Here is a 47,117-nt window from a genome sequence, read left to right on the forward strand (position 1 = left end):
TGCAGGACGGCGTTCGTCGAGCCGCCGAGCGCCATCACGACGGTGATGGCGTTCTCGAACGCCTCCTTGGTCATGATCTGGCGGGCGGTGATGCCGTGCTTGAGGAGGTTGACGACGGCCTCGCCGGAGCGGTGCGCGAACCCGTCGCGGCGGCGGTCGACGGCCGGCGGCGCGGCCGAGCCGGGCAGGCTCATGCCGATCGCCTCGGCGACCGAGGCCATGGTGTTGGCGGTGTACATGCCGCCGCAGGCGCCCTCACCGGGACAGATCGCCTTCTCGATGCGAGTGACCTCCTCGCGGCTGATCTTGCCGGCCAGGCAGGCGCCGACGGCCTCGAAGGCGTCGATGATCGTGACGTCGTTGCCGTCGACCTGGCCGGGCATCGTGGAGCCGGCGTAGAGGAAGACGCTGGACAGGTCGAGGCGCGCGGCGGCCATCAGCATGCCGGGCAGGGACTTGTCGCAGCCGGCGAGCAGCACCGAGCCGTCGAGGCGCTCGGCCATCATCACGGTCTCGACGGAGTCGGCGATCACCTCGCGGGAGACCAGTGAGAAGTGCATGCCCTCGTGGCCCATCGAGATGCCGTCGGAGACGGAGATGGTGCCGAACTCCAGCGGGTAGCCGCCGGCCGCGTGCACGCCGTTCTTCACGGCCTTCGCGAGCCGGTCGAGCGAGAGGTTGCAGGGGGTGATCTCGTTCCAGCTGGACGCGACGCCGATCTGGGGCTTCTCCCAGTCGTCGTCGCCCATGCCGACGGCGCGGAGCATCCCGCGGGCGGCGGCCCGCTCGAGACCGTCGGTGACGTCGCGGGAACGGGGCTTGAGGTCGGGGGTGGTCGGGTCCTGCTCGCTCATGCCCACGAGCCTAATCCCGGCTCCGGCGCGGCGTACGGCGGTCTCAGGTCCGGGGTCCTCGAGCGGCGTGCTCGGCGGTCTTCTTCAGGCGGGCGAGCCCACGCTCGAAGTCCCGGCCGACCAGGCGGTCCATGGGGATGATCGGGCGCAGGAAGGACATCAGCCCCTTGGTCGCGCCGCGCATCCGCCAGGTGACCACCGTGGAGTCGGCGACCCGGACCAGCTCGAACCACACCTCGTTCGTCGTGGAGAACGGCTTGAGGAAGTGCAGCACCAGCTCGATCTGCTCCGGCGTGGAGGAGGTGATCTGCATCGAGCCCGCGCCGGCCTTGCGGTTGCCGGACCAGGCGTAGCAGGCGCCCACACCGGAGGGCGCGCCCGTGTGGATCCGCTCCATGTCCGGGTCGATGTCCTCCCACGGCGACCACAGCGGCCAGTGGTGGAAGTCGTTGATGAACGCGTGCACCACGACGGCATCGACCCCGATGCTCGTCGTCCGCACGACCTCGAACGCTCCCATGCCCGCAGTGTGACCCCGGAGTGGCCGGTCTCTCAAAGCGGCGTGGGCGTGTGGTCTGGACGCGTCGTGGGGTCCACCGCCTAGCGTTGTCCTCGTGAATCCGGTCAAGCAGCTGGCCTGGGGCGACGTCGAGGCCGCCCTGTTCGATCTCGACGGGGTGGTCACCCCGACCGCCGAGGTGCACATGCGCGCCTGGGCCGAGATGTTCAACGCGTTCCTGGCGTCGTACGCCGGCCCGGGCGACCGCGCGCCGTACACCGACTCCGACTACTTCGCGCACGTCGACGGCAAGCCCCGGTACGACGGCGTGCGCGACTTCCTCGGCTCGAGGGGCATCGACCTGCCCGAGGGCACCAGCGAGGACCCGGCGAGCGCGGAGACGGTCCGCGGCCTGGGCAACCGCAAGAACGACGCGTTCAACGAGGTGCTGGCCCGCGACGGCGTGGTCGCCTACCCCGGCTCCGTCGCCCTTCTGGACCACCTGCGCGGCCTCGGGATGCCGCTGGCCGTGGTGTCCTCGTCCGCCAACGCGCCGGCGGTGCTGGAGGCCGCCGGGCTGCTCGACCGGTTCCGGACCGTGGTGAGCGGGCGGGTCGCCGAGGAGCTGGGCCTGCGCGGCAAGCCGGCCCCCGACACCTTCCAGCACGCCGCCGAGGTGCTCGGCGTCCCGTCCGCTCGGGCCGTCGTCCTCGAGGACGCGGTCTCGGGCGTGCGAGCCGGGGCCGCGGGCGGGTTCGCCGCCGTCGTCGGCGTCGACCGCGGTGCGGGCGAGCAGGTGCTGCGCGACGCCGGCGCGACCGTGGTGGTCCGCGACCTCGTGGAGCTGGTCCCGTGAACCCGCGCAAGGTGGGTCCCGACCCCATCGACCGGGGCCGGTTCCCGATCGACCCGTGGCGGCTGGTGGAGACCAGCTACCACCCCGACGACCTCGGCATCACCGAGACCCTGTTCACCGTCGCCAACGGCTACCTCGGGATGCGCGGCAACCCCGAGGAGGGGCGGCCGTCGTACGCCCACGGCACCTTCGTCAACGGCTTCCACGAGACCTGGCCGATCCGGCACGCCGAGGCGGCGTTCGGCTTCGCGCGCACCGGCCAGACGATCGTCAACGTGCCCGACGCGAAGGTCATGAAGATCTACATCGACGACGAGCCGCTGACCTTCGGCACCGCCGACCTGGAGTGCTACGAGCGCTCGCTGGACTTCCGCGACGGGGTGCTGCGCCGCAACCTCGTCTGGCGTACGCCGTCCGGGAAGCGGGTGCGGATCCACTCCACCCGGATGGTCTCGATGACCCAGCGGCACCTGTCGTTCCTGACGCTGGAGATCACCATGCTCACCGGCGACGCCCCGGTGGTGATCTCCTCGCAGATCATCAACCGGCAGGACGGTCGTGACGAGTACCAGACGCCGGTCACCCCGGCCTCCGCCGCCGTCACCGTCGACCCGCGCAAGGCCGCGGCGTTCGAGGGACGGGTGCTGATGCCCGGTCTCCACTACGCCCGCGACGACCGGATGCTGCTGGGCTACCGGTGCGCCACCTCCGGCATGACGCTCGCGGTCGCCGCCGACCACGAGCTGATCACGACCGACGAGCACGAGGTCGTGGTGAGTGGCGACGAGGACCTGGCCAAGACGGTGTTCCGGGTCAACGCGACCGAGGGCCGCACCATCACGCTGTGCAAGACCGTCGCGTACCACTCCTCGCGCGGCGTCCCCCTGCGCGAGCTGTCGGACCGGTGCGACCGCACCCTGGACCGCGCCAAGCGGCAGGGCTACCGGCACTACCTGGAGGACCAGCACGGCTGGTTCGGTCGCTTCTGGGCGTCCGCGGACGTCGAGATCGGCCCGCAGGACGACAGTGCGAGCCACGACCTGCGCGCCGTGCAGCAGGCCGCGCGCTTCAACCTCTTCACGCTCGCCCAGGCGAGCGGCCGCACCGACGGGCTCGGCGTCCCCGCGAAGGGGGTGACCGGCTCGGGATACGAAGGTCACTACTTCTGGGACACCGAGGTCTACGTCATCCCGTTCCTCACCTACACGCTGCCCGAGGTGGCGCGCAACACCCTGCACTTCCGCTCGATGATGCTGCCCGCCGCCCGCACCCGTGCCCGCGAGATGGCGCAGAGCGGCGCGATGTATCCCTGGCGCACCATCAACGGCGAGGAGGCGTCGGCGTACTACGCGGCCGGCTCGGCGCAGGTGCACATCGACGCCGACATCGCCTACGCGCTGGTGAAGTACGTCCGCGCGACCGGCGACCGCGGCTTCCTGGTCCGTGAGGGCATCGACATGCTGGTCGAGACCGCACGGATGTGGGCCGACCTCGGCTTCTGGCGCAGCAACGGCGAGCCGAGCTTCCACATCCACGGCGTGACCGGGCCGGACGAGTACACCACCGTCGTGAACAACAACCTGTTCACCAACGTGATGGCCCGGTTCAACCTCGAGCAGGCGGTCGAGGCGGTCGAGTACGTCCGTGAGGCCGACCCGGAGGAGTTCGACCGGATCCGGGCCCGGCTGGACCTCAGCGGCGACGAGGTCGAGGAGTGGCGGGAGTGCGCCGCGGGCATGTCGATCCCCTTCGACGACGGTCTCGGCATCCACCCGCAGGACGACTTCTTCCTCGACCGTGAGGTGTGGGACCTCTCCCAGACCCCGGCCGAGCTGCGGCCGCTGCTGCTGTACTTCCACCCCCTGGTGATCTACCGGTTCCAGGTGCTCAAGCAGGCCGACGTGGTGCTCGCCCTGTTCCTCCAGGGCGACCGGTTCACCCAGGAGGAGAAGCGCGCCGACTTCGAGTACTACGACCCGATCACCACCGGCGACTCCACGCTGTCCGCGTGCGTCCAGTCGATCATCGCGGCCGAGGTCGGCCACCACGACACGGCGCTGCGCTACTTCCACGAGGCCCTGTACGTCGACCTGGCCGACCTGCACGGCAACACGGTCGACGGGATGCACGTCGCCTCGTGCGGCGGCGTGTGGAGCGCGCTGGTCTCGGGCTTCGGCGGGATGCGCGACCACGGGGGCGACCTCTCCTTCGACCCGCGGCTGCCCGTCGGCTGGCCCTCGCTGCGCTACCGGCTCGCCTGGCAGGGGTCGCGGCTGGTGGTCGCGATCACCGAGGACCGGCTGACGATCACGATGGACGCGCCGGCGTGCCCGGACGCCACCGTGGCGCTCAGCGTCCGCGGCACGTCGTACGTCGTCGGCGCGGACGCGCCCCTGGTCGTCGCGCTCGCCGACCAGGGTCCGCGGCTCTCCGGGGTCATCGACGACCACCCGATCACCGGCGGCATCCGCGCGGACGGCAGCACCATCACCGCCGGGGTGCCCGACCCGATCGTGCACGAGCCCGAGACCGGCGAGCTGCCGGCGTTCCTGGAGCAGACGCCGGCGATGGGGCCGCACATCCCCCAGGGCTAGGGACTCTCGCCGACAGCGGACGCGACCGCCGCCTCGATCCGCTCCAGGGCGGCGCGCTGCACCGGGTTGAGCAGGTCGCCGGTGTGGGCGTCGAGCAGCCCGGCCATCGGGCCTAGGTCGACGTCCGGCTCGTCGCCGACGCCCTCGACCAGCGGGACGAGGAACGCGGCCGTCTCCTCGACGAGCCGGTCGACCTCCGCCGGGTCGGTCTCGGCGGTGAGCCGGTCGAAGCGCGCGCCGAGCTCGACGTACGCGGCCAGCCGCTCGGGATCCTCGACCTGCGCGTAGAGCCGGACCAGCAGGGACGTCGCCCCGGCACCGCCGAGCTCGGCGAGGAGCAGGATCTGGTCGCGGTCGAGCGCGGCGAGCCGGCCGGCGTGGCCGGCGTCCACGAGGGCGTTCCAGTGCCGGGCCAGCTCGGGGGGCAGGTCGGGCGTCGCGCCGTCGCGGCGCAGCTCGGCGATCACCGCCCGCTGCTCCTGCAGCCGCGCGACCTGCGCTGCCAGTTCCGCGTCGAGCTGCTCGAGCACGGCGTCGTGCCCCTCGCCGGTGTCCGCGAGCACGCCCGGGATGGCCTCGAGCGCGAGTCCCAGCCCGGTGAGCCGCTTGATCCGCAGCACCCGGACGAGGTCGTGGACGTCGTACACGCGGTAGCCGTTGGCGGAGCGTTCGGGCTCCTCGAGGATGCCGATCTGGTGGTAGTGCCGCAGGGTCCGCACCGAGACGCCGGCCAGCCCGGCGAGCTCACTGCTGCGCATGCGCGTCCTCGAGGTCGGTGGCGTCCGCGGCGACCGGCAGGTCCAGCCACCGCCCGGGTACGGCGGCCGCGGCCGCGACCAGCCACACCGCCGCGATCAGCATGGCAGCCTCGCGGACGCCGGCGTACTCGACCAGCACGGCGGCGACGACGATCGCGAGCGGGCCGGCGGCCGTGACGAGGGCGTTCTGGGTGCCGGTGATCCGGCCGCGCAGCGCGTCGGGGACCCGCTCGACCGTCAGCACCCCGAGCAGGCTGCCGAACAGCCCGCTGAAGACGCCCACCACGAACGCGCCGCCGAGGACGACCCACGGCGAGGCGAGCGTCGCCATCACCCCGAACCCGACGCAGGAGCCGAGCAGTCCCACGACGAGCCAGACCCGGCGCGGGATCCGGCGGGCGGCGGCGACGTACGCACCGCTGCCGAGCAGCAGGCCCGCCGCGAGGGCGGTGAGGACGAGCCCGAGCCGGCCGGGCTGGTCCTCGGCGACGAAGTAGACCGGCAGGACCAGCCCCTGGAAGGCGCCGAGCACGAACACGGAGACCAGCGTCAGCGCGGTGAGCACCACCAGGAAGCGGCTGCGCGCCAGCGCGTGCCAGCCCTCCCGCACCTGCGCCCACGACGAGGTCGTGTCGTCGCCGCGCTCGACCCGGCCGACCACCCGCGGGAGCAGCAGGGTCACCGCAGCCGCGAGCGCCGAGGTGGCGGCGGTGATCCACAGGACCGTCGAGCCGTCGAAGACCGCCATCAGCACGCCCGCCGCCGCGGGTCCGACGAGGAGCGCGACCGCGCCCAGCGCCTCGCGCAGGCCGACGAGACGCTCCACGCCGACGCCGCCGTACCGCGCGACCGCGGGCAGCAGCGCCTCGCGCGCGGTCATGCCCGGGACGTCGCCGAAGGAGCCGAGGGCACCGAACAGGACGAACCAGCCCACGCCCAGCCCCGTGACCAGGTCGACGACCGGCAGCGCCGCGATCGACGCCGCCGACACCAGGTCCGTCACGACCGAGGCGGTACGCCGGTTGACGCGGTCGATCACCACGCCCATGAACAGCCCCGCGAGCACGGCCGGTACGGCGGTCGCCGCAGCCACCGCCCCGGCCGACAGCGGGCTGCCGGTGGTCTGCAGGACGATCAGCGGCAGGGCGATCGCCGCGACGGAGTTGCCGAGCAGGGAGACCAGGTACGACGCCAGGTAGGCGGCGGGGATCAGGCGCATGCCGCCAGGAGAAACCCTGACGTCGCGTCGGGGTCAAGCCGAGGTCGCGTCGGTCAGACCCGCGCCGCGCGCACCACCATCACGTCCGGCAGGTTGGCGACCAGCGGCTGCCAGGTCTCGCCGCCGTCGGTCGATCCCCAGACGGCGCCGTTGCGCGCGCCGACGTACAGGCCGGCGGCGTCGTGGTCGTCGGCGCACATCGCGTCGCGCATCACCCCGACGAAGAACTGCTCGGGCAGGCCCTTCCCGAAGCCCTCCCACGACTCCCCCGCGTCGCGCGAGCGCCACACCATCGCGCGCCCGTCGGTCGGGTAGCGCCCGAAGCCGGCGTTGAGGGGGAAGACGTAGACCGTGTCGGGCTCGTGCGGGTGGACGACGACCGGGAAGCCGAAGTCGGCCGGCAGCCCGTCGGCGATGGAGGTCCAGCTCGCGGCGTGGTCGTCGGAGCGGTAGACGCCGCCGTGGTTCTGCAGGAACAGCCGCTCCGGGCGCGACGGGTGCCGGGCGACCTTGTGGACGCACTGCCCGAAGGCGGGGTACTGCTCGCCCTCGGGCAGGAACTCGGCCCGGATGCCCTGGTTGCGGGCCGTCCAGGAGCCGCCGCCGTCGGAGGTCTGGTAGACGCCGCCGGTGGAGATCGCGGCGGTCACCGACGCCGGGTCGGTCGGGTGCGGGAGGATCGTGTGGAAGGCCTGGCCGCCGTACCCGGCGCCCCACTCGGGCCGCTCGGGGTGGTCCCAGAGCGCGCGCTCCAGCTCGAAGCGCTCCCCGCCGTCGGTGGAGCGCCACACGGCGCCGGGCTCGGTGCCGGCGTACACGACGCCGTCCTCGGCGCCGGGCACCAGCTGCCAGATCCGCTCGACGGAGGCGTCGGTGCCCTCCGGGAAGCGGATGCCTCCGTTGGGAGTCTCCTGCCAGGTCTCGCCGAGGTCGTCGGACCACCGGACCTGCGGACCCAGCCAGCTCGACGACGCACCGGACAGCAGCCGCAAGGTCGACGTCCGGGTGTCGACGAGGCAGGAGTAGACCTCCTCCATGTCGTGGTGCGGGCCGGTGAACGACCAGTCGGCACGCTCGTCGTCCGACCTGCCGATCCACAGCCCCTTGCGCGTGCCCACCATCAGCACCGTGCCCATCCCTGCCTCCTTCGTCGCAGACCTGACCTCGGAACGTGGCCGCTAGGTTGACCCGGTGACCGCCTCGAAATCATCGCCGGTCTCGCCGATCTGGCTGGTGCTGGTCGGGATCCTCTCGGTGCAGTTCGGCGCGGGCGTCGCGAAGAGCCTGTTCGACGAGGCCGAGCCGACCGCGATCGTCTGGCTGCGGCTGGCCGCGAGCGCGCTGATCATGCTGGCGATCGCCCGGCCGGTGCTGCGCGGCAAGACCCGGGACGACTGGCTGGTCGTGCTGGCGTACGGCGCCAGCCTCGGGCTGATGAACTGGGCGATCTACCAGTCCTTCCAGCGGATCCCGCTCGGCCTGGCGGTCACCATCGAGTTCGCCGGCCCGCTGACCATCGCGGTGCTCGGCTCGCGACGGGTCCAGGACCTGCTGTGGGTCGGCCTGGCCGGGCTCGGCGTGCTGCTGCTCGGCTTCGAGCGGAGCGACCTCGACCCCGTGGGGGTCCTGTACGCGCTGCTGGCCGGTGCCGCATGGGCGTCGTACATCCTGATGAGCGCGCAGACCGGCCGCCGCTGGCCGGGCTTCGACGGGCTGGTCGTGGCCAGCTTCGTCGCGATGCTGCTGCTGACGCCGCTCGCCCTGGGCCGCCACGGCGACCAGCTCGGCGACGGGCGGATCCTGCTCCTCGGCGCGCTGGTCGGCCTGCTCAGCTCGGTGATCCCCTACACCTGCGAGCTGGTCGCGCTGCGCTCGATCCGGCCGTCGGTGTTCAGCATCCTGATGAGCCTGGAGCCCGCCGCGGCGGCACTGGCCGGCATGGTCGTGCTGGCGGAGTTCCTGAGCCCGGTCCAGTGGGCGGCGATGGCCTGCGTCGTCGTCGCCAGCGTCGGGGCGACCCGCTCCGGGCAGGTGCTCGCCGAGCCGGCACCGGACTGAGCCCCGCGATCGTTCACGAGGTGGACACGTTGGGGTGATGCCACGGACGCCTCCGAGTCCTACGCTGGAGGCTCCCCCCAGACCTCACCGCCCGGAGCATCCATGTCCGTTGCCGCGTTGTCCGTCTCTGCCGTCGCTCCCCTCACGAACCTGGTCCACCGGGCCGAACGCCGCCTCGACCGCTGGTCGGTCGACTCCCAGCAGCACGCCCGTCGCAACGCGATGGTCGCCTCGACCGCGCTCGCGCAGCGCCGCGCCGAGCGGCTGGAGGTCGAGGAGTACCTCGCCCACCTCGCCGACGCACCCCGCGCGCCGGGCGTCCGCGACGCCCGCTGACCCGTCCCCGCGGGTGGTGCCCGTCAGTAGAGTCGCCGGCATGAGGCGGATGCTCGCACTGGCGATGGCTGCGGGACTGCTCGCAGGATGCTCGCAGGACGGGTCCGAGGTGACCTACGACATCGAGAGCACCCCGACGGCGACGGCGACCGCGCCCCCTTCGTCGGCGGCTCCGACCCCGACCACGGCTCCCCCGCCGGACGCGAGCGAGTCGGTCTCGAACCGCCCACCGAAGGTGGTCGGGACCGTCGCGACCGGGCTGGCGGCGCCCTGGGGCCTCGACTTCCTCCCCGACGGCGACGCCGTCGTCACCGAGCGCGACACCCGCCGGGTGCTGCGGATCGGCGGTCAGCGGCCGCACCGGGTGACCGAGCTCGGCACGATCGACGAGGCGGCACCTCAGGGCGAGGCCGGCCTGCTGGGCGTCGCGGTGTCGCCGACGTTCGCCGAGGACCGGCAGATCTACCTCTACGTCAGCACCGCCGAGGACAACCGGGTCGTCCGCGCCACCCTGCGGGGCGACCGGCTCGGCGAGCCCGAGCCCGTGCTGACCGGCATCCCCAACGGCTTCCGCCACGACGGCGGCCGGCTCGAGTTCGGCCCCAACGGCTACCTCTACGTCACCACCGGCGAGATCGGCGAGCCGGACCGGTCCCAGGACCGCGACGACCTCGCCGGGAAGATCCTGCGCATCACCCCGGACGGCGAGCCCGCGCCGGGCAACCCGTTCGACAACGAGGTCTGGTCCTGGGGGCACCGCAACGTCCAGGGCCTGGCCTTCGTCGGCGACCAGTTGTGGGCCTCGGAGTTCGGCGACCAGACCTTCGACGAGCTCAACGCGATCCGCGCCGGCGCCAACTACGGCTGGCCCGAGGTCGAGGGCAAGGGCGGCACCGACCGCGGCTTCGTCGACCCGCAGGTCACCTGGAACACCGACGACGCCTCGCCCTCCGGCCTCGCGTACGCCGGGGGCCACCTCTGGCTCGCCGCGCTGCGGGGCGAGCGGCTGTGGCGGGTCAGCCTGACCGACGGCAGGGCCACCGACCCCCAGGCGTTCTTCGTCGGCGACTACGGCCGGATGCGCACCGTCGTCACGGCGCCCGACGGGCGGCTGTGGCTCACCACGAGCAACCGGGACGGCCGGACCGAACCCCGCAGCGGCGACGACCGGATCCTCATCGTCCGGCCCTGACACCGGCCTCCGGACCCTCGACGCGGCCGGTCACCGTCGCCCGCCGAGCGGCCCGGCGCAGCGTGGTCAGCACCGCCGGACCGAGGACGACGATCGCCACGGCGGTCGTGATCGCGCGACCGGTGTCCCAGCTTCCGGTCGAGGTCAGCAGCGTGTAGACGAGGAAGGTCTGCAGGTTGTCGACCACGGGCGCGCCCGGGACGTAGGCCAGCGAGCCGGTGTGCCCGGGCACCTGCACGCCGAGCAGGAACGGCCAGCTCGAGAGGTTCATCAGCAGCCCGTAGGCGTACGACGCCAGCACGCCGTACGCCGCCAGCATCGCGATCTCGGCCCGCCCGGTGACCCTCCGCGGCAGCAGGCCCGCCCCGAGCCCGACCCAGGCCGCGCAGATCATCTGGAACGGCAGCCACGGCCCCACCCCTGCCGTCAGCAGCGCGGAGGCGAACAACGACGTACAGCCCAGGACGTAGCCGAAGCCCGGCCCGAAGACCCGTCCGGCGAGGATCAGCAGGAAGAAGACGAGCTCCACCCCGGCGGTGCCGGCCGAGATGCCCCGGAGCACCGCGTTGATCGCGCTCAGCACGCCCAGGATGGCCAGCACCCGCGGGTCCAGCCCGCCCTCGCTCATCTCGGCGAGCACCACCGCGATCACCAGCGGCAGCAGCGCCAGGAAGAGGAACGGCGGGTCGACCCGGGTGGTGCCCGGCTCGACCTGCAGGAGCAGCGGCCAGCAGAGCATCACGAGCCCGGCGACCGACGCGACGAGCAGCACGACGGCCGAGCGGCGCGAGAGGGCGATGGCGCCGTTCACGACCGGCCGCCCAGGGCTGCCGCCACCTCGTCGACGCGGAGCCACGGCGGACCGAGCACCTTGGTGATCTGGGGAGCGAACGCCGGCGACTCCGAGATCACCCGGCGTACCGGACCGGAGGAGACCACCTCGCCCTCGGCGAGCACCACGACGTCGTCGGCGGACTGGGCCACGAACTCCACGTCGTGGGTGGCGACGAGGACGGCGTGCCCGTCCGCGGCGAGGTCGCGCAGGATGCCGGCCAGCACCCGCTTGGCGGCGTAGTCCAGCCCGCGCGTCGGCTCGTCGAGCAGCAGGACCCGCGGCTGGGCGGCCAGCACCAGCGACAACCCGACCGCGAGCCGCTGGCCCTCCGACAGGTCGCGCGGGTGGGCGTCGTCCGGGATGCCCGGCACCAGCCGGTCCAGGATCGCGCGGGTCGCGGGGCCACCCGCGGCGCACTCCTCGGCGACGGTCTCCAGGTACAGCAGGTCCGCCGCGGTCTGGGGCAGCAGCCCCACCAGCGCCCGCCGGTCGGCGGGCTCCAGCCGGGCCGGGTCCAGCTCGCCGACCCGGACCGTCCCGGCCTGCCGCCGGCCGCTGCCCTGCAGCGCCCACAGCAGCGAGGACTTGCCCGAGCCGTTGCGGCCCATCAGTCCGGTCACCCGACCCGCCGGCACCTGGACGTCGACCTCGCGGAGCGCGACGGTCCGACCGTGCACGACGCTCAGCCCGGTGGCCACCAGGCCCGGCGGCGCGTCCGGCTCGGCAGGTACGGCGGGTGCCGGCAGCGGCGGCAGGTCGCGGGCGCGGCGACGGGCGTCGCGCACGCTCAGCGGCAGCGGCGACCAGCCGGCGGCGCGGCCCAGCTCCACGATCGGGGGTACGACGGGTGAGGTGGCGAGCAGCTCGGCGGGCTCCCCCACCGCGACCCGTCCGTCGCCGGTCAGCAGGCACATCCGGTCCGCGAACGGGACGACGCGCTCCAGGCGGTGCTCGGCCAGCAGCACGGACACCCCGAGGTCGTGGACCAGCCGGGTCAGCGTCGCCAGCACCTCCTCGGCCGCCGTCGGGTCGAGCGCGGAGGTCGGCTCGTCGAGCACCAGCACGCGGGGGTGCATGGTCAGCACCGCCCCGATCGCGACCCGCTGCTGCTGGCCGCCGGAGAGGCTGCGCAGGTCCCGGTCGCGCAGGCCCGCGATGCCGAGCAGGTCGAGGGTCTCCTCGACCCGGCGGCGCATCGTGTCGGCGGGCAGGCCGAGCTGCTCCATGCCGTAGGCGAGCTCCTCCTCGACCGTGTCGGTGACGAAGCCGGCGGCGGGGTCCTGCCCGACGTACCCGATCGCGTGCGCGCGCTCGCGGGGCGGCAGGTGCACGATGCTGGCGCCGTCGAGAAGCAGGTCGCCGCCGAGCACGCCGCCGGAGAAGCGCGGGACGATCCCGGTGACCACACCGAGCAGGGTCGACTTCCCGACGCCGGTCGGGCCGGAGACGAGCACCAGCTCGCCCTCGTCGACGACGAGGTCGACGTCGTCGAGGACCCGGCGGCCGTCGTACCCGAAGGTGATGCCGCGCAGCTCGATCATGCGGCCACCATCCTCGGCGGGGGCGCGATCACCGCGGCGGCGAGTCCCGCGAGGGCGCCGAGCAGCGCGAGCCCGGCGACGGAGGGGACCTCGGTCAGCAGGGGGTGCGCGAGCAGTGGGCTCTCGCGGCCCACCCACCAGCACGCCGCGCCGGTCGCGATCCCGGACAGCGCGACGCCGGTCTCGGCCCAGCGCCACGGGTCCGGGCGGTACGTCGTCCGCTCGGCCCGGCGACCCGCGCTGCGCAGGCCCGCGCCCGCCAGCAGCAGGCCCAGGACGACCATCGGGAGGGCCAGGTAGCGCGGGGCGGTCGTGTCGAGCACGGCGTAGCAACCGATGCACAGGCCGCACAGGCCGAGGAGCAGCAGGGCGCCGGTGGTCCGCCGCGCCCCGCGGCTGGCCCCGGAGGTGCGCCCGTAGCCGCGGGTGTCCATGCCCGCCGCCAGCGCGAGCGAGCGCTCCAGGGCGTCCTCGAGGACGGGCACCAGCGTGCGGCGCACCCGGCCGAACCTCCGCTGGTCGCCCGCCCGCAGGCGCTGCGCGGCACGGACCCGGCGGACGCTGTCGGCGAGCTGGGGCAGCACGGTCACCGCGACGACCAGCGCGGTGCCGACCTCGTAGAGAGCCGAGGGCACCGAGCGCAGCAGCCGCTTCGGGTTGGCCAGCGAGTTGGCGGCGCCGACGCAGATGACGATGGCGGCCAGCCGCATGCCGTCGTACAGGCCCGCGAGCAGGCTCTCGAGGGTGACCGGGCCGAGCAGGGTGATCCCCCGGACCCAGCCCGGCAGCGGGATCTCGGGCAGGTCGAGCAGCACCGTGTCGCCGTACGAGCCGCCGAAGACGAGCCGGAAGACCACGCGGACCACGATGATCACCAGGCCGAGCCACAGGTAGAGCCGGAAGGACCGCCCCCACGGCTGGTCGGAGCGTCGCGCCGCCACCACCAGCGCCGCCACCCCGACCAGGAGCAGCAGCACGAACGGGTTGGTGGTCGTCGAGGCCGCCGTGGCGAGCCCGAGCGCCCACACCCACCAGGCCAGGGGGTGCAGGTCACGCGGAAGCCGTCCGACGCGGGCGGCGGTCGTGACGGTCACGGACCCGACGAGTCCGCACCCCGGCGCCGGTGCACCGCGACGGCGCCGGTCGCGCCGAGGAGCGCCACCAGCATGACCACCACGAGCCAGGTCGGTACGCCGCCGTCCTCGGTGGTCTGCTCGGCGGCCGGGACCACCTCGGGCTCGGAGATCTCGGTCGCCGAGGCCGATGGGGTCTCGGTCGGGACTGCGGGGGCCGCCTCGGGCGCGACGGACGCGCTGCCCGTGGCCGTGGCGGTCGGCGTCTCGGACGGGCTGGGCGTCGCCGCCAGCGACGCCGACGGCGTCCCCGAGCTCGCGGCGGCCGATCCCGGAGCACTCACCTGCGGAGCCGGCGCCCGCGTCGGAGACGTGGTCGCGGCCTTCGAGGGCTGCTTGCTCGGCTTGCCGGGTTGCTTGCTGGGCTTCTTGGTCGGTGCCGTCGTGGGCGCCTTCGTCGGCGCGGCGGGAGCCGGCGGCGCGACGCCCGGGGCAGAGGCCGAGCCCCCACCCTGCTTCCAGGCGAAGGCGACCGAGGACCCCGCGGGGACCTTCAGTGCGGACGCGCCGTAGTTCGCGTAGTTCCAGACGCCGTTCTTCCCGTCGGACCACCACAGACCCCAGTAGGCGTCGGTCGGTGGCGTGTCCACACACGGGTCCTGGGCGGGCTTCGCCGAGACCCGGCAGACGAAGCCCGGCTCGTTCTGGACGTACGTGAGCGGGAAACCTGCGGTCGGGAACAGCGACGAGGCCCGTTGGCCGCCTCCGTTGGCGACGCAGGTTCCCTGGATCCCGCCGCCGAGCTCCTTGAAGTCGACGAGGACGCTCACGCCCGACGCGGTGCTGCAGGTAGCGGCAGCCGCCGGGGCCGATCCGGCCGTGAGGGTCAGGCCCGGACCCACCGCCGCGGCCAGGACGACCGCGGCGGTGAGCCGACGAGTGAAGCGGAAGCTCATCGCTTGACCGTGACGACCTTCGTGTTCTTCCGGTTGGCGAACTGGCCGCGCACGACCAGCTTGCCGCGCCCGACCTTGGTGGCCTTGAACCGCAGCGTCGCCTTGCCCTTCGCGTTCGCCTTGCCCCGGGCGACCTTCTTGCCCCGGTAGCTGACGACGACGGACTCCCCACGCACCAGCCCGCCGACCCGAACGGCGAGACGCTTGCCCTTCCGGATCTTGGTGGCGACGGAGACCGGAAGCTTCCTGGCCCCCAGCCCCGTGATAGCGACCGTCTTCGTCTCGCCACCCGCGTCGACGACCGACACCGCGGTCTTGCGCGTACCGCCGGGCAGCTTCACCGACGCGCTGGCAGACCCCGAGGCGGGCAGCACCACGCGGGTGCGGGCGCCGGCCGCGGTCACGCACAGGGTGTCACCCGGGGCGCCCCGGAGCGAGACGGCCTGGGTCGAACCCGCTCGGACGAGCTTGGTCGTGGCGGACACGGTCGTGGCACCGGCCGCGGCGCCACCCGGTGCCCAGAGGAGGGCGGGCAGAGCCTGGGCCGTGGCCCGCGTGGCGACACTGTTGTCGATCTGGTCGAGCGGACCGGACGCCGCGTTCGCGAAGCCGAGGTCGTCCAGCGTCACCGCACCGGCGTCCTTGGCGGCGTACGTCGCGCAGGTACCCGCGTTCGCGAGCTGGTGCGCCCGCAGCCAGCCGGCCGCCTTCCCAGCGGCGGCCGCGTTGCCCGACACGCCGAGCGCCCAGCCGGCCAGGCCGGTCCGGTTGGCGTTGCCGCCCCACGACCCGTCGGCGGCCTGCTGGGAAGCGAGCCACCCCGTCGCGTCCGCGAGCTCCTCGGCGACCCCGGCCTTCTGGCCCTGCAGCATCAGTACGGCGAGCGCGGTCGTGTCCACGCTCGGGACCGCGGACTCGGCGTCGCACGTCTGGTCGGCTGCGTCCTTCGCGGGGAGGTACTCCTGGAAGAACCCGGCCGCGCACTGCTGGCCGAGCAGGTACGCGAGAGCCTCGTCGGCCTCGTCGGAGGCCGCCAGGTCGAGCGCAGCGACGGCGTACGACTGGGTCAGGGTGCTGTTCCAGTCGTCGCCGGTCGTCTCCACCAAGCGGCCGAGCGTGCCCGCGTCGTCGGAGATGTTGCCCTCGAGGGCGTCGACCAGCGCGTCGATGTCCGCGCCCGTACGACCCTGGGCGAGCAGGAACGACGCGAGCTTGGCGCGCGAGCTGCCGCCGAACGCGTAGTCGCCAATGCCGGCCTGGAGCGCGTCGGTGATCTGGGTGAGCTTGGCGGTCTGACCACCGACCGCGTCGAGGGCGTAGCCCGCGTCGATCGTCAGTCCGTAGTCGAGGTAGTCACCCTCGACGGGGGTCGGGGGCGTCGTCGACTCGTCGAGGTAGGAGTAGAAGACCCGGATGATGTTCGAGGCCTCCGGCTGCGCGGCGAGGTACGCGGCGGCCGACGCCGCCGGGGCACGGTCGACCCCGGCCGGGGCGGCGATCGGGGCGGCCTGGGCCGCGGGCGCCGAGACGGCGACGACCGCAGTCGCGGCGAGGGCGGGCGCGGCGAGCAGGCCGGCCACGCGTCGTACGTGGGTGTTCATGGTTCCTTCCCGCTGCTGAACGAGAAGGTCCTGGAGAGAACCCGCCCGCTGCATTCCTCGGCAGCGAATGGTGAGGACGCGTCGCGACAGGTGCTCCGGCTCGTCGGGCGGTACCTCGTACCGCCCGACCCACGGTTGCGGGTCAGCGCCGGAGTTGGACCGGCTTCCCCTGCTGCGGGCGTTGATGGATGTGTCCGAGCACCATAACGCCGCAGTCCGCGCGGAACGTCATGCGGACGGAGCAACCAGTGGCTCCGTCCGCATGACGTCCGTCACTCAGGTCAGGCGAGCTTCTCCAGGATCAGCTCGCGGACGCGGGCGGCGTCGGCCTGGCCGCGCATCTCCTTCATCACCGCTCCGATGAGCGCACCCGCCGCGGCGACCTTGCCGTCGCGGATCTTGTCGGCGACGTCGGGGTTGGCGGCGATGGCGGCGTCGACCGCCGCACCGAGGGCACCGTCGTCGGAGACCACGGCCAGCCCGCGGGCGGCGACGATCTCCTCGGGCGTGCCCTCGCCGGCGAGCAGGCCGTCGAAGACCTGGCGGGCCAGCTTGTCGTTGATGGTGCCGGCGTCGACCAGCGCCTGGACGGCCGCGACCTGGGCGGGGCTGACGCCGAGGTCGACGACGTCGACACCCGCGTCGTTGGCCCGACGGGTCAGCTCGGCGATCCACCACTTGCGGGCCGACTGGGCGGACGCACCGGCTGCGACGGTCTCCTCGATCGGGCCGAGCAGGCCCGAGGCGACCACGTCGCGCATCTCCAGGTCGGTGTAGCCCCACGCCGACTGCAGCCGCGCCCGGCGCTCGACCGGGTTCTCCGGCAGGGTGCCGCGCAGCTCCTCGACCCACTCCCGGCTCGGCGCCACCGGCACCAGGTCGGGCTCGGGGAAGTACCGGTAGTCGTCGGCGTCGGACTTCGGGCGACCGCTGGTGGTCACGCCGGTGTCCTCGTGCCAGTGCCGGGTCTCCTGGAAGATCGCCTCGCCGCCGTCGAGGATCGCGGCGTGCCGCTGCATCTCGAACCGGACGGCGCGCTCGACCGAGCGGAACGAGTTGACGTTCTTGGTCTCGGTGCGCGTGCCGAGGACGCCGGAGCCCTTCGGCGACAGCGACAGGTTGACGTCGGCGCGCAGGTTGCCCTGGTCCATCCGGGCCTCGGAGACGCCGAGCGCGACGATCAGGTCGCGGAGCTGGCTGACGTACGCCCGCGCCACCGCCGGAGCCTTCGCCCCCGCGCCGAGGATCGGCTTGGTGACGATCTCGATCAGGGGGATGCCGGCGCGGTTGTAGTCGACCAGCGAGTAGTCGGCACCGTGGATGCGACCGGTCGAGCCGCCGACGTGCAGCGACTTGCCGGTGTCCTCCTCCATGTGGGCGCGCTCGATCTCGACCCGGAAGGTCTCGCCGTCGACGTCGACGTCCATCCAGCCCTCGAACGCGATCGGCTCGTCGTACTGGGAGGTCTGGAAGTTCTTCGGCATGTCCGGGTAGAAGTAGTTCTTCCGCGCGAAGCGGCACCACTCGGCGATCTCGCAGTTGAGCGCGAGCCCGATCCGGATCGCGGACTCCACCGCCTTGCCGTTGACGACCGGCATCGCGCCGGGCAGGCCCAGGCAGGTCGGGCAGACCTGGGTGTTCGGCTCGCCGCCGAACGTCGCCGGGCAGCCACAGAACATCTTGGTCGCGGTGTTGAGCTCGACGTGGACCTCCAGGCCCAGCGCCGGGTCGTACGACGCCAGCACGTCGTCGAAGCTGACCAGGGTGTCGGTCATCGGAGGTTCTCCTCGGGAGGTGCGAGCGGGCCGCCCCACTGGGCCTGCAGGGCCGCCTCGAGGGCGGCGCCGACCCGGTAGAGCCGGTCGTCGGCGAGCGCCGGGGCGAGGACCTGGAAGCCGACCGGCAGCCCGTCCTCGTCGGCCAGCCCGGCGGGCAGCGAGAGCCCAGGAACGCCCGCGAGGTTGGCGGGGATGGTCGCGAGGTCGTTGAGGTACATCGCGATCGGGTCGTCGAGCTTCTCCCCCAGCTTGAACGCCGTGGTCGGCGCCGTGGGCGAGACGAGGACGTCGACCTGCTCGAAGGCTGCCTCGAAGTCACGCGTGATGAGCGTGCGGACCTTCTGCGCGGTGCCGTAGTAGGCGTCGTAGTAGCCGCTGGACAGCGCGTACGTGCCGAGGATGATCCGGCGCTTCACCTCGTCGCCGAAGCCGGCGTCGCGGGAGGCCCGCATGACGTCCTCGGCGCTGGGGTTGTCGATGCCCTCGGGCAGCACCCGCAGGCCGTAGCGCATGGCGTCGAACTTGGCGAGGTTGGAGGACGCCTCGCTCGGCATGATCAGGTAGTACGCCGCGAGCGCGTGCACGAAGCTCGGGCAGGACACCTCGACGACCTCGGCGCCGGCCTTGACCAGCAGGTCGACCGACTCCTGGAAACGAGCCAGTACGCCGGCCTGGTAGCCATCGCCGGTCAGCTCGGTGATCACGCCGACCTTCAGGCCGCTCAGGTCACCGGCTGCACCCTCGCGAGCGGCGGTGACCAGGTCCGGCAGCGGCTGGTCGATGCTGGTCGAGTCGAGCGGGTCGTGCCCGCCGATCAGCTCGTGCAGCAGCGCGGAGTCCAGGACGGTGCGGGTGACCGGACCGACCTGGTCGAGGCTGTTGGCCATCGCGACCAGGCCGTAGCGGGAGATCCCGCCGTACGTCGGCTTCACGCCGACCGTGCCGGTGACGGCACCCGGCTGCCGGATCGAGCCGCCGGTGTCGGTGCCGAGGGCCAGCGGCACCTCGAACGCGGCGACCGCGGCCGCGGAGCCGCCGCCGGAACCGCCGGGGATCCGGTCGAGGTCCCAGGGGTTGCGGGTCGGACCGTACGCCGAGTGCTCGGTGGAGGAGCCCATCGCGAACTCGTCCATGTTGGTCTTGCCGACGATCGGCAGCCCGGCCGCCTTCAGCTTGGTGACCACGGTGGCGTCGTACGGCGGGATCCAGCCCTCGAGGATCTTCGAGCCGCACGTGGTCGGCAGACCGTCGGTGGCGAGCACGTCCTTGACCGCGATCGGCACCCCGTCGAGGGGGTGCAGCGGCGCGCCGGCCGCGCGGCGGGCGTCGGAGGCGGCAGCCTGCTCGAGCGCGCCCTCGGCGTCGACATGGAGGAACGCGTGGACGTCGGCGTCGACCGCGGTGATCCGGTCGAGGACCGCCTGGGTCAGCGCGACGGAGGTGATCTCGCCGGCGGCGAGCGCGTCGGCCGCCTGCGCGGCGGTGAGGCGGGTCAGGTCACTCACTGCTCGTCCCCCAGGATCCGCGGGACGGCGAAGCGCTGCTGCTCGGAGGCCGGAGCCCCGGACAGCGCCTGCTCGGCGGTGAGGCTCGGCACCACGACGTCCTCGCGGAAGACGTTGGTCAGCGGCAGCGGGTGCGAGGTCGGCGGGACGTCGTCACCGGCGACGCCGCTGATCGACGCGACCGACTCGAGGATGACCGACAGCTGGGGCGCGAGGTGGTCGAGCTCCGCGTCGTCCAGGTCGATCCGGGCGAGCGTCGCCAGGTGCGCGACCTCGTCTCTGGTGATCTCAGGCATGGTCTCCATCCTAGGAGAGTCCGCGCGCCGACCCACGGTCGGTCGGCCCCCGATCTCCCGGACGCACGATGCGCCGCCACCCGGTCGGGTGGCGGCGCGTGCGAGGTCGTACGACGGAGTCCTCAGCAGCGACGGATCTTCTTCAGCTTGATCGGTCCGCCGTCGCCCATCTGGCCCTGGAACTGGAATGCCTCCAGCGTGTAGCGCTTGTCCTTGCGGATCTTGACCGAGACGAGCTTCGACGTGACGCCCTTCTTGACGATGGGGGTCGCGGCCCGGTCGACCTCCTGCTCCCCCTTGAGGACGATCAGGCCGACGCCGACCTCGGCCTCCCGGCCGTTGACGACGCGGGTGACGACCTTCCAGCTCTTGCCGTTCGGCGTCGCCTTCTTGCAGGCCTGCTGCTTGGCTCCGGACCAGGTCTTGATGGTGGTGAACTTCGCCGCCCGCTCGGCGGGTTGGCCCGGGGTGGCCTGGGCGACGGCGGGGACCGCGAGCAGCACGGCCGAGGACACGGTGAGGGCGATAAGACGTCCGTTGAATTGCATGTGCCGAGGTTGGCATCAAGCGGCCGAGCGCGTGGCGAAAGGCAGAAACCAAAGGGGTGAGGTTTGGCGCCGGCGGACCGCGGCGGCTGCTGCTTCATCACGGTATGCCGACGAGTTGGCACTTGCCACGGCGTACCCACCGTGGGAACTGCCGCCTCGTCTGCATACCGTGATGTGCCTGCAACCAGCGCGCCGCGACGCCACTACCCCTCGACCGGCGGCGGCCCGTTCTCCAGCAGCGCGGTGAAGCCCGCCTCGTCCAGCACGGGTACGCCGAGCTGCTCGGCCTTGTCGGCCTTGGAGCCGGCGTTCTCGCCGACGACGACGAAGTCGGTCTTCTTGGAGACCGAGCCGGCGGCCTTGCCCCCGCGGGCAAGGATCGCCTCCTTGGCGGAGTCGCGGCTGTAGCCGTCGAGGGAGCCGGTGACGACGATGGTCAGCCCCTCCAGGGTGCGGGGCGTGGACTCGTCGCGCTCGTCGGCCATCGAGACGCCGGCCGCCGTCCACTTCTCGACGATCTCGGTGTGCCAGTCGACCTTGAACCACTCGATGACGGCGGCGGCGATGGTCGGGCCGACGCCCTCCGCGGCCGCGAGCTGCTCCTCGGTGGCCGCCCGGATCGCCTCCATCGAGCCGAACTCCTGGGCCAGCGCTCGGGACGCGCTGGGGCCGGTGTGACGGATCGAGAGGGCGACCAGGACGCGCCACAGCGGGACGTCCTTGCGTGAGTCGAGGTTGTCGAGGAGCCGCTGGCCATTGGCCGAGAGGACCCGGTCGCCCTCCTCGGTCTTCTTCGCCGCTCGTGTGAAGAGCTCGGTGCGGAGCAGCTGGTCGGCGCTCAGGTCGAACACGTCGCCCTCGTTGGTGATCACCCCCGCGTCGAGGAGCGCGGTGGCCGCCTCGTAGCCCAGGCCCTCGATGTCGAAGGCGCTGCGCCCGGCCACGAAGTAGACGCGCTCGCGGACCTGGCCGGGGCACCGCTCGTGGTTGGGGCAGCGCAGGTCCTTGTCGCCCTCCTTCTGCTCGGCGAGCGTCGTGCCGCACGCGGGGCACTCGGTCGGCATCACCCACTCCGCCAGCCCCTCGGGTCGCAGCGGCAGCACCGGCCCGACGATCTCGGGGATCACGTCGCCGGCCTTGCGCAGGATCACCGTGTCGCCGGGGCGCACGTCCTTGCGCCGCACCTCGTGGGCGTTGTGGAGGGTGGCGTTCTCGACCGTCGAGCCCGCGACCCGCGTCGGCTCCATGACGCCGTACGGCGTGACGCGGCCGGTCCGGCCGACGTTGACCTCGATGGAGAGCAGCTTGGCGTTGACCTCCTCGGGCGGGTACTTGAACGCGATGGCCCACCGCGGCGCCCGGCTCGTCGAGCCCAGCCGACGCTGGAGCGCGACGTCGTCGACCTTCACCACCACGCCGTCGATCTCGTAGGGGACGATCGTGTGCCGCCGCTCCCCCGCGTCGGCGATGAACGCCTCGACCTCCCTCAGCGTGGGGACCACGCGGACCGCCTCGCTGGTCGGGAGCCCCCAGGCCGCGAGTGCCTCGTAGGCGTGCGACTGGGCCTTCGGCTCGAAGCCGCGGCGCTCGCCGATGCCGTGGCAGACCATCCCGAGCGCGCGCGTCGCCGTGACCCGGGGGTCCTTCTGGCGCAGCGAGCCCGCCGCGGCGTTGCGCGGGTTGGCGAAGACCGGCTTGCCGGCATCGGTCATCGACTCGTTGAGCCGCTCGAACGCGGCCACCGGGAGGAAGACCTCGCCGCGCACCTCGATCAGCTCGGGCACCGGGAACTCCTCGGTGCCGCTCAGCCGCCGCGGCACGGAGTCGATGGTGCGTACGTTCGGCGTGACGTCCTCGCCGGTCGTGCCGTCGCCGCGGGTCAGGGCGCGGACCAGCAGGCCGTTCTCGTAGAGCAGGTTGATCGCCAGTCCGTCGACCTTCAGCTCGCACAGCAGCTCGGGCGCCTCGATGCCGTCGCGGCCCAGCCGGGCGTACCACGACTCCAGCTCCTCGACCGAGAAGGCGTTGTCGAGGCTCTCCATCCGGCGCAGGTGGTCGACGGCGGTGAACTCGGTGGAGACCGCGCCGCCGACCTTCTGGGTCGGCGAGTCCGGCGTCCGCAGCTCCGGGAACTCCTCCTCGAGCGCCTCGAGGGCTCGCAGCCGCTGGTCGAAGTCGGCGTCGGACAGCGTCGGCGAGTCCAGGACGTAGTAGCGCCAGCGCGCGTCCTCGATCTCCTCGCTGAGCCGGCGGTGCTGCTCGCGGGAGTCCTCGGTGGCGGGCGTCGGCTCGGTCATGCGCCTATCTTGCCGCCCTCCTCCGACACTCGACCGCCACCCCTCGGCACCCACTCGGCCGGTGGTCTGGACCACCCGGGAGGCGGCGGGAACAACTCGCGCCCCCTCGACTGTTGGCGATGAAACGAAACGGTTTCGTTTCATTTGTGTCGACCATCACAGGAGAGTTCAGATGACCCCGCCCGAGGCAGCCGTCCAGCGGCCCCGCGTCGAGGGTGACCGCGAGCAGGAGATCCTGGCCGCCACCCTCGAGGTCCTCGCCGACGTCGGCTACGACCGCCTCACCATGGACGCTGTCGCGACCCGGGCCAAGGCCTCCAAGGCGACGCTCTACCGCCGCTGGACCAACAAGGTCAGCCTCGTCGTCGATGCCGTGGCGAACTCGAAGGGACCCCAGCAGGTGCCGGACACCGGCAGCCTGAAGGGCGACCTGGAGAGCATGTTCTGCGGCCTGGGCGGCCTCGCCGACCCCCAGGCGGTCGCCACGTTCGGCGCCGTCGTCACGGCCCTGACCCGCGACCCGGCGTTCGCCGAGGCGTTCCGCCGCGACGTGATCGGCCCCAAGATCGCGACCTCCCGCCTCGTCTGGGAGCGCGCCGCCGCGCGCGGCGAGCTCCGGGAGGGTCTCGACCTCGACCTCTTCGAGCCGGCCCTCGCCGGCATCGTCATGCACCGCGTCTTCGTCATGGGCGAGGTGCCCGACCCCCACCTGATCACCAGCGTGATCGACCAGATCATCGTGCCCGCAGCGACCCGCTGAGCGCCGACCCGCACCTTCCGACCACCACACGGAACCCAGAGAAGGAAATCCCTCCATGACCGACCTCGCGACTCCCGAGGCCCAGCCCTCGGAGAAGAAGCTGCACCTGGGTTGGGCGCTCGTGCTCATCTCGATGGCGCAGCTGATGGTGGTGCTCGACGCCTCCATCGCGAACATCGCCCTGCCCTTCATCGGCAACGACCTCAACATCGACGACGCCAACCTCACCTGGATCGTCACCGGCTACGCCCTCGCCTTCGGCGGCCTGCTGCTGCTCGGTGGCCGGCTCGGCGACCTCTACGGCCGGCGCCGGATCTTCATGGTCGGCCTGACGATCTTCGCGGTCGCCTCGCTGCTCGGCGGCTTCGCGCAGAACGAGGCCATGCTCCTGGCCTCCCGCGGCCTGCAGGGCCTCGGCGCCGCCCTCGCCTCCCCCGCCGCCCTGGCGCTGATCACCACGACGTTCCCGGCCGGCCCGGCGCGCAACCGCGCCTTCGCCGTGTACGCCGCCATGTCGGGCGCCGGCGCGGCCGTCGGCCTGATCCTCGGCGGCTGGCTCACCGGCCTCGACCCGATCCTCGACCTCGAGGGCTGGCGCTGGACGTTCCTGATCAACGTGCCGATCGGCCTGGTCGCGGCGTACCTCGCCCCGCGCTTCCTCAACGAGTCCGAGTCGCACCCCGGCGAGCTCGACGTCCCCGGCGCCATCACCGGCACCCTCGGCCTCCTCGGCCTGGTCTACGGCTTCACCCGCGCCGGCGAGGAGGCGCACGGCTGGGGCGACCCCTGGACCATCGCGTCGCTGGCCGCCGGTGCCGCGCTCCTCGCGGCGTTCGCGGTCGTCGAGTCCCGGGTCGAGCACCCGCTGCTGCCGGTCCGGGTCTTCGCCAACCGCACCCGGGCGACCAGCTTCCTGGTGATGATGGTGGTGCCCGCCGCGATGTTCGCGATGTTCTACTTCCTCAGCCTCTTCATCCAGCTGGTCGTGGGCTACAGCCCGCTGCACACCGGGTTCGCGTTCCTGCCGTTCTCCATCGGCATCGTGATCGGCGCGGGCATCTCCTCGAACCTGGTCAACCGGATCGACCCGCGGTTCATCGCCGGCACCGGGACGCTGATGGCGGCCGTCGCGCTCTTCGGCTTCTCCCGCCTGGAGGTCCCGACCGGCGCGGCCGACCTGCTCGCCCTGGGCAGCGGCGGCCACCTCGGCGCCGACGTGAACTACTGGACCTCGGTCTTCCCGTTCATCATCCTGATGGCCGTCGGCATGGGCGCGGTGTTCGTGCCGCTCACCCTGACCGCCGTGCACCACCTGCGGCCCGAGGACTCCGGCATCGGCTCCGGCGTCCTCAACACGATGCAGCAGGTGGGGGGCGCGCTCGGCCTGGCCATCCTGAGCACGGTCGCGCTGCACTTCGCGGACGGCACCAAGACCGACCTGGCCCGCGACCTGGTCGCCCAGGGCGTCCCGGTCGAGGACGCCGGCGCGCTCGCCTTCCTCGGCTCCTTCACCGAAGGTGCGACGGCCGCCTTCCTGGTCGGCGCCGCGCTGGTCGCGATCGGCTCGATCGCGGTGTGGGCGTTCCTCAACGTCAAGCACGAGGAGCTCGCCACCGACGGCCCCGAGGGCGGTGTGCACGTGGGCTGACCCGCCCCTGCGCACGACGTACGACGGCCCGCCCGGCCACCCCGGGCGGGCCGTCGTACGTTCCGGCACGTCCCGTTCACGGAAAAGGTGTGGCGACGGGGCCGCCCGAGTCCTACGCTGACCCGAGGACGAAACGAAACCGTTTCGTTTCATGAACGGTGAGCAGACCGGGAGTGCCGATGACCCCGCCCGACCCGGCCGCCCTGCGGCCCCGCGTGCAGGGCGACCGCGAGCTGGAGATCCTCGAGGCCACCCTCGTGGTGCTGGCCGACGTGGGCTACGACCGGCTGACCATGGACGCCGTGGCCACCCGGGCCAAGGCGTCGAAGGCGACGCTCTACCGGCGCTGGACCAACAAGCTCAGCCTGGTCATCGACGCGCTCGTGCACTCCAAGGCGATGGACGAGGCGCCGGACACCGGCAGCCTCCAGGGCGACCTGGAGGCGGTGTTCTGCGGCATCGGCGGGCTCGCCGACCCCAACGGCGTCGCCACCTTCGGCGCGATCGTCACCGCCCTGACCCGTGACCCCGAGTTCGCCGCGGCCTTCCGCCGCGACGTCCTCGGCCCCAAGATCGAGGCCTCGCGCGCCATCTGGGCGCGCGCCGCCGCCCGCGGCGAGCTGCGCGACGGCCTCGACCTCGATCTCTTCGAGCCGGCCCTCGCCGGCATCGTCCTGCACCGCGTCTTCGTGATGGGCGAGGTGCCCGATCCCACCCTCATCAGCCGGGTGATCAGCCAGATCATCGTGCCCGCAGCGACCCGCTGAGCGGCGCGAAGCCCGACCTCCGGCGACCCCGGAACCAGCGAAGGAACGACTCCCATGACCGACACCACCCGCGTGGAGGAGCCTGCCGCTCCCGGCGCCGGCCGGCACCTGGGCTGGGCACTCGTGCTCATCTCGGTGGCGCAGCTCATGGTCGTGCTCGACGGCACGATCGTGAACATCGCCCTCCCCTACATCAAGGAAGACCTCGGCATCTCGGCCGCCAACCTGACCTGGGTCGTGACCGGCTACGCGCTGGCCTTCGGCTCGCTGCTGCTGCTCGGTGGGCGCCTCGGCGACCTGTACGGCCGGCGCCGGATCTTCATGACCGGCCTGATCATCTTCGGCGTCGCCTCGCTGCTCGGCGGCCTGGCCACCAACGAGGGGCTGCTGCTCGCCGCCCGGGGCCTGCAGGGCCTCGGCGCCGCGCTGGCCTCCCCCGCCGCCCTGGCGCTGATCACCACGACGTTCCCGGCCGGCCCGCCCCGCAACCGCGCCTTCGCCGTGTACGCCGCCATGTCGGGCGTCGGCGCGGCCGTCGGCCTGCTCCTCGGCGGCTGGCTCACCGGGCTCGACGGCATCTTCGGACTCGACGTCGAGGGCTGGCGGCTGACGCTGCTGATCAACACCCCGATCGGCATCGTGACCGCCCTGCTGGCGCCGCGCTTCCTCGCCGAGTCCGAGACGCATCCCGGCGAGCTCGACCTGCCGGGCGCCGTCACCGGCACCCTCGGCCTGCTCGGTCTGGTCTACGGCTTCAGCCGCGCCGGAAGCGAGGGCTGGAGCGACCCGTGGACCATCTCCAGCCTGGCGGCCGGCGCACTCGTCCTGGCCCTGTTCCTGTTCATCGAGAGCCGGGTCGAGCACCCGCTGCTGCCCTCGCGGGTCTTCCTGAACCGCACCCGGGCCGCCAGCTTCGGGGCGATGTTCCTGGCCCCGGCCGCCATGTTCGCGATGTTCTTCTACCTGAGCCAGTACATCCAGGTCGAGATGGGCTACAGCCCGTTGAAGGCCGGCGTCGCGTTCCTGCCGTTCTGCCTCGGCCTCGTGGCCGCGGCCGGCATCTCCTCCAACCTGATCAGCCGGATCGACCCCCGCTACCTCGCGGGCGTCGGCACCATCCTGGCGGCGAGCGGGCTGTTCGGGTTCTCGCGGCTGCCGTACGACACCACGGCGCCGGTCGTGCCCGAGACCGGGAGCTACGCCACCGACCTGCTGCCGTTCATCCTGCTGATGTCCTTCGGCATGGGGATGACCTTCGTCCCGCTCACCCTGACCGCGGTCCACCACCTGCGACCCGAGGAGACCGGTATCGGCTCGGGGGTGCTCAACACCATGCAGCAGGTGGGCGGCGCACTCGGACTCGCCGTGCTGGCCACGCTCGCCACGCAGACCTTCACCGAGCGGGCCCAGGAGCTCGGCCCGGCGATGGCCGACCCGGCCGTCCAGAGCCAGGTGTTCACCGAGGGCGCGACCAACGCCTTCCTGCTCGGCGCGATCCTGATGCTGGGCGCCTCGCTCATCACCTGGGTGTTCCTGAACGTGAAGCACACCGAGCTGGCGACCGACGGCCCTCCGGGCGCCCACGTGGGCTGAGTCCGACGGACCGGGCGGACGGGGCTGCCCCGTCCGTCCGGTTCACCGCAGGACATGGTCTATATGATCTATCCTGCGGCCGTGACCGACTCGACCACTGCCGCCCCGACGTCCGGTCCGGCCGTCGGCGCCCACCTGGGGCGCGCCCTCGTCCTGATCTCCGTCGCCCAGCTGATGCTGGTCCTCGACGGCACCATCACGAACATCGCCCTGCCGCACATCGCCCGCGACCTCGGGATGGGCGCGGCCGCGCTGACCTGGGTGGTCACGATCTACGCGCTGGCCTTCGGCGGCCTGCTGCTCCTGGGCGGTCGGCTCGGCGACCTGCTGGGCCGCCGTCGTACCTTCACCATCGGCCTGGTCGTCTTCGCCGCCGCGTCGCTGCTCGGCGGCGCGGCCACCGAGGGCTGGATGCTGCTGGCCGCCCGCGCGCTCCAGGGCGTCGGGGCGGCGCTGGCCTCCCCCGCCGCCCTCGCCCTGATCACCACGAACTTCCCGGCCGGTCCCCCGCGGAACAAGGCGATGGGCGTCTTCGCCGCGATGTCGGGCATCGGGGCCGCGACCGGCCTGCTGCTCGGCGGCTTCCTGACCGGACTGGACAGCATCTTCGGCATGGACGTCACCGGGTGGCGCCTCACCCTGTGGATCAACGCGCCCATCGGCCTGGTGGCCGCCCTGCTCGCGCCGCGCTGGCTCGCCGAGGCCGAGCGCAGCCCGAGCCGCCTCGACATCCCCGGCGCCGTGACCGCCACCCTCGGCCTGTTCTGCCTGGTCTTCGGCCTGTCCCGGGGCGGCGAGGCCGACCACGGGTGGAGCGACCCGGCGACCGTGGTCACCCTCGTCGCCGGCGTCGTGCTGCTGACGGCGTTCGTCCTGATCGAGCGCCGCGTCGCGAACCCGCTGCTGCCGCTGCGGATCGTCCTCGACCGCACCCGCGGCACCAGCTTCGGGGCCATGCTCTTCGCGGCCGCGGCGATGATCTCGATGTTCTACTTCAACGGCCAGTTCGTGCAGCGGATCATGGGCTACGAGCCGCTGCACGCCGGCGTCGCGTTCCTGCCGTTCTCGGCCAGCGTGATGCTCGGCGCGGGCCTGTCCTCGGCGCTGGTGAGCCGGATCGGGGTCCGCGTGATCACCGGCACCGGCACGCTGGTGGCCTCGCTCGCCCTCTTCGGCTTCTCCCGGTACGACGTCGACGACTCCCCCGTCGCCGTCCTGCGGAGCCTGGCGCCCGGCGGAGAGCCGCTCGGTGCCGACGTGTCGTACGCGACCTCGATCCTGCCGTTCCTGGTGATGATGGGCGTCGGCATGGGCATGACGTTCGTGCCGATGACCCTGACCGCCGTCCACGCCGTACGCCGCGAGGACTCCGGCGTCGGTTCCGGCGTCCTCAACACCGTCCAGCAGGTCGGCGGCGCGCTCGGCCTGGCCATCCTCGGCACCATCTCGCTGCACGCGGTCAACGGCCGCACCGAGGACGTCTCCGGGCCGCTGCGCGACGGGCTCGCCGCGAGCGGGGTCGATCCCGACGCGTCGGTGCCCGGCGGCGCGATGTCGTACCTCGACTCCGCGCTCTACACCGCGACGTACACCGAGGGTGCGACGAACGCGTTCCTCGGCTCGGCGCTGCTGATGCTGGTCGCCTCGCTGCTGATCTGGACCTTCCTGCGGGTCACGCCGGCCGAGCTCGCCCCGGCGAAGGACGCCGCGGCGCCGGCACCGGTGGCCGACCCCGTCTGATCAGCCCAGGTGGGACGCCGCGGCCCGGACCAGGGTCAGGGCCCGGCGTGCCCACTCCGGCGAGGCGCCGGCCAGTCCGCAGGCCGGGCTCAGCACGAGCCGGGATCCGACCTCGTCGGGGTCGAGACCGAGCATGTCGAGCCAGCGCAGCACCGACTCGGTGACCTGAGCATCGGTGGGAGCCGTCGCCGGGTCGGTGCCGGGCACCACGCCCAGCGCGACCGTCTCCCCCGCCTCCAGCGCCTCGGCGAGCGCGTCGTGGTCGGCCGCGGCCAGGACGGCCAGGTCGGCCGAGAGCCCCCGGGCGCCCGCCGTGCGCAGCAGCTGCCACGGGGTCCCCGGGGCGCACGAGTGCACCCACGGCTCCGCGCCCTGCTCGGTGATCGTCTCGAACACCCACGTGAGTGCCTGCGATGCCTCGGGCAGGTCGACCGAGCGGTGCTTGTGGAACCCGGAGGCGGTCGGCACCTGCGCGCCCAGCACGGCCGGGAGTGCGGGTTCGTCGACCTGGACGACCAGGCGGTCGACGCCCGGCAGCCGGCGCCGTACGTCGCGGACGTGGTCGCGCAGCCCCTCCGCCAGGGCCTGGGCCAGCTCGCGCCGGGCCCCGTGGTCGGAGAGCACCTTGTCGCCGCGCGGCTTCTCGACGGTCGCGGCGAGCGTCCACGGTCCGGCGACCTGCACCTTGAAGACGCCTTCGTACTCCTGGGCCTGCTCCTCCAGCGCGTCGAGGTCCTGGGCGAGCAGGCTGCGGGCGCGGCGGTGGTCGACGCCCGAGGCGTCGGTCAGCCGCCAGCCGGCCGGCTGCAGGTCCACGCCCAGCTCCGCGACGAGCGCTAGCGCGCGCCCCGTCATCTGGGCGGTGACGCCGCGGCCGGGGACCTCGGGCAGGTGCGGGAGGTCCGGCAGCTCGCCCACGACGACGCGCAGCGCCTCGTCGTACGCGTGCTGGTCGGAGCCGGGCAGCGACCCGACTCCCGTGGCGAGCGTCATGCGGGCTCTCGCTCCGTGGCGGCGATGGTGGCGGAACCGACGACCCGGGTGCCGTCGTACACGACCGCGGCCTGGCCGGGCGCGATGCCGTACGCCGGGGCGTGCAGCTCGACCTCGACCTGGTCCCCGTCGACCGTGACGGTCGCCGGCAGCTCCTCGCCGTGCGCGCGCAGCTGCACGGACCCGGCCAGCCGGGTCGGCACCGTCCCGCACCAACGCGGCTTGATGCCGCGCAGCCGGTGCACCGCCAGCCGGTCCCGCGGCCCGACGGTCACCGTGCCGGAGACCGGTTCGATGTCGAGCACGAAGCGCGGCTCGCCGTCGGGGGCGGGGGTGCCGATGCGCAGGCCCTTGCGCTGCCCGATCGTGTAGGCGTAGGTGCCGTCGTGCCGCCCGAGCTCGACGCCGGCCTCGTCGACGATGGCCCCACCGTGGTTGGGTGCGCGCTCGCCGAGCTTCTCGCGCAGCCAGCCGGCGTTGTCGCCGTCGGCGACGAAGCAGATGTCGTGGCTGTCCGGCTTGTCGGCGACGAGCAGGCCGCGGCGGGCCGCCTCGGCGCGCACCTCGGGCTTCGGGGTGTCCCCCAGCGGGAACAGCGAGTGCGCCAGCTGCTGCTGGTCGAGCACGCCGAGGACGTACGACTGGTCCTTGCCGCCGTCGACCGCCCGGTGCAGCTCGATCAGGCCGTCGCTCCCCGTCCGCAGCTGCGCGTAGTGACCCGTCGCGACCGCGTCGAAGCCCAGCGCGAGTCCGCGCTCGAGGACCGCGGCGAACTTGATCTTCTCGTTGCAGCGCAGACACGGGTTGGGCGTCCGGCCGGCGGCGTACTCGTCCATGAAGTCCTCGACCACGTCCGCGTGGAAGCGCTCCGAGAGGTCCCAGACGTAGAAGGGGATGCCGATCACGTCGGCGGCGCGCCGTGCGTCGTTGCTGTCCTCGATGGTGCAGCACCCCCGCGCGCCGGAGCGGTACGACGCGGGGTTGCGCGACAGCGCGAGGTGGATGCCGGTGACGTCGTGGCCGGCCTCCGCGGCCCGTGCGGCCGCGACGGCGGAGTCGACGCCACCGGACATGGCGGCGAGGACCTTCATGCCTTCGCTGCCCGGGCCCGTTCGACGCACGGGCCGATCGCCTCGACCAGGGCCGCGACGTCGGCGGCGGTCGAGGAGTGGCCGAGCGAGAACCGCAGCGAGCTGCGCGCGTCGGCCTCGCTCCGGCCCATCGCGAGCAGCACGTGGGAGGCCTGCGGCACGCCCGCGGAGCAGGCCGAGCCGGTGGAGCACTCGATGCCGCGGGCGTCGAGCAGCATCAGCAGCGAGTCGCCCTCGCAGCCGGGGAAGGAGAAGTGGGCGTTGCCGGGCAACCGGCGCACCGGATCGCCGTTGAGGACGGCGTCGGGGACGACGGCGAGGACGCCGCGCACCAGCTCGTCCCGGAGCGCCGAGACGCGGGCCGCGTGGTCGGCCTGGTGCTTCACGGCCAGCTCGACGGCCGCCGCGAAGCCCGCGATCGCCGGGGTGTCGAGGGTGCCGCTGCGGATGTCGCGCTCCTGACCCCCGCCGTGGACGAGCGGCGTCAGCTCCAGCTCGCGGCGTACGACGAGGGCGCCCACGCCGTACGGGCCGCCCACCTTGTGGCCGGTCAGGGTGAGCGCGTCGACGCCGGAGTGCGCGAAGTCGACCGGCACCGCGCCGACCGCCTGGACCGCGTCGGTGTGCACCGGCACGCCGTGCTCGGCGGCGAGCGCGACGACCTCCTCGATCGGCTGGAGCGTGCCGACCTCGTTGTTGGCCCACATCACCGAGACCATCGAGACCGGGCGCTCGGCCAGCAGCCGGGCCAGCTCGTCGAGGTCGACGCGGCCGGTGGCGTCCACGGCCAGCAGCCGGACCTCGGCCTCCTCGCCCTCGGCGAGCCAGTCCAGCGGGTCCAGGACCGCGTGGTGCTCGACACTGCTGGAGATCAGCCGCGGGGCGGGGCCGAGCTCGGCGACCCGCGACCAGTGCAGGCCCTTGATCGCCAGGTTGTCGGCCTCGGTGCCGCCGGAGGTGAAGACCACCTCGCCGGGCCGGCAGTTGAGCGCCTGCGCGATGGTCTCGCGCGACTCCTCGACGACGCGCCGGGCGTGCCGGCCGGAGGCGTGCAGCGAGCTGGGGTTGCCGACCTCCAGCAGGTGCTTCGTCAGTGCCTCGACCGCCGCGGGCACCATCGGCGTGGTGGCGGCGTGATCGAGGTAGACGGGGTCGGACATGTCGGGTACCAGCGTACGGCTCGCCGCCCACCCGACCCGCATCCGCTCACCCCGCGACCATTCGCCGGAACCCACGACGGCCCGGTGCCGGGCACCGGGCCGTCGCTGCTGGGATCAGCGGTCATCGCACCTTGACGGTGCCGATCTTGGCCCGCTCGCCCTTGTCGAGCGCGCAGGTCGAGTTGCTGATCAGCGCACCGCCGTTCTGGTCCGAGGCGCTGAACTTGAACGAGCGCGGGATCGTGACCGCCTGGGCGCCGCGCTTGCGCAGCTTGACGGGGGCCGTCTTGCCCGTGGCCCGGATCTTCATCGTCCCGCTCGCGGGCACCTTCTGGTCGGTGAACGCGATCCCCTTCAATCGCACCTTCGTGGCGCCGATCTTGATCTTCGCGCCCTTCGCCGTCCCGGAGAGGCTGGTGACCCCCAGGCCGCGGAGCCCGGCCGTCAGGCCCTCGGGCAGGACGACCGTCAGCGTGACCTTCTTCGCCCCGACCTTCGTGCCCTTGCGCACCTTCTTCGGGAGCGGCACCTTCGTCTTCACGGTGAGGGTCTGGGGGCCGAGCGAGGTCCCGCACGTGTAGGACGCCGATCCGGAGACGGCCTGCGCGGACGGCGAGACCGCGACGAGCGCGGCGGAGCCGACGGCGGCCGCGGCACCGAGCGCGGCGATCCTGGACGTGAGTCGAGTCGTCACAGATGTTCCTCCCTGTCGTGGCGCGCCCTCCCGGCACGCCGCTCCCCCGTCGGTAACCAACGAGGCAGGCGTCACACGGGGTGGGTCGTCAGAGGAGGACGAGGTCGTCGCGGTGCACGACCTCACGCTCGTACGCCGCACCGAGCTCCCGCTTGAGGTCCTTGCTGGAACGGCCGACCAGGGTGGGGACCTCGCTGGCGTCGAAGTTCACCAGCCCGCGGGCGACGGGGACGCCGTCGGGTCCCGCGAGGTCGACCGGGTCGCCCGCGTGGAAGTCGCCGGTGCAGCCGGTGACCCCGGCCGCCAGCAGCGAGGCGCGGCGCTCGACCACGGCGCGCACGGCGCCGGCGTCCAGGAGCAGGGTGCCGAGCGGCTCGGTCGCGTGCGCCAGCCACAGCAGACGGGTGCGGCGCCGCTTCCCGGTCGGGTGGAACAGCGTGCCGACCGGCTCGCCGGCCGCCGCCGCGCCCGCCTGGTCGGCGGACGTGAGGACCACGGGGATGCCGGCCCCCGTCGCGATCCGGGCGGCCTCGACCTTCGTCTCCATGCCTCCGGTGCCGACACCCGCGGCTCCCGCGCGGCCGATCTTGACCGCGCCGAGGTCCTCCCCGCCGTGCACGTCGCTCAGGCGTACGGCGCCCGGCGTGCGCGGGTCGGCGTCGTACAGCCCGTCGACGTCGGAGAGCAGCAGCAGCAGGTCGGCGTGCACCAGGTGCGCCACCAGCGCCGCCAGCCGGTCGTTGTCGCCGAACCGGATCTCCGAGGTCGCCACCGTGTCGTTCTCGTTGACGATCGGGAGCACGCCGAGCTCCAGCAGCTTCGCGAAGGTCTGGTACGCGTTGCGGTAGTGCGCGCGCCGGGTGACGTCGTCGACCGTGAGCAGCACCTGGCCCGCGATCAGGTCGTGGCGGCGCAGCTCCTCGGTGTAGCGGTGCACCAGCAGCCCCTGCCCCACCGAGGCGGCGGCCTGCTGGGCCGCCAGGCCCCGGGGGCGTCGCTTCAACCCGAGCGGGGCCAGGCCCGCGGCGATGGCACCCGAGGAGACCAGCACCACCTCCGTGCCCCGGCCGCGCGCGGCGGCGAGGACGTCGACCAGCCGCTCGACGCGCGCGGGGTCGATGCCGCCCGTGGCCGTCGTCAGTGACGAGGAGCCGACCTTGACGACGATGCGCCGGGCGCCGACCACCTCGGGACGCAGGCTCATCCGGCCGTCCCGGGGTCGTCCTCCGCCCAGTCCGGGTCGTCGGCCGAGCCGATCTCGTACGACATCGGGCCGATGCCCGAGCTCCGGGCGGTCTGGTCGATCCGGCGGGCCACGTCGGCGCGGGTCTCGTTCTCGCCGCGGTCCTCCATGCCCTCCTGGATCTCGCGGCGGCGCGCGTGGGCGGGCCGCTGCTCGTCGAACCGCTGGTCCTCGCCGCGGCGGCCGAGCATCTCAGCGCCGGCCTCGATGCCGGGCTTGAAGTCGAAGACGACCGAGTTGTCCGGGTGGCCGATGAGCACCGTGTCGCCCTCGACCGCGCCCATCGCGGCCAAGCGCTTCTCGACCCCGAGCCGGTCGAGCCGGTCGGCCAGGAAGCCGACGGCCTCGTCGTTGCTGAAGTCGGTCTGGCGCACCCAGCGCTCCGGCTTGGTCCCCCGGACCCGCCAGCCCTCGCCGTCCCGGGCGACCGTGAAGTCGTCCCCACCGTCGGCGCTCGGCGGCCGCAGCACGATCCGGGTGGCCTCGACGACCTCCCGCTCGGCCCGGGCGCGCGCGACCAGCTCGGCCATCGCGAAGGTGAGCTCGCGGATGCCCTCCCCCGAGGCGGCCGAGATCGGGAAGACCCGGAAGCCCCGCTCCCGCAGGTCGTCGACGGTCATCTCCGCGATCTCGCGGCCGTCGGGCACGTCGATCTTGTTGAGCGCGACCAGGCGCTCCCGGCCCTCGAGGCCGCCGTACTGCGCGAGCTCGTGCTCCATGGCGTCCAGGTCGTCGAGCGGGTTGCGGCCCGGCTCGATCGACGCCGTGTCGACCACGTGCAGCAGCGCCGCGCAGCGCTCGATGTGGCGCAGGAAGTCGTGGCCGAGACCGCGGCCCTCGCTGGCGCCCTCGATCAGGCCGGGTACGTCGGCGACGGTGAACGTCGTGTCGCCCGCCCGGACGACGCCCAGGTTGGGGACCAGGGTGGTGAAGGGGTAGTCGGCGATCTTGGGCCGGGCGCGCGAGATCGCCGCGATCAGGCTGGACTTGCCGGCGCTGGGGTAGCCGACCAGGCCGATGTCCGCGACGACCTTCAGCTCGAGCACGACCTCGAGCTCCTCGCCGGGCTCCCCGAGCAGTGCGAAGCCGGGGGCCTTGCGCTTCGCGGAGGCCAGTGCGGCGTTGCCGAGCCCGCCCCGGCCGCCCTCGGCGACCACCAGCTCGGTGCCGGGACCGACCAGGTCGGCGAGCACCTCGCCCGAGCGGGTCTTGACCACGGTGCCGTCGGGAACGGGCAGCACCAGGTCGGCGCCGTGGGCGCCGTTGCGGTGCGCACCGGCCCCGTGGCCGCCGTTCTGGGCGGCCCGCTTCTTGCTGTGGTGGTAGTCGATCAGCGTGGTGACGTCGGGGTCGACGCGCAGGATCACCGAGCCGCCCGGACCGCCGTTACCGCCGTCGGGACCGCCCAGGGGCTTGAACTTCTCGCGGTGGACCGAGGCCACGCCGTGACCGCCCCGGCCCGCGCTGATGTGCAGCGTCACCTCGTCGACGAAGGTGGGGACGGCCATGGCGGGGTTCCTTACGACGGGGGTTGAGGTGCGAGCGAAGCGAGCATCGAAACCATGAAGGGCGCCCCGACCGGGACGCCCTTCAAGGTGAAGCAGGTGGTGCGAGCGTCAGCTCAGGCACCCGGAACGATGTTGACGACCCGGCGACCGCGACGGGTGCCGAACTCGACGGCACCGGGGATCAGCGCGAACAGCGTGTCGTCGCCGCCGCGGCCGACGCCGCTGCCCGGGTGGAAGTGCGTGCCGCGCTGGCGGACGATGATCTCGCCGGCGTTGACCAGCTGACCGCCGTACCGCTTGACGCCGAGGCGCTGCGAGTTGGAGTCGCGACCGTTCTTGGTGGACGCGGCGCCCTTCTTGTGTGCCATGAGTTCAGTCCTTCGGTTTGCTGCCCGAGCGGTCGCTCAGAGGGAGATGTCGGTGACCTTGACCTGGGTGTACTTCTGGCGGTGACCCTGGCGCTTCTTGTAGCCGGTCTTGTTCTTGTACTTCTGGATGATGATCTTCGGGCCCTTGGTGGCACCGAGGATCTCCACGGTCACCGTGGCCTTGTCCAGCGCCTTCGCGTCGGAGGTGACGGTCTCACCGTCGACCGCGAGGACGACGGGAAGGGTCAGCGTCTCGCCCACCCCGGTCGTCACCTTGTCGATCTCGATGACGTCGCCCACGGCAACCTTCTGCTGCTTGGCGCCAGCGCGCACGATCGCGTACACCGCGGTCTCCTTCGTCGTCTTCTGCGTCACTACGGTCTCGGGTCTGGGGCTCCCGGCCACCGCGCACACAGCAACGAGCCTGCGCGTCGGGTGGAGGGCCACTCAGAGACGGCGCGCGTGAGCGCACCGAGGGTCAATACTACGGTTCGGGACCGGCCACAGCAATTCGGCGGCCGGCCCCGGCCCGATCAGGCGGTTCAGCGCTTGCGGGTGCCCTTCTTCTTGACGGGCACGTGCTCGATCACGGGCTCGTCCTGCTCCTCGCCCCCGGTCGACGTCGACTCCTCGCTCGGCGGACCGGCCGGCCGGCTGGCCGAGCGACCACGGGTGCGGGTGACGACCTTGGGCGGCTCGGGCGCCGCCACCGGGGCGACGGGCTCGGCGACCACGGGCTCGGCCGTCGCCTCGACCACGATCGGCTCCGCCGGAGCCGTGGTCGACGCGGGCTGACCCGCCGGCCGGTTGGCGCTGCGCCGGCGGGTGCGGGTCACGACCTTCGGGGCCTCGACCGCGGCCGGGGTCTCGACCGGGGTCTCGACCGGGACCTCGGCGGGCACGGCCTCGGGCTCCGTGACCTCGGTGCCGACCCGGCGCGAGTTCGCGCCGGGTCGCTCGGGCTCGGGGGTCGGCTCGACCGGAGCCGGGGTCGTCTCGGCCTGGGCGGCGCCGCGGCCGCGACGACCGCGCGCGCGGCTCGTGACCTTGGGCGCCTCGGGCTGGGCCGCGGGCTCGGTGGTGGGCTCCGCCGTGGGCTCGGCGACGACCTCGGTGGGCGCGACCTCGGTGGGCGCGACCTCGGTCTGCTCGGTGCCGGTCGACTCGGCGGCCTCGTCGTCGGACTGGGCGCGCGACTCCTGGCGCGCCATCGCCGCCACGTCGGCCGGCGTGGGGGGCTTGGCGGGCGCCGGGGCGTTGCCGCCATTGCTGCCACTGCTGCCGTTGCCGCCGTTGCCGCCGTTGCCGCTGTCGTCCCCACGGCCGCGACCACGGCGCCGGCCGCTGCGGCCACCGCCGCCGCCACCGCCCGAGCCGCTGTCGTCGCCACGGCTGCCGGGGTCGATCGGGTGGTCGTGGACGACGACCCCGCGGCCGTGGCAGTGCTCGCAGTTCTCGCCGAACGCCTCGAGCAGGCCGGTGCCGATCCGCTTGCGGGTCATCTGCACCAGACCGAGCGAGGTCACCTCGGCGACCTGGTGGCGGGTCCGGTCGCGGCCGAGGCACTCCACCAGGCGGCGGAGCACCAGGTCGCGGTTGGACTCCAGGACCATGTCGATGAAGTCGACGACGATGATGCCGCCGATGTCGCGCAGCCGCAGCTGGCGCACGACCTCCTCCGCGGCCTCCAGGTTGTTCTTGGTGACCGTCTCCTCGAGGTTGCCGCCGGAGCCGGTGAACTTGCCGGTGTTGACGTCGACGACGGTCATCGCCTCGGTGCGGTCGATGACCAGCGAGCCGCCCGAGGGCAGCCACACCTTGCGGTCCAGCGCCTTGGCGATCTGCTCGTCGATCCGGTGGATCGCGAAGACGTCCTTGCCGTTCTCGCCCGGCGTGAACCGCTCGAGACGGTCCTGCAGGTCGGGCGCGACGTGCTGGACGTAGGCGCTCACGGTCTCCCAGGCGTCGTCGCCCTCGATGACGAGCTTGCCGAAGTCCTCGGTGAACAGGTCGCGCACGACCTTGAGCGTGAGGTCGGGCTCGCCGTACAGCAGCTGCGGGGCACCGCCCTTGGTCCGCTTCTCGATGTCCTCCCAGCGGGCCTTGAGGACCTCGACGTCGCGGGTCAGCTCCTCCTCGCTGGCCCCCTCGGCCGCGGTGCGGACGATGACGCCGGCGGAGTCCGGGACGATCTCCTTCAGGAGGGTCTTCAGCCGGGTGCGCTCGGTGTCGGGCAGCTTGCGGGAGATGCCGCTCGTGGTGCCGTCGGGCACGTAGACCAGGAACCGGCCCGCGAGGCTGACCTGGCTGGTGAGCCGGGCGCCCTTGTGCCCGATCGGGTCCTTGGTGACCTGCACCAGGACCGACTGGCCCGACGAGAGCACGGACTCGATCTTGCGGGGCTGGCCGTCCTTGTGGCCGAGCGCCGACCAGTTGACCTCGCCCGCGTAGAGGACCGCGTTGCGGCCCTTGCCGATGTCGATGAACGCGGCCTCCATGGAGGGCAGCACGTTCTGCACCCGGCCGAGGTAGACGTTGCCGATCAGCGACGTCTGGGACTCGCGGGCGACGTAGTGCTCGACGAGGACCTTGTCCTCGAGGACGCCGATCTGGGTCAGCTCGTCGCGCTGGCGGATCACCATGACCCGGTCGACGGCCTCGCGGCGGGCCAGGAATTCGGCCTCGCTCACGATCGGCGCGCGTCGGCGACCCGCCTCGCGGCCCTCCCGACGGCGCTGCTTCTTGGCCTCCAGGCGGGTCGAGCCGTGCAGCGAGGTGATCTCGTCCTCGGCGCTGCGCGACTTGCGGACCCGGGTGACGGTGTTCTCCGGGTCGTCGCCGGAGTCGCCTCCGTCGTCGCCCTGGCGCCGGCGGCGCCGCCGGCGGCGGGAGCTGCCCTCGCCGGAGGGCTCCTCCTGCTCCTCGGCCGGACCGGAGCCGCTCGCGTCGCCGGACTCCTCCGCGCCGTCGTCGCTCTTGTCGCCCGGCTTGTCGTCGCTCTTGTCCTCGCCACCGGAGTCGCCGGCCTTGCGGCGGCGGCGACCTCCCCGGCGCCGGCGCCGGCGGCCACCACCAGAGCTCTCGCCCTGGTCGTCGTCGCTGTCGTCGCCGTCCTCCTCGGACGCCTCGCTCGGCGTCTCGGCGGCGGACTCCCCGTCGGCCAGCAGCTCGTCGAAGGTGACCTCGGCGGTCCCCTCGGCGACCTCGGCGACCGGCTCGGCGGTCTCCTCGGCAGCGTCCTCGTCCTCGGGGACGACCTCGGGCTCGGGGGCCGCGACCTTCTTCGCCGCGGTCTTGCGGGTACGGCGGGCGCGGGTGGGCGCGGCCTCGGGGGCCTGGAAGAGCGGAGCGACCCCGGACGCCGCGGGGGCGGCGGGCTCGGCCGCGGGCGCCTCGGCGGCCTCCACCAGGTCCTCCGCCGGGATCGCGGCGGCGGCCTCCGGCGTCGGCTCCGGCTCGGCGCTCTTCGCGGCGGCCTTCTTGGTGGTCTTCTTCGCCGTCGTCTTCTTGGCGGCGGTCTTGGTCGCAGCGGTCTTGGTCGCGGCCTTCTTGGCCGGCGCCTTCTTCGCGGCGGCCTTCTTCGCGGTCTTCTTGGCCGCGGGAGCGGTCTCGGCGGCGACCTCCGCAGCCTCGGCTGCGGGCTCGGCGACGGGCGCGTCGAGCGGGAGCTCGGCGTCGGCCGCGGCGGCCGCGGCCTTCTTGGTGGTGCGCTTGGCCGGCGCCTTCTTCGCGGCGGTCTTCGTGGCGGCGGCCTTCTTGGCCGGCGCCTTCTTGGCGGCGGCCTTCTTCGCCGCGGCCTTCTTGGCCGGAGCCGGGGCCTCACCCTCGGGGGCGGGCGTGGTGGTCTCGGCGGTGGCGGCGACCTGGGTGTCGTCGGGCATGTGCTGCTCCTCGGGCCCGCCCCGGGACGGGGCGGGTGTCGTGCACCGCGACCCGCGAACTCAGGGCCGTCGGCGCAAAGCCTGGCGGTGGCGGCGACCCCCTCCGCGTGTGCGCCGCCGGGAGCCGATGCGTCACCTGCCGCGGTCGCTGGGCCCTGTCCCCTGTCCGGGACGGTGGCGGACCCGCTGTCACCAGGTCTGCCGAGCCGCGTCGCGGTCTGGCGACGACCTGCACCCGCCGTGCCGCCCCCTCTCAGGGACCGGCGAGAACGTCGTCGGATCGGTTCCGGCGGGGGTTCCCGCGCGTCATCGACCGTGGCGAGTATCGCACACAGGTCGTGAATGTCCGCTAACCCGAGATTCCCAGCGGGTCGCCCACGGTGCCGTCCGGCCCGAGCGGCCCCTGCGCCAGCCGGGTCAGCAGCGGCGCCCGGCCGGCGTCCAGGCCGGGGGTCGCGCGCAGCCCGGAGAGCACGTCGTCGGGCCGGACGGACGGGACCCCGTGCCGCAGCACCAGGTCGAGCCTCGCTCCCCCGTCCCGCGGCCCGGCGCTCAGTCGTACGACGGCCGCCCGGCAGTCGAACTCGCGCAGGCCCTTCTTCGTCATCCGCTCGACGCTCACCGACTCCTGGGCGAGGAACGCCTCCACCGCGGACGCCGCGGACGCCGGGTCGGCGTCGACGTCGAGGACCCAGTGGCTGGCCTCCAGCAGGTCGCTCAGCGAGCCGCCGGGCGACTCCGCGACGGCGATCACGTCGAGGCCGTCGGGCAGCGCCTCGGCCAGCGCCGCCTGCACGTCGGCGGGGTCGACGACCTGGGCGAGCCCGATCTCCAGGAACTCGGCCTCGCTCGCCGAGCCGGTGGGCGCGGCGCCGGCGTACGAGATCCGGGGGTGCGGGTTGAAGCCCGAGGAGTAGGCCATCGGCAGCCGGGCACGGAAGATCGCGCGCTCGAAGGCGCGGCTGAAGTCGCGGTGGCTGGTGAACCGGAGGCGGCCGCGCTTGGCGTACCGGATCCGGAGTCGCTGGACCGGCGGGGCCTGCTGCTCGGGTTGCTCGCGCACCGGCCAACCCTACGGCCCGGTGGCCTCCTTCATCGCCACCGAGGGGTACACCGTGCTCACCCGGTCGCCTCCGAGCCAGCAGGAGAGCCGCTCCGCCTCGACGTCGAGCGCCGTCCGCGCCTCGGCGGGCACGTCCTCCAGCAGGTGGACGACGACGGCGCCGTCCGCGTCCTGGACCCAGCAGCCGACGATCCGGCCGTCCCACCAGGCGGTGGTGCCGGCGTTGCCGTTGGTGTCGAACAGCTGGGGACCGAGCCCGCCCAGGTAGAAGTCGCGACCCTGCCAGCCCATCACGGTCGGGTCGAGGATCGGCAGCAGCGCCGCCCAGGGCTCGACCTCGGGCTCGGGGTCGAGATCGTCGGCCAGCACCCAGCCGGTCGCGCCGCCGTCCAGCGCCACCTCAACGGCCGCGACGTCGGCGAGCGCCCGCCGAACGGCGGTCTTGGTCGCGCCGAGCCACCAGACCAGGTCGGCCTCGGTGCCGGGGCCGAAGGTACGCAGCCAGCCCCGGACCAGCTCGACGTACCCCTCGGCCTCGGGCAGCGGCTCGGGCACCTCGCCGAGCCAGGCGGCCATCGAGGCCCACTGCGGACGTGCGGTGCGCCAGTGGGTGGCGTTGCGGGCGCGCACGATCCGGGCCTCGACGCCCAGGAGACCGAGGACCCGCGGCGCGACGGGGACCGACTGCCCCCACCGTCCGCTGCCCAGGTCGACCCGGCCGGCCAGCTCGGGGACCTGTTCGCGCAGCTCACTGGCGGAGAGCTCGGCACCGTCCGCGAGCCGCGCCAGGGTCGCGGCCCGGGCCGCGTCGAGCCACGCAGTGCCGTCCTCGGCCAGCCCGCCCGCCTCCGCCTCCTTCGCCAGCCGCGTGGCGAGGGCCCGGGCGACGCGTGCCGACGCGCTCCCCCACGCCGCGGGCAGCAGCTCACGCGGGAAGACGAACAGGGTCCGCCGCATCGCGAGCTGCTTGACCAGCGTGCGGTCGTCGTACAGGGCGCGTTCGACATCGGCGACGCCGATCCCGTCGACCCGGGCAAGCAGCGCGAGGTGCACCGACGGCGCCTCGGTCGCATGCAGCACGGTCATCGCGCGGCTCGCGGCCAGGACGTCGGGATGCCGGTGTGCCGGGGCGACGCCGTGTCGACGCGCCAGTCGAGCGCGCCGCTCGCTGTCGGGGAGGTGTCGCACCACCCCATCATCACCGGCGCTCGGGGCCGGTGGCAGCATCGGTCGGGTGACTCGCCGTACCGCTCCCCTCTTCCTGGTGGGGCTGGTGCTCCTCTCCCTCAACCTGCGCCCGGCGGCGGTGAGCATCGGACCGATCCTCGACGAGTTGCGCTCGGCCCTGGGGATGTCCCCCGCCACCGCCGGCCTGCTGACGTCGCTCCCCGTGCTCGCCTTCGCTCTCTTCGGCGCCCTGGCCCCGGCCGCGGCCCGCCGCGTCGGCGTGCACCGCACGACGCTCGTCGCGCTCCTCGCGATCGTCGCGGGCCTGGCGGGGCGTACGGCGACCTCGAGCGAGTCGGTCTTCCTGGCGCTGTCCGGTGTGGCCCTCGCGGGGATGGCGGTCGCGAACGTGCTGCTGCCCTCGCTGGTCAAGCTGCACTACCCGGACCGGGTCGGCCCGGTCACCGCGCTGTACACGACGGTGCTCTCGATCGGCCTCACCGCCGCGCTCGTGCTCACGGTGCCCATCACCGACGCCCTCGGGGGCTGGCGCGCCGGGCTCGGCACCTGGGCGGTGCTCGCCCTGCTGGCCGTGCTGCCCTGGGTCGGGCTGGCCGCCCGGGACCGCGCCCTGGAGCCCGCGCCGCGGCGGATCGGGTTCGCCGACGTCGGGCGTACCCGGCTCGGCTGGGCGATGGCCTGCTTCTTCGGGCTACAGTCGCTCCAGGCGTACGCCGTCTTCGGCTGGTTCGCGACCCTGTGGCGCGACAGCGGCTACTCGGCGACGACCGCCGGCGTGCTGGTCGGCCTGCTCGCGGCCACCGCGATCCCCTTCTCCCTGTGGCTGCCCGCCGTGCTCGGGCGCAGCCGCGACCCGCGGAAGATGCTGGTCGCGGTGATCGGCTGCTATCCGCTCGGCTACCTGCTGCTGCTGATCGAACCCCACGACCTGGCCGTGCCGGCCGCGCTGCTGGTCGGCATCGGCACCGTCACCTTCCCGCTGGTCCTGACCCTGATCGGCCTGCGCTCGCGGACCGCCGAGGGCACCGCCGCGCTCTCGGCCTTCACCCAGGCGACCGGCTACCTGATCGCCGGCATCGGGCCGTTCGGCATCGGCCTGCTCCACGACCTCAGCGGCGGCTGGACGGTGCCGCTGGTGGCGCTGGCCGCGCTGACGATCCCCCAGGTCGCCGTCGGGCTGCGCCTGGCCCGGCCGCGCTACATCGAGGACGAGCTCGCGCCCGGGACCGGGCGCGCCGAACCCGCCGCCGTGGGCGGTAGCGTTCACTCGCCCGCCCCACGTTCGGAGGACTCGTGACCCAGCCCCCGCAGTACCCCGGCCCGCCCGATCCGCCGGAGGAGCAGGGGCCGACTCCGCCTCCGCTGCCGCCGCAGCCTCCCGTCTACGGCGCCCCCCAGCCGCCGCCTCCGCCGTACGGCGCCCCCCAGCAGCCCCCGCCGTACTCCCAGCAGTACGGCGGGCCGCAACAGCCGCCGTCGTACGCCAACCCGTACGGCGGACCTGCCTACCCGGCCGGCCCGAGCACCAACGAGCCCTCGAAGGGCATGGCCATCGCCGCCCTGGTGCTGTCGTTCCTGGCCTGCACCTTCGTGGCCGGCCTGGTCTCGATCGTGCTCGCCATCGTGGTCCTGGTCCGCGGCAAGGACGGCCGCAACCACGGCAAGGGCATGGCCATCTCGGCCATCGTGGTCAGCGTCCTCGTGATGGCCCTGACGGTCGTCGGGATCGTCGGCATCGTCCTGGTCGCCGAGGACCAGTCGATCGACAACCTCGAGACCGGGCAGTGCATCAACGCCGACGAGCTGACCGACGCCGACTCCGACAGCATCGGGTTCATCGACAAGGTCTCCTGCAGCGAGGAGCACGACGGCCAGGTCGTCGCCACCGCCGAGCTCACCGCGGCGCAGGCCCGGGCCGCACAGTCCGGCATCGACTGCAGTTCCCTGGTCGACCCCGACCTGCTCGCCACCATCGACCCGAACGAGATCTCGATCTACGGCCTGACCCAGGACGGCTCGCCCGACACCGGCGACGCCGTCGCCTGCGTCGCCGTCCGCGTCGACGGCGAGAGGCTCACCGAGAAGCTCGGCTAGATTCCCGGCGCACCTCGGAGCATCGCCTCGCGTATACGCTTGTTATTCAATCGGTGAATGGATCTGCTCGACGTCGATCTTCTCTCGGATGAGCCTTTCGAGATCGACGTAAACGGTCCGTTGCTCTTCCCTGCCAGCCACCAGCGCACTGGTTGATGGTGGCCGAAGTCGGGGGGCGTGTGCTCGTCGTCCCCCTTGCCCCTCGCGCAGCGGCGACCCTGCACGCTGCCGACCCATCGGCTGCTAAGAGGCCGGCTCCAGCCTCGCCGCGATCTTCAGGAGTGACCGAGATGAGTTCTGAGATGACCCCCGACGAGGAGTACGAGTTCTACTCCGACCCCGCCAACCAGCTGCCGACCGGCAAGCCACGCCGACGTACGGCGAGACTGACGACGCCGATCCCCGTTCGTTTCCCGGAAGAGGTCCTCGACGAGGTCAAGAAGCGCGCCGAAGCCGACGACCGTTCCGTCTCATCCTGGATCCGCCGAGCCGTCGAGCACGAGTTGAACCGCACCGCGTGACCAGTCCCGCGCCGCCACGGAGGGGAGATCGTGGCGCACCTCGGCGAGTCAGACCAGCTCAAACCACGCTGAGCGGCAGCAGCGTCTTCCCGGTGGGGCCGACCTGGATCTCGGTGTTCATCTCCGGGCAGACGCCGCAGTCGTAGCAGGGCGTCCAACGGCAGTCCTCGACGTCGATCGAGTCGGGGTCGAGGGCGTCCTCCCAGTCGGCCCAGAGCCAGTCCTTGTCGAGGCCCGAGTCGAGGTGGTCCCACGGGAGCACCTCGTCGTACCCACGCTCACGGGTGGTGTACCAGTCGAGGTCGACGCCGGTGCCGGCGAGCGCCTGCTCGGTGGCGGTGATCCAGCGCTCGTAGGAGAAGTGCTCGCTCCAGCCGTCGAAGCGGCCGCCGTCGCGCCAGACCTGCTCGATGATCCGGCCCACGCGGCGGTCGCCGCGGGACAGCAGTCCCTCGATGATGCCGGGCTTGCCGTCGTGGTAGCGGAAGCCGATCGCGCGGCCGAACTTCTTGTCCTCGCGGACCGTGTCGCGCAGCTGCTTGAGCCGGGAGTCGGTGGTCTCGACGTCGAGCTGGGAGGCCCACTGGAACGGCGTGTGCGGCTTCGGCACGAACCCGCCGATCGAGACCGTGCAGCGGATGTCGTTGCGCCCGGAGACCTCGCGGCCCTTCTGGATGACCTTCTTGGCCAGCTCGGCGACCTGGAGGACGTCCTCGTCGGTCTCGGTCGGCAGGCCGACCATGAAGTAGAGCTTCACCTGCCGCCAGCCGTGGGAGTACGCCGCCGCGACGGTGCGGATCAGGTCCTCCTCCGTCACCATCTTGTTGATCACCTTGCGCATCCGCTCCGAGCCGCCCTCGGGGGCGAACGTCAGCCCCGAGCGCCGGCCGTTGCGGGAGAACTCGTTGGCCAGCGAGATGTTGAAGGCGTCGACCCGGGTGGAGGGCAGCGACAGCGAGACGTTCGAGCCCTCGTAGCGGTCGGCGAGGCCCTTGGCCACGTCGCCGATCTCGGTGTGGTCGGCGCTGGACAGCGAGAGCAGGCCGACCTCCTCGAAGCCGGACTTGCGGATGCCGTTCTCGACCATGTCGCCGATCGTCTCGATCGAGCGCTCACGGACCGGACGGGTGATCATGCCGGCCTGGCAGAACCGGCAGCCGCGGGTGCAGCCCCGGAAGATCTCGACCGAGTAGCGCTCATGAACCGTCTCGGCGAGCGGCACGATCGGCTTCTTGGGATAGGGCCACTCGTCGAGGTCCATGACCGTGTGCTTCGCGACCCGCCACGGAACGGCCGGCCGATTGGGCGCGATCCGCCGGATCCGGCCGTCGGGCAGGTAGTCGACGTCATAGAACGCCGGGACATAGACCAGGCCGGCGACCGCGAGCCGCTCGAGCAGCCCGGCCCGGTCCCCCGGCCGGCCGGTGGCTTTCCAGGCCCGGATCTCGTCGCTGATCTTCAGCGCCGCCTCTTCGCCGTCGCCGAGCACCGCCGCGTCGATGAACGCCGCGATCGGCTCGGGGTTGAACGCCGCATGGCCGCCGGCGACCACGATCGGGTCGCCGTCGCGCCGGTCGGCGGCATGCAGCGGGATCCCGGCCAGGTCGAGGGCGGTCAGCAGGTTGGTGTAGCCGAGTTCGGTCGCGAACGAGACCCCGAACACGTCGAACGCCGACACCGGCCGGTGCGCGTCCACGGTGAACTGCGGGACGTCGTGCTCACGCATCAGCGCCTCGAGGTCGGGCCAGACCGCATAGGTCCGCTCGGCCAGGACGCCGTCGCGCTCGTTCAGCACCTCATAGAGGATCTGGACGCCTTGGTTGGGCTGCCCGACCTCATAGGCGTCGGGGTACATCAAGGCCCAGCGGACGTCGCAGTCGTCCCAGTCCTTCGCCGTGGCGTGCAGCTCGCCTCCGACGTACTGCACCGGCTTCTGCACCCGCGGCAGCAGCGGCTCCAGCCGCGGGAACACGCTGTCGACGGGCACGGGATCCAGGGTACGGCGGGCA

40 protein-coding genes and 1 riboswitch (1 of these 41 cut by a window edge) are annotated in these 47,117 nt (G+C 73.0%); of the genes, 13 read left to right on the forward strand and 27 right to left on the reverse strand.

Features of this window, described 5'->3' with window-relative positions; genetic code table 11:
• Positions 1 to 854: the 5' portion of a dihydroxy-acid dehydratase gene (gene ilvD / locus VMF51_RS05390; protein ID WP_325473382.1), read on the reverse strand. 841 nt of this gene lie to the left of the window's left edge; the window shows 854 of its 1,695 coding nt (coding positions 1-854); its start codon is at positions 852 to 854; its stop codon lies beyond the left edge, outside the window.
• Between the two features lie 43 nt (positions 855 to 897).
• The gene (locus VMF51_RS05395) at positions 898 to 1,374 is read right to left on the reverse strand and encodes an SRPBCC family protein (RefSeq protein WP_325473383.1); all 477 of its coding nucleotides are present in this window, start codon (positions 1,372 to 1,374) and stop codon (positions 898 to 900) included.
• Between the two features lie 94 nt (positions 1,375 to 1,468).
• On the opposite strand from VMF51_RS05395, the gene VMF51_RS05400 reads away from it, so the two are divergent.
• Positions 1,469 to 2,209 carry a beta-phosphoglucomutase family hydrolase gene (locus tag VMF51_RS05400; protein ID WP_325473384.1) on the forward strand — a complete coding sequence of 247 codons (741 nt, stop codon included), beginning with the start codon at positions 1,469 to 1,471 and terminating at the stop codon, positions 2,207 to 2,209.
• Positions 2,206 to 4,803, forward strand: coding sequence for a glycoside hydrolase family 65 protein (locus VMF51_RS05405; RefSeq protein WP_325473385.1), 2,598 nt, complete (start codon positions 2,206 to 2,208; stop codon positions 4,801 to 4,803). The genes VMF51_RS05400 and VMF51_RS05405 overlap by 4 nt, the downstream gene beginning before the upstream one ends.
• Here the strand turns inward: VMF51_RS05405 and VMF51_RS05410 are convergent.
• The 3 genes from VMF51_RS05410 to VMF51_RS05420 are packed head-to-tail and all read right to left on the reverse strand — an operon-like array spanning position 4,800 to position 7,916.
• Positions 4,800 to 5,561, reverse strand: coding sequence for a MerR family transcriptional regulator (locus tag VMF51_RS05410; RefSeq protein ID WP_325473386.1), 762 nt, complete (start codon positions 5,559 to 5,561; stop codon positions 4,800 to 4,802). The two genes, VMF51_RS05405 and VMF51_RS05410, sit on opposite strands and share 4 nt — an antisense overlap.
• The gene (locus VMF51_RS05415; protein ID WP_325473387.1) at positions 5,548 to 6,780 is read right to left on the reverse strand and encodes an MFS transporter; all 1,233 of its coding nucleotides are present in this window, start codon (positions 6,778 to 6,780) and stop codon (positions 5,548 to 5,550) included. Before VMF51_RS05415 ends, VMF51_RS05410 begins: the two co-directional genes overlap by 14 nt.
• A gap of 53 nt (positions 6,781 to 6,833) precedes the next feature.
• Positions 6,834 to 7,916, reverse strand: coding sequence for an exo-alpha-sialidase (locus VMF51_RS05420; RefSeq protein ID WP_325473388.1), 1,083 nt, complete (start codon positions 7,914 to 7,916; stop codon positions 6,834 to 6,836).
• A 55-nt stretch (positions 7,917 to 7,971) separates the two neighbouring features.
• Between VMF51_RS05420 and VMF51_RS05425 the strand changes: the two genes are divergently transcribed.
• The 3 genes from VMF51_RS05425 (at position 7,972) to VMF51_RS05435 (ending at position 10,366) form a co-directional block, all read left to right on the forward strand.
• Positions 7,972 to 8,838 carry an EamA family transporter gene (locus VMF51_RS05425; RefSeq protein WP_325473389.1) on the forward strand — a complete coding sequence of 289 codons (867 nt, stop codon included), beginning with the start codon at positions 7,972 to 7,974 and terminating at the stop codon, positions 8,836 to 8,838.
• A 117-nt stretch (positions 8,839 to 8,955) separates the two neighbouring features.
• Positions 8,956 to 9,174, forward strand: a complete 219-nt coding sequence (locus VMF51_RS05430; RefSeq protein ID WP_325473390.1) for a hypothetical protein — start codon at positions 8,956 to 8,958, stop codon at positions 9,172 to 9,174.
• 40 nt (positions 9,175 to 9,214) lie between these two features.
• Complete coding sequence (locus tag VMF51_RS05435) at positions 9,215 to 10,366, forward strand: PQQ-dependent sugar dehydrogenase (protein WP_325473391.1); 1,152 nt, start codon at positions 9,215 to 9,217, stop codon at positions 10,364 to 10,366.
• On the opposite strand, the gene VMF51_RS05440 is transcribed toward VMF51_RS05435, so the two are convergent.
• The 10 genes from VMF51_RS05440 to ligA form a co-directional block, all read right to left on the reverse strand.
• Positions 10,350 to 11,177 carry an ECF transporter S component gene (locus tag VMF51_RS05440; RefSeq protein WP_325473392.1) on the reverse strand — a complete coding sequence of 276 codons (828 nt, stop codon included), beginning with the start codon at positions 11,175 to 11,177 and terminating at the stop codon, positions 10,350 to 10,352. The genes VMF51_RS05435 and VMF51_RS05440 overlap by 17 nt on opposite strands.
• Entirely contained in the window at positions 11,174 to 12,742 is a 1,569-nt protein-coding gene (locus VMF51_RS05445; protein WP_325473393.1) for an ABC transporter ATP-binding protein, read from the reverse strand. Before VMF51_RS05445 ends, VMF51_RS05440 begins: the two co-directional genes overlap by 4 nt.
• On the reverse strand, positions 12,739 to 13,836 hold the full coding sequence (locus tag VMF51_RS05450) for an energy-coupling factor transporter transmembrane component T (protein WP_325473394.1): 1,098 nt from the start codon (positions 13,834 to 13,836) through the stop codon (positions 12,739 to 12,741). The genes VMF51_RS05445 and VMF51_RS05450 overlap by 4 nt, the downstream gene beginning before the upstream one ends.
• Positions 13,833 to 14,771 carry a hypothetical protein gene (locus VMF51_RS05455; protein WP_325473395.1) on the reverse strand — a complete coding sequence of 313 codons (939 nt, stop codon included), beginning with the start codon at positions 14,769 to 14,771 and terminating at the stop codon, positions 13,833 to 13,835. Before VMF51_RS05455 ends, VMF51_RS05450 begins: the two co-directional genes overlap by 4 nt.
• Positions 14,768 to 16,372 (reverse strand): hypothetical protein, encoded by a 1,605-nt coding sequence (locus tag VMF51_RS05460; protein ID WP_325473396.1) that lies wholly within the window; start codon positions 16,370 to 16,372, stop codon positions 14,768 to 14,770. The genes VMF51_RS05455 and VMF51_RS05460 overlap by 4 nt, the downstream gene beginning before the upstream one ends.
• Positions 16,373 to 16,440: 68 nt before the next feature.
• A riboswitch (cobalamin riboswitch) is annotated at positions 16,441 to 16,593 on the reverse strand.
• A 60-nt stretch (positions 16,594 to 16,653) separates the two neighbouring features.
• Positions 16,654 to 18,147 carry an Asp-tRNA(Asn)/Glu-tRNA(Gln) amidotransferase subunit GatB gene (gene gatB, locus VMF51_RS05465; RefSeq protein ID WP_325473397.1) on the reverse strand — a complete coding sequence of 498 codons (1,494 nt, stop codon included), beginning with the start codon at positions 18,145 to 18,147 and terminating at the stop codon, positions 16,654 to 16,656.
• On the reverse strand, positions 18,144 to 19,655 hold the full coding sequence (gene gatA / locus VMF51_RS05470) for an Asp-tRNA(Asn)/Glu-tRNA(Gln) amidotransferase subunit GatA (RefSeq protein ID WP_325473398.1): 1,512 nt from the start codon (positions 19,653 to 19,655) through the stop codon (positions 18,144 to 18,146). Before gatA ends, gatB begins: the two co-directional genes overlap by 4 nt.
• The gene (gene gatC, locus VMF51_RS05475; RefSeq protein WP_325473399.1) at positions 19,652 to 19,951 is read right to left on the reverse strand and encodes an Asp-tRNA(Asn)/Glu-tRNA(Gln) amidotransferase subunit GatC; all 300 of its coding nucleotides are present in this window, start codon (positions 19,949 to 19,951) and stop codon (positions 19,652 to 19,654) included. Before gatC ends, gatA begins: the two co-directional genes overlap by 4 nt.
• 122 nt (positions 19,952 to 20,073) lie before the next feature.
• A complete protein-coding gene (locus tag VMF51_RS05480; RefSeq protein ID WP_325473400.1) occupies positions 20,074 to 20,499 on the reverse strand; it encodes a hypothetical protein in 426 nt (141 codons plus the stop codon).
• 203 nt (positions 20,500 to 20,702) lie between these two features.
• On the reverse strand, positions 20,703 to 22,796 hold the full coding sequence (gene ligA / locus VMF51_RS05485; protein ID WP_325473401.1) for an NAD-dependent DNA ligase LigA: 2,094 nt from the start codon (positions 22,794 to 22,796) through the stop codon (positions 20,703 to 20,705).
• A 172-nt stretch (positions 22,797 to 22,968) separates the two neighbouring features.
• Here ligA and VMF51_RS05490 point away from each other — a divergent pair, with 172 nt between their 5' ends.
• From VMF51_RS05490 to VMF51_RS05510, 5 genes are all read left to right on the forward strand, one after another.
• Entirely contained in the window at positions 22,969 to 23,556 is a 588-nt protein-coding gene (locus VMF51_RS05490; RefSeq protein ID WP_325473402.1) for a TetR/AcrR family transcriptional regulator, read from the forward strand.
• A 55-nt stretch (positions 23,557 to 23,611) separates the two neighbouring features.
• Complete coding sequence (locus VMF51_RS05495; protein ID WP_325473403.1) at positions 23,612 to 25,204, forward strand: MFS transporter; 1,593 nt, start codon at positions 23,612 to 23,614, stop codon at positions 25,202 to 25,204.
• A 179-nt stretch (positions 25,205 to 25,383) separates the two neighbouring features.
• Positions 25,384 to 25,971 carry a TetR/AcrR family transcriptional regulator gene (locus tag VMF51_RS05500; RefSeq protein WP_325473404.1) on the forward strand — a complete coding sequence of 196 codons (588 nt, stop codon included), beginning with the start codon at positions 25,384 to 25,386 and terminating at the stop codon, positions 25,969 to 25,971.
• A gap of 54 nt (positions 25,972 to 26,025) precedes the next feature.
• Positions 26,026 to 27,564, forward strand: coding sequence for an MFS transporter (locus tag VMF51_RS05505; protein WP_325473405.1), 1,539 nt, complete (start codon positions 26,026 to 26,028; stop codon positions 27,562 to 27,564).
• An 81-nt stretch (positions 27,565 to 27,645) separates the two neighbouring features.
• Entirely contained in the window at positions 27,646 to 29,304 is a 1,659-nt protein-coding gene (locus VMF51_RS05510; protein ID WP_325473406.1) for an MFS transporter, read from the forward strand.
• Here the strand turns inward: VMF51_RS05510 and VMF51_RS05515 are convergent, their stop codons facing one another.
• The 11 genes from VMF51_RS05515 to VMF51_RS05565 all read right to left on the reverse strand — a co-directional run bounded on the left by VMF51_RS05515 (position 29,305) and on the right by VMF51_RS05565 (position 42,493).
• On the reverse strand, positions 29,305 to 30,297 hold the full coding sequence (locus tag VMF51_RS05515; protein WP_325473407.1) for a methionine synthase: 993 nt from the start codon (positions 30,295 to 30,297) through the stop codon (positions 29,305 to 29,307).
• The gene (gene mnmA, locus VMF51_RS05520; RefSeq protein WP_325473408.1) at positions 30,294 to 31,388 is read right to left on the reverse strand and encodes a tRNA 2-thiouridine(34) synthase MnmA; all 1,095 of its coding nucleotides are present in this window, start codon (positions 31,386 to 31,388) and stop codon (positions 30,294 to 30,296) included. The genes VMF51_RS05515 and mnmA overlap by 4 nt, the downstream gene beginning before the upstream one ends.
• A complete protein-coding gene (locus tag VMF51_RS05525) occupies positions 31,385 to 32,548 on the reverse strand; it encodes a cysteine desulfurase family protein (RefSeq protein WP_325473409.1) in 1,164 nt (387 codons plus the stop codon). Before VMF51_RS05525 ends, mnmA begins: the two co-directional genes overlap by 4 nt.
• Positions 32,549 to 32,669: 121 nt before the next feature.
• Entirely contained in the window at positions 32,670 to 33,242 is a 573-nt protein-coding gene (locus VMF51_RS05530) for a DUF6801 domain-containing protein (RefSeq protein WP_325473410.1), read from the reverse strand.
• A gap of 88 nt (positions 33,243 to 33,330) precedes the next feature.
• Entirely contained in the window at positions 33,331 to 34,446 is a 1,116-nt protein-coding gene (gene proB, locus VMF51_RS05535) for a glutamate 5-kinase (protein WP_325473411.1), read from the reverse strand.
• Positions 34,443 to 35,993, reverse strand: a complete 1,551-nt coding sequence (gene obgE / locus VMF51_RS05540; protein WP_325473412.1) for a GTPase ObgE — start codon at positions 35,991 to 35,993, stop codon at positions 34,443 to 34,445. The genes proB and obgE overlap by 4 nt, the downstream gene beginning before the upstream one ends.
• A 113-nt stretch (positions 35,994 to 36,106) precedes the next feature.
• The gene (rpmA, locus tag VMF51_RS05545; protein ID WP_325473413.1) at positions 36,107 to 36,361 is read right to left on the reverse strand and encodes a 50S ribosomal protein L27; all 255 of its coding nucleotides are present in this window, start codon (positions 36,359 to 36,361) and stop codon (positions 36,107 to 36,109) included.
• A gap of 36 nt (positions 36,362 to 36,397) precedes the next feature.
• Positions 36,398 to 36,706: a 50S ribosomal protein L21 gene (rplU, locus tag VMF51_RS05550; protein ID WP_325473420.1), complete on the reverse strand. Its 309-nt coding sequence runs from the start codon at positions 36,704 to 36,706 to the stop codon at positions 36,398 to 36,400.
• 197 nt (positions 36,707 to 36,903) lie between these two features.
• Positions 36,904 to 40,242: an Rne/Rng family ribonuclease gene (locus VMF51_RS05555; protein WP_325473414.1), complete on the reverse strand. Its 3,339-nt coding sequence runs from the start codon at positions 40,240 to 40,242 to the stop codon at positions 36,904 to 36,906.
• 349 nt (positions 40,243 to 40,591) lie between these two features.
• Positions 40,592 to 41,305: a TIGR03936 family radical SAM-associated protein gene (locus VMF51_RS05560; protein WP_325473415.1), complete on the reverse strand. Its 714-nt coding sequence runs from the start codon at positions 41,303 to 41,305 to the stop codon at positions 40,592 to 40,594.
• A gap of 9 nt (positions 41,306 to 41,314) precedes the next feature.
• Positions 41,315 to 42,493 carry a winged helix DNA-binding domain-containing protein gene (locus tag VMF51_RS05565; protein WP_325473416.1) on the reverse strand — a complete coding sequence of 393 codons (1,179 nt, stop codon included), beginning with the start codon at positions 42,491 to 42,493 and terminating at the stop codon, positions 41,315 to 41,317.
• 46 nt (positions 42,494 to 42,539) lie between these two features.
• On the opposite strand from VMF51_RS05565, the gene VMF51_RS05570 reads away from it, so the two are divergent.
• From VMF51_RS05570 to VMF51_RS05580, 3 genes are all read left to right on the forward strand, one after another.
• Positions 42,540 to 43,790: an MFS transporter gene (locus VMF51_RS05570; RefSeq protein ID WP_325473417.1), complete on the forward strand. Its 1,251-nt coding sequence runs from the start codon at positions 42,540 to 42,542 to the stop codon at positions 43,788 to 43,790.
• Entirely contained in the window at positions 43,787 to 44,587 is an 801-nt protein-coding gene (locus VMF51_RS05575) for a DUF4190 domain-containing protein (RefSeq protein ID WP_325473418.1), read from the forward strand. The genes VMF51_RS05570 and VMF51_RS05575 overlap by 4 nt, the downstream gene beginning before the upstream one ends.
• Positions 44,588 to 44,877: 290 nt before the next feature.
• On the forward strand, positions 44,878 to 45,108 hold the full coding sequence (locus tag VMF51_RS05580; protein ID WP_325473419.1) for a YlcI/YnfO family protein: 231 nt from the start codon (positions 44,878 to 44,880) through the stop codon (positions 45,106 to 45,108).
• A gap of 58 nt (positions 45,109 to 45,166) precedes the next feature.
• On the opposite strand, the gene VMF51_RS05585 is transcribed toward VMF51_RS05580, so the two are convergent.
• On the reverse strand, positions 45,167 to 47,095 hold the full coding sequence (locus VMF51_RS05585) for a TIGR03960 family B12-binding radical SAM protein (RefSeq protein WP_325473421.1): 1,929 nt from the start codon (positions 47,093 to 47,095) through the stop codon (positions 45,167 to 45,169).
• Positions 47,096 to 47,117: the final 22 nt, after the last annotated feature.

Origin of the sequence: Nocardioides sp. (assembly GCF_035503875.1) — a bacterium.
GTDB lineage: Bacteria > Actinomycetota > Actinomycetes > Propionibacteriales > Nocardioidaceae > Nocardioides.

Excerpts from the sequence above, each read along its gene's own strand:
- VMF51_RS05395 (WP_325473383.1), bottom strand. The coding sequence starts at position 1,374 with ATGGGAGCGTTCGAGGTCGTGCGGACGACGAGCATCGGGGTCGATGCC.
- VMF51_RS05410 (WP_325473386.1), bottom strand. The coding sequence starts at position 5,561 with ATGCGCAGCAGTGAGCTCGCCGGGCTGGCCGGCGTCTCGGTGCGGACC.
- VMF51_RS05415 (WP_325473387.1), bottom strand. The coding sequence starts at position 6,780 with ATGCGCCTGATCCCCGCCGCCTACCTGGCGTCGTACCTGGTCTCCCTG.
- VMF51_RS05420 (WP_325473388.1), bottom strand. The coding sequence starts at position 7,916 with ATGGGCACGGTGCTGATGGTGGGCACGCGCAAGGGGCTGTGGATCGGC.
- VMF51_RS05435 (WP_325473391.1), top strand. The coding sequence starts at position 9,215 with ATGAGGCGGATGCTCGCACTGGCGATGGCTGCGGGACTGCTCGCAGGA.
- VMF51_RS05445 (WP_325473393.1), bottom strand. The coding sequence starts at position 12,742 with ATGATCGAGCTGCGCGGCATCACCTTCGGGTACGACGGCCGCCGGGTC.
- VMF51_RS05455 (WP_325473395.1), bottom strand. The coding sequence starts at position 14,771 with ATGAGCTTCCGCTTCACTCGTCGGCTCACCGCCGCGGTCGTCCTGGCC.
- VMF51_RS05460 (WP_325473396.1), bottom strand. The coding sequence starts at position 16,372 with ATGAACACCCACGTACGACGCGTGGCCGGCCTGCTCGCCGCGCCCGCC.
- gatB (WP_325473397.1), bottom strand. The coding sequence starts at position 18,147 with ATGACCGACACCCTGGTCAGCTTCGACGACGTGCTGGCGTCGTACGAC.
- gatC (WP_325473399.1), bottom strand. The coding sequence starts at position 19,951 with ATGCCTGAGATCACCAGAGACGAGGTCGCGCACCTGGCGACGCTCGCC.
- VMF51_RS05480 (WP_325473400.1), bottom strand. The coding sequence starts at position 20,499 with ATGCAATTCAACGGACGTCTTATCGCCCTCACCGTGTCCTCGGCCGTG.
- ligA (WP_325473401.1), bottom strand. The coding sequence starts at position 22,796 with ATGACCGAGCCGACGCCCGCCACCGAGGACTCCCGCGAGCAGCACCGC.
- VMF51_RS05490 (WP_325473402.1), top strand. The coding sequence starts at position 22,969 with ATGACCCCGCCCGAGGCAGCCGTCCAGCGGCCCCGCGTCGAGGGTGAC.
- VMF51_RS05495 (WP_325473403.1), top strand. The coding sequence starts at position 23,612 with ATGACCGACCTCGCGACTCCCGAGGCCCAGCCCTCGGAGAAGAAGCTG.
- VMF51_RS05500 (WP_325473404.1), top strand. The coding sequence starts at position 25,384 with ATGACCCCGCCCGACCCGGCCGCCCTGCGGCCCCGCGTGCAGGGCGAC.
- VMF51_RS05505 (WP_325473405.1), top strand. The coding sequence starts at position 26,026 with ATGACCGACACCACCCGCGTGGAGGAGCCTGCCGCTCCCGGCGCCGGC.
- VMF51_RS05515 (WP_325473407.1), bottom strand. The coding sequence starts at position 30,297 with ATGACGCTCGCCACGGGAGTCGGGTCGCTGCCCGGCTCCGACCAGCAC.
- mnmA (WP_325473408.1), bottom strand. The coding sequence starts at position 31,388 with ATGAAGGTCCTCGCCGCCATGTCCGGTGGCGTCGACTCCGCCGTCGCG.
- VMF51_RS05525 (WP_325473409.1), bottom strand. The coding sequence starts at position 32,548 with ATGTCCGACCCCGTCTACCTCGATCACGCCGCCACCACGCCGATGGTG.
- proB (WP_325473411.1), bottom strand. The coding sequence starts at position 34,446 with ATGAGCCTGCGTCCCGAGGTGGTCGGCGCCCGGCGCATCGTCGTCAAG.
- obgE (WP_325473412.1), bottom strand. The coding sequence starts at position 35,993 with ATGGCCGTCCCCACCTTCGTCGACGAGGTGACGCTGCACATCAGCGCG.
- rpmA (WP_325473413.1), bottom strand. The coding sequence starts at position 36,361 with ATGGCACACAAGAAGGGCGCCGCGTCCACCAAGAACGGTCGCGACTCC.
- VMF51_RS05555 (WP_325473414.1), bottom strand. The coding sequence starts at position 40,242 with ATGCCCGACGACACCCAGGTCGCCGCCACCGCCGAGACCACCACGCCC.
- VMF51_RS05580 (WP_325473419.1), top strand. The coding sequence starts at position 44,878 with ATGAGTTCTGAGATGACCCCCGACGAGGAGTACGAGTTCTACTCCGAC.